Origin of the sequence: Aliidongia dinghuensis (assembly GCF_014643535.1) — a bacterium.
GTDB classification, from domain to species: domain Bacteria; phylum Pseudomonadota; class Alphaproteobacteria; order ATCC43930; family CGMCC-115725; genus Aliidongia; species Aliidongia dinghuensis.
Genome location: NZ_BMJQ01000030.1, coordinates 1 through 41,072, shown reverse-complemented (window position 1 = coordinate 41,072; position 41,072 = coordinate 1). Strand labels below are relative to the sequence as shown.

36 protein-coding genes, 1 tRNA gene and 4 pseudogenes are annotated in these 41,072 nt (G+C 63.0%); 10 read left to right on the top strand and 31 right to left on the bottom strand.

Going from position 1 to position 41,072, the window contains the following annotated elements; genetic code table 11:
- Both IEY58_RS32660 and IEY58_RS32655 read right to left on the bottom strand, forming a co-directional pair.
- Positions 1-298, bottom strand: a pseudogene (locus IEY58_RS32660) (ammonium transporter); the annotation flags it as partial.
- Positions 299-427: 129 nt separating this feature from the next.
- Positions 428-766, bottom strand: coding sequence for a P-II family nitrogen regulator (locus IEY58_RS32655; RefSeq protein ID WP_189052378.1), 339 nt, complete (start codon positions 764-766; stop codon positions 428-430).
- A gap of 254 nt (positions 767-1,020) precedes the next feature.
- On the opposite strand from IEY58_RS32655, the gene IEY58_RS32650 reads away from it, so the two are divergent.
- Positions 1,021-2,253 carry a UbiH/UbiF/VisC/COQ6 family ubiquinone biosynthesis hydroxylase gene (locus IEY58_RS32650; protein WP_189052377.1) on the top strand — a complete coding sequence of 411 codons (1,233 nt, stop codon included), beginning with the start codon at positions 1,021-1,023 and terminating at the stop codon, positions 2,251-2,253.
- Between the two features lie 58 nt (positions 2,254-2,311).
- On the opposite strand, the gene IEY58_RS32645 is transcribed toward IEY58_RS32650, so the two are convergent.
- Complete coding sequence (locus IEY58_RS32645) at positions 2,312-3,670, bottom strand: MFS transporter (RefSeq protein ID WP_189052376.1); 1,359 nt, start codon at positions 3,668-3,670, stop codon at positions 2,312-2,314.
- 46 nt (positions 3,671-3,716) lie between these two features.
- Complete coding sequence (locus tag IEY58_RS32640) at positions 3,717-4,583, bottom strand: isocitrate lyase/PEP mutase family protein (protein ID WP_189052375.1); 867 nt, start codon at positions 4,581-4,583, stop codon at positions 3,717-3,719.
- A 126-nt stretch (positions 4,584-4,709) separates the two neighbouring features.
- Here IEY58_RS32640 and IEY58_RS32635 point away from each other — a divergent pair, with 126 nt between their 5' ends.
- Positions 4,710-5,636 carry a LysR family transcriptional regulator gene (locus tag IEY58_RS32635; RefSeq protein ID WP_189052374.1) on the top strand — a complete coding sequence of 309 codons (927 nt, stop codon included), beginning with the start codon at positions 4,710-4,712 and terminating at the stop codon, positions 5,634-5,636.
- Between the two features lie 205 nt (positions 5,637-5,841).
- Positions 5,842-6,636, top strand: a complete 795-nt coding sequence (locus tag IEY58_RS32630) for a substrate-binding periplasmic protein (RefSeq protein ID WP_189052373.1) — start codon at positions 5,842-5,844, stop codon at positions 6,634-6,636.
- A 41-nt stretch (positions 6,637-6,677) separates the two neighbouring features.
- Here IEY58_RS32630 and IEY58_RS32625 read toward each other — a convergent pair whose 3' ends face one another.
- Genes IEY58_RS32625 through trxA form a run of 4 tightly spaced genes read right to left on the bottom strand, consistent with a single transcriptional unit; the run spans position 6,678 to position 8,919 of the window.
- Positions 6,678-7,034 (bottom strand): gamma-butyrobetaine hydroxylase-like domain-containing protein, encoded by a 357-nt coding sequence (locus IEY58_RS32625; protein WP_189052372.1) that lies wholly within the window; start codon positions 7,032-7,034, stop codon positions 6,678-6,680.
- A gap of 35 nt (positions 7,035-7,069) precedes the next feature.
- On the bottom strand, positions 7,070-7,270 hold the full coding sequence (locus tag IEY58_RS32620) for a Trm112 family protein (protein ID WP_189052371.1): 201 nt from the start codon (positions 7,268-7,270) through the stop codon (positions 7,070-7,072).
- 27 nt (positions 7,271-7,297) lie between these two features.
- Entirely contained in the window at positions 7,298-7,969 is a 672-nt protein-coding gene (locus IEY58_RS32615; RefSeq protein WP_189052370.1) for an LON peptidase substrate-binding domain-containing protein, read from the bottom strand.
- A gap of 44 nt (positions 7,970-8,013) precedes the next feature.
- Positions 8,014-8,919, bottom strand: coding sequence for a thioredoxin (gene trxA, locus IEY58_RS32610; RefSeq protein ID WP_189052369.1), 906 nt, complete (start codon positions 8,917-8,919; stop codon positions 8,014-8,016).
- Between the two features lie 188 nt (positions 8,920-9,107).
- Between trxA and IEY58_RS32605 the strand changes: the two genes are divergently transcribed.
- A tRNA-Gly gene (locus tag IEY58_RS32605) sits at positions 9,108-9,182 on the top strand.
- Between the two features lie 167 nt (positions 9,183-9,349).
- Here IEY58_RS32605 and IEY58_RS32600 read toward each other — a convergent pair.
- The 14 genes and pseudogenes from IEY58_RS32600 to IEY58_RS32535 all read right to left on the bottom strand — a co-directional run bounded on the left by IEY58_RS32600 (position 9,350) and on the right by IEY58_RS32535 (position 24,558).
- A complete protein-coding gene (locus IEY58_RS32600) occupies positions 9,350-9,928 on the bottom strand; it encodes an isocitrate lyase/phosphoenolpyruvate mutase family protein (protein WP_189052368.1) in 579 nt (192 codons plus the stop codon).
- Positions 9,929-10,015: 87 nt separating this feature from the next.
- Positions 10,016-10,168 (bottom strand): annotated as a pseudogene (locus IEY58_RS32595) (DUF736 family protein); the annotation flags it as partial.
- A gap of 315 nt (positions 10,169-10,483) precedes the next feature.
- The gene (locus tag IEY58_RS32590) at positions 10,484-11,413 is read right to left on the bottom strand and encodes an electron transfer flavoprotein subunit alpha/FixB family protein (protein ID WP_189052367.1); all 930 of its coding nucleotides are present in this window, start codon (positions 11,411-11,413) and stop codon (positions 10,484-10,486) included.
- Between the two features lie 23 nt (positions 11,414-11,436).
- Positions 11,437-12,186 (bottom strand): electron transfer flavoprotein subunit beta/FixA family protein, encoded by a 750-nt coding sequence (locus tag IEY58_RS32585; protein ID WP_189052366.1) that lies wholly within the window; start codon positions 12,184-12,186, stop codon positions 11,437-11,439.
- A gap of 63 nt (positions 12,187-12,249) precedes the next feature.
- Entirely contained in the window at positions 12,250-13,011 is a 762-nt protein-coding gene (locus IEY58_RS32580; protein ID WP_189052365.1) for an SDR family NAD(P)-dependent oxidoreductase, read from the bottom strand.
- Positions 13,012-13,083: 72 nt separating this feature from the next.
- On the bottom strand, positions 13,084-14,334 hold the full coding sequence (locus IEY58_RS32575) for an NAD(P)/FAD-dependent oxidoreductase (RefSeq protein ID WP_189052364.1): 1,251 nt from the start codon (positions 14,332-14,334) through the stop codon (positions 13,084-13,086).
- A gap of 64 nt (positions 14,335-14,398) precedes the next feature.
- Positions 14,399-15,580 (bottom strand): lipid-transfer protein, encoded by a 1,182-nt coding sequence (locus IEY58_RS32570; protein WP_189052363.1) that lies wholly within the window; start codon positions 15,578-15,580, stop codon positions 14,399-14,401.
- Between the two features lie 94 nt (positions 15,581-15,674).
- Entirely contained in the window at positions 15,675-16,664 is a 990-nt protein-coding gene (locus IEY58_RS32565) for an amidohydrolase family protein (RefSeq protein WP_189052362.1), read from the bottom strand.
- Between the two features lie 9 nt (positions 16,665-16,673).
- Complete coding sequence (locus tag IEY58_RS32560) at positions 16,674-17,177, bottom strand: aromatic-ring-hydroxylating dioxygenase subunit beta (RefSeq protein ID WP_229744136.1); 504 nt, start codon at positions 17,175-17,177, stop codon at positions 16,674-16,676.
- Positions 17,174-18,457 carry an aromatic ring-hydroxylating oxygenase subunit alpha gene (locus IEY58_RS32555; protein ID WP_189052361.1) on the bottom strand — a complete coding sequence of 428 codons (1,284 nt, stop codon included), beginning with the start codon at positions 18,455-18,457 and terminating at the stop codon, positions 17,174-17,176. The genes IEY58_RS32560 and IEY58_RS32555 overlap by 4 nt, the downstream gene beginning before the upstream one ends.
- 79 nt (positions 18,458-18,536) lie before the next feature.
- Positions 18,537-19,721: an acyl-CoA dehydrogenase family protein gene (locus tag IEY58_RS32550; RefSeq protein ID WP_189052360.1), complete on the bottom strand. Its 1,185-nt coding sequence runs from the start codon at positions 19,719-19,721 to the stop codon at positions 18,537-18,539.
- Between the two features lie 22 nt (positions 19,722-19,743).
- Complete coding sequence (locus tag IEY58_RS32545) at positions 19,744-20,841, bottom strand: acyl-CoA dehydrogenase family protein (RefSeq protein WP_189052359.1); 1,098 nt, start codon at positions 20,839-20,841, stop codon at positions 19,744-19,746.
- Between the two features lie 164 nt (positions 20,842-21,005).
- Positions 21,006-23,189 (bottom strand): CaiB/BaiF CoA-transferase family protein, encoded by a 2,184-nt coding sequence (locus IEY58_RS32540; RefSeq protein WP_189052358.1) that lies wholly within the window; start codon positions 23,187-23,189, stop codon positions 21,006-21,008.
- 262 nt (positions 23,190-23,451) lie between these two features.
- Positions 23,452-24,558, bottom strand: a complete 1,107-nt coding sequence (locus tag IEY58_RS32535) for a Gfo/Idh/MocA family protein (protein ID WP_189052357.1) — start codon at positions 24,556-24,558, stop codon at positions 23,452-23,454.
- Positions 24,559-24,766: 208 nt separating this feature from the next.
- Here IEY58_RS32535 and IEY58_RS32530 point away from each other — a divergent pair, with 208 nt between their 5' ends.
- A complete protein-coding gene (locus tag IEY58_RS32530; RefSeq protein WP_189052356.1) occupies positions 24,767-25,093 on the top strand; it encodes a 2Fe-2S iron-sulfur cluster-binding protein in 327 nt (108 codons plus the stop codon).
- 376 nt (positions 25,094-25,469) lie between these two features.
- Here the strand turns inward: IEY58_RS32530 and IEY58_RS32525 are convergent, their stop codons facing one another.
- Positions 25,470-26,378 (bottom strand): VOC family protein, encoded by a 909-nt coding sequence (locus IEY58_RS32525; protein WP_189052355.1) that lies wholly within the window; start codon positions 26,376-26,378, stop codon positions 25,470-25,472.
- A 254-nt stretch (positions 26,379-26,632) separates the two neighbouring features.
- A complete protein-coding gene (locus IEY58_RS32520; protein ID WP_189052354.1) occupies positions 26,633-27,367 on the bottom strand; it encodes a TetR/AcrR family transcriptional regulator in 735 nt (244 codons plus the stop codon).
- A 919-nt stretch (positions 27,368-28,286) separates the two neighbouring features.
- Here IEY58_RS32520 and IEY58_RS32515 point away from each other — a divergent pair.
- The 3 genes from IEY58_RS32515 to IEY58_RS32505 all read left to right on the top strand — a co-directional run bounded on the left by IEY58_RS32515 (position 28,287) and on the right by IEY58_RS32505 (position 32,654).
- Positions 28,287-29,405, top strand: coding sequence for an acyl-CoA dehydrogenase family protein (locus tag IEY58_RS32515; protein ID WP_189052353.1), 1,119 nt, complete (start codon positions 28,287-28,289; stop codon positions 29,403-29,405).
- A 24-nt stretch (positions 29,406-29,429) separates the two neighbouring features.
- Positions 29,430-30,620, top strand: coding sequence for an acyl-CoA dehydrogenase family protein (locus IEY58_RS32510; protein WP_189052352.1), 1,191 nt, complete (start codon positions 29,430-29,432; stop codon positions 30,618-30,620).
- A 339-nt stretch (positions 30,621-30,959) separates the two neighbouring features.
- Entirely contained in the window at positions 30,960-32,654 is a 1,695-nt protein-coding gene (locus IEY58_RS32505; RefSeq protein WP_189052351.1) for an acyl-CoA dehydrogenase, read from the top strand.
- 96 nt (positions 32,655-32,750) lie between these two features.
- On the opposite strand, the gene IEY58_RS32500 is transcribed toward IEY58_RS32505, so the two are convergent.
- Positions 32,751-33,521: an SDR family oxidoreductase gene (locus tag IEY58_RS32500; protein ID WP_189052350.1), complete on the bottom strand. Its 771-nt coding sequence runs from the start codon at positions 33,519-33,521 to the stop codon at positions 32,751-32,753.
- 552 nt (positions 33,522-34,073) lie between these two features.
- On the opposite strand from IEY58_RS32500, the gene IEY58_RS32495 reads away from it, so the two are divergent.
- The gene (locus IEY58_RS32495; RefSeq protein ID WP_189052349.1) at positions 34,074-35,345 is read left to right on the top strand and encodes a cytochrome P450; all 1,272 of its coding nucleotides are present in this window, start codon (positions 34,074-34,076) and stop codon (positions 35,343-35,345) included.
- Between the two features lie 217 nt (positions 35,346-35,562).
- Here IEY58_RS32495 and IEY58_RS32490 read toward each other — a convergent pair.
- The 6 genes and pseudogenes from IEY58_RS32490 to IEY58_RS32465 all read right to left on the bottom strand — a co-directional run.
- Positions 35,563-36,041, bottom strand: a pseudogene (locus IEY58_RS32490) (ATP-binding protein); the annotation flags it as partial.
- Positions 36,042-36,085: 44 nt separating this feature from the next.
- A pseudogene (locus tag IEY58_RS32485) lies at positions 36,086-36,586 on the bottom strand (transposase); the annotation flags it as partial.
- Between the two features lie 169 nt (positions 36,587-36,755).
- On the bottom strand, positions 36,756-37,355 hold the full coding sequence (locus IEY58_RS34525; protein ID WP_229744135.1) for a helix-turn-helix domain-containing protein: 600 nt from the start codon (positions 37,353-37,355) through the stop codon (positions 36,756-36,758).
- A gap of 213 nt (positions 37,356-37,568) precedes the next feature.
- A complete protein-coding gene (dmpG, locus tag IEY58_RS32475) occupies positions 37,569-38,588 on the bottom strand; it encodes a 4-hydroxy-2-oxovalerate aldolase (RefSeq protein ID WP_189052348.1) in 1,020 nt (339 codons plus the stop codon).
- The gene (locus IEY58_RS32470; RefSeq protein ID WP_189052347.1) at positions 38,585-39,523 is read right to left on the bottom strand and encodes an acetaldehyde dehydrogenase (acetylating); all 939 of its coding nucleotides are present in this window, start codon (positions 39,521-39,523) and stop codon (positions 38,585-38,587) included. Before IEY58_RS32470 ends, dmpG begins: the two co-directional genes overlap by 4 nt.
- Positions 39,520-40,302, bottom strand: a complete 783-nt coding sequence (locus tag IEY58_RS32465; protein WP_229744134.1) for a 2-keto-4-pentenoate hydratase — start codon at positions 40,300-40,302, stop codon at positions 39,520-39,522. The genes IEY58_RS32470 and IEY58_RS32465 overlap by 4 nt, the downstream gene beginning before the upstream one ends.
- 129 nt (positions 40,303-40,431) lie before the next feature.
- On the opposite strand from IEY58_RS32465, the gene tnpB reads away from it, so the two are divergent.
- Positions 40,432-40,965, top strand: a complete 534-nt coding sequence (gene tnpB, locus IEY58_RS32460) for an IS66 family insertion sequence element accessory protein TnpB (protein WP_189052346.1) — start codon at positions 40,432-40,434, stop codon at positions 40,963-40,965.
- Positions 40,966-41,072 lie beyond the last annotated feature (107 nt).

Here is a 41,072-nt window from a genome sequence, read left to right as displayed (position 1 = left end):
CGATCATCCACAAGACCGTCACCAGGCAGGTGATGGCGAAGCTCTGCATCACGGTCGCCAGCACGTTCATCTTGCGCACCATGCCGCCGTAGAACAGCGCCAGGCCTGGCACCGTCATCATCAGCACCAGCGCCGTCGACGTCAGCATCCACGCCGTGTCGCCCGAATCGAGCTTCGGCGCCGCGTCTTCCGCCAGCGCCTGGCCCGAAAGGGCGGTAAGCGCCGCCAGTACCGCCAGCCCGGAAAGTGCCAGTCCGGAAAGTCCGGCCCGGCTACCGATTCCGCCAAATCGACTCATGCTGCGTGCTCCTCTATCCCGCTTTTCCATTGTTCCGACGACCCCGTCCGAGGTGGGCCGTCGGCCGATCTCGGGACCGCTATCAACAAGATTCGTGCCAACCGCCAAAAGTGCCTTCCGGCACCCTCGTCACAGCGCGCTGGCGCCGCTTTCGCCGGTGCGGATGCGCACGGCATGGGCGATGTCGAGCACGAAGATCTTGCCGTCGCCGATGCGGCCGGTATTGGCGGTGCGTTGAATCGTCTCGACCGCGCGCTCGGCCAGGTCGTCGGGCACGGCCAGTTCGATCTTGAGCTTGGGCAGGAAGCTCACGGAATATTCGGCGCCGCGATAGATCTCGGTCTGGCCTTTCTGCCGGCCGAAGCCCTTCACTTCGCTGACCGTCAGACCCTGGATGCCCAGGCTCATCAACGCCTCGCGCACCTCGTCGAGCTTGAACGGCTTGATCACGGCGATGATGAATTTCATGGCGCTAAAGCTCCCTTCCGCGCGGTCGGCGAGGCCTGGCCGGACCGGCGATGCGTGTGGCGTTGCGGGAACTCGCTTCAAGATCCATGCCGCCGTCCGTGCCGGCGGACCCCCATCGCGCCATGCGCCATGGCTGCGCAAGCAGGCGGCCGATCTCTGCTCAAAAAATAGGCAGATTGTGGGATGTTCGCGCGGCACACCGATCGCGTCTCGCCCTGGACAAGCTCCGGGGCCTTGAGCCAAGGTGCGATCCCATGGATACGCAACTCACTGCCGATATCGTGGTCGTGGGCGGCGGCTTGAGCGGCCTGCCGTTCGCGATTGCCGCCGCGTCGGCCGGTCTTCGCATCATCGTGGTCGATCGGGAACGGCCGTCGGTCATGCTCGAGGAGCCGTTCGACGGCCGCACTTCGGCGATCGCCTATGGCTCGAGCCAAGTCCTGGCCGGCATCGGCGTCTGGGATCTCGTCGCCGGCGAGGCAGAGCCGATCCTCGACATCCGGGTCGCCGATCAGGGCTCGTCGCTGTTCCTGCATTACGACCACCGCGACCTGGGTGACGAGCCGCTGGGCTTCATCGTCGAGAATCGGGCGCTGCGCCGCGCGCTGTTCCAGCGCCTTGCCGACCTGCCCGATCTCGTGCACCTGACGCCGGCGGCGGTCGACCGGGTCGAGGCGACGCGGGCGGGCGTGGTGGCATATCTGACCGACGGCCGCGCGATCAAGGCGCGGCTTGCGGTCGCGGCGGACGGCAAGAACTCCCGGCTGCGCGAGCAGGCCGGCATCAAGCCGCTCGGCTGGCACTACCCCCAGCACGCGATCACCGGGACGGTCATCCACGAGGTGCCGCACAGCGGCGTCGCGGTCGAGCATTTCCTGCCGGCCGGCCCGTTCGCCATCCTGCCGATGACCGACGATGCCGAGGGCCGGCATCGCTCGTCCATCGTCTGGACCGAGCGTGCGACCGTGGCGCCTGCCATGATGGCGCTCGACGAGGCCGGCTTTACCGCCGAGCTTGCCGACCGCTTCGGGCCCTATCTCGGCGCCGTGGCGCCGGCCGGTCCGCGCTGGAGCTATCCGCTGGGCGTCCTCTATGCCGAGCGCATGGTGGGCGAGCGGCTGGCACTCCTGGGCGAGGCCGCCCATGTCATCCATCCGATCGCCGGCCAGGGGCTCAATCTCGGCATCCGCGACGCGGCGGCCTTGGCGGAGCTGGTGGTCGACGCCTGCCGGCTCGGCCTCGATCCGGGCGCTGCGACCGTATTGGAGCGCTATCAGCGCTGGCGGCGGGTCGACACGGTGACGCTCGCGGCGGTGACAGACGGGCTCAACCGGCTGTTCTCGAACCGGGTGGCGCCGGTGAAGCTCGTGCGCGACGTCGGCCTGGCCTTGGTCGACAAGGCGCCGCCGCTCAAAAAGCTGTTCATGCGCCACGCCATGGGCGTGCTGGGCGACCTGCCGCGCCTCGTCAAGGGCGAGCGGCTTTAGGCCGGGCTCAAAACCTGATCGGCGCCGGCTGCAGAGCTGACGCCGGTCGCGGCCCGGATCACGGCTGATGCGGCTCGCGGGGTTGCCCCGACGCATCTTCAAGCCGCGACGACCAGCGCGTCTCCGGCATAACCAGGTAGACGATGAGCGAGATCAGGGCGGCCCCGGCAACGTACCAGTAGAACCAATCCTCATGCCCGATGGCCTTGACCTGGAGCGCGAACCATTCGGTTGTCCCGCCGAGGACCGCAGTGACGATCGCGTAGGGCAACCCGACGCCGAGCGCCCGCACCTCGGCCGGAAAGAGTTCGGACTTGACCAGCATATGGATGGAGGTGAAGCCGCTGAGAATGATGAGGCCGGCAAAGTTCAAAGCGAATGCCTGCTGCACGCTGGCGGCGTGGCTCATGGCGGTGAGCAGCGGGACCGTCAGCGCCGCACCGGCGGCCCCGAAGAAAAGCAACACCGGCCGGCGGCCGATGAGATCCGACACGAAGCCGAACAAGGGTTGGAGCGGCAGATAGCACAGGAGAGCTCCTGCGGCAGTGAGCGACGCGGCCTCCCTCGACATGCCGACCGTATTGACCATGAATTTCTGCATATAGACCGTGTAGGTGTAGAACGAGATCGTTCCGCCCACCGTGATGCCGGTCGCCAGCAGGATCGCCCGTCGATGGGCGAGGAGGCTCCTGAAGGAGCCGCGGGTCGCCTCCTTGCTCCTGGACCCCTCGAATGCCTCGGTCTCCGCAATGCCGCGGCGCAGATAGAGCGCAAACAGAGAGAGCGCACCGCCGATTACGAACGGGATCCGCCAGCCCCAGGCCTCCATCTGGCCGGGACGGAGGATGACGTGCTGCAGGAACAGGAGCAGCGCCAGGGCCACCAGCTGGCCGCAGACGACGCTGACCTGCAGGAAGCCTATGAAGAAGCCGCGGCGATGTCTTGGCGCCATCTCGCTGAGATAGGTGGCGCTCGTGCCATATTCGCCGCCCATGCTCAATCCCTGGAGCAGACGAGCCGCGACGAGCAGAACCGGTGCCGCAACCCCGATCGTTGCGTAAGTCGGCGTCATGGCAATCAAGAGGGAGCCGCCGCACATGAGGGACACAGACAGTGCGAGCGCCGCCCGGCGACCGTTGCGATCGGCGTAGCGGCCCATGAGCCAGCTGCCAAGCGGGCGCGCGACATAGCCGACGGCGGCGACAGCAGAGGCATTGAGCAACTGGGCCGTCTGGTCGCCCTGGGGAAAGAACGAGCTCGCGAAATAGACGGAAAAGATCGAGTACACCAGGAAGTCGTACCACTCGATCAGATTCCCGACGCAACCGCCGACGATGGAGCCGAGCCTGCCCCGGACGAGCGCGCCCTGTTGCGGACGTGCGGCGTCGATCGGCGCATCGTGCGATGCACTGGTCATCGTTCTCTCCCCTTGTAGCACTATTCTTTGGCGGCGCTTCGTTGGTTCAGGTCACGGCATAACGGCGCTCGAGCTCGTCGTACCGGCCCTTCTCGACGAGACGCTGGCGCTCCGCGAAACTCGCCACGAGCGCGCCGTCCTCGTCCATGCGGCCGTCGCGGGCGAGCACGCCCAGGGCGGTCTGCATGCCCAGGATGGCGCCTTGCAGCGCCACATTGGCGTAGAGCGCGATCGCGAACCCCATTTCCGCCAGGTCTGCCTGGCCAAGAATCGGCGTGCGGCCGCCGACGACCAGGTTGACCAGTTGCGGCACAGGCAGAGAGGCGGGGATGCGGCGCATCTCCTCCGCGCTCTCGGGCGCCTCGATGAAAATCACGTCGGCGCCGGATTCGACGTAGAGCGCCGCCCGATCGAGCGCGGCCTGGAAACCTTCGACGGCCCGCGCGTCCGTGCGGGCGATGATCAGCAGCTCATCCGATCGGCGCGCATCCACCGCAGCGCGGACCTTGGCCGCCATTTCCTTCGGCGGCACCACTTCCTTGCCCGTGAAATGGCCACAGCGCTTCGGCATCACCTGATCTTCGATCTGGATTGCGCTGGCGCCGGCCCGTTCGAGCATCCGCACCGTGTGCGCAACATTGACGGCGTTGCCGAAGCCGGTATCGGCATCGACCACAAGCGGCAGGTCGGTCACATTGCGGATCGCCATCGTGTGCTGAACGATCTGGCTCAGATCGATGAAGGACAGGTCGGGCAGCCCGAGCGACATATTTGTCACGCCCGCGCCGGTCACATAGATCGCCTCGAAACCGAGATCGGCGATCACCCGCGCCGCCAATGGATTGGCGGCACCCGGCACAATGATGGCGCGCCGCTGCTGCAGCTTCTGCTTGAACGACATGGCTTGGGGCATTCCAACCTCTATTCGTCGACCGTCCGATTTGCCTTTCCGCTCATGTTGGCCTTTTGGCACTACCAGTCAAATATCTAGATATCGACCTATCCATATGCTACAGATATAGATATGGAGCTCAGGCATTTGCGTTACTTCCTCGCCCTCGCCGAGGAGCTCAGCTTTACCCGCGCCGCCGAACGGGTCGGCATCGCGCAGCCGCCGTTCTCACAGCAGATCCAGGCGCTGGAACATGAGATCGGCGTCCGGCTTGTAGACCGCACGCCGCGCCGCGTCGTGCTGACGGACGCTGGCACCGTCTTCGTTGAGCGGGTGCGTTTCATCCTTTCGCGGATCGACGAAGCGGTCACCGTGACCCAGCAGGTCGGACGGGGCCTGGCGGGCCACGTCTGCATCGGCTTTACGGAGTCCGGCTGCTTTCACCCGGCGGTGACCCGGACCTTGCTCGAATTTCGCCAGCGCTATCCCGGCCTCCACGTCACCTTGGAGGAGAAAAGCTCGACCAATCTCGTCGCCATGATCCGGGAGGGTACGGTCGATGCGGCGTTCATCCGGCCGCCGTTCGAGGGTGACGAGATCGTGGCCTACCGGCCATTGCTGCAGGAGGAAATGGTCGTTGCGGTCCCAAAAGGGCACCGCCTGGCGTCCCGCACGGTAGGCGAACTCCGCGATCTCTCCGAAGAGACCTTCGTGTTCTATCATCGCCGCATCCGGCCAGGGTTGACCGATGCCGTAATCGCCGCCTGCGAACGATCCGGGTTTCATCCTCGCCTGGGCCAAGTGGCACCCCAGCTGACCTCCACCCTGAACCTCGTCGCAGCCGGATTGGGCATTTCGATCGTGCCGGAGTCTCTGAGGCACCTTAGAACAAACGATATTGCCTATCTTCGGCTGACAGGCGACGCACCTCGGGCCGCGCTGGGGCTGGCCTCGCGGGTCGAAGGGAAATCGGCGGCGGTCGAGCACTTCATCGCCGTCGCGGTCGAGGTGATGCAGGCATACGAGCAGCGGCGGCGGTCGCCGGCAAAGCATCGGGCCGACCTCGACGCATGACGATGCCGACAGACACGCGCCGCCTGGGCTCCTGGATCGACAACTCCGACCTGCATCGGCCTGCGATGTTCTCGCCGAATGGCCACGCGCAGGGTCATAAAAGCTTTACCCGATAAAGTTACCGCGTTGGGCCACAACCGGCTATATGCTCGGCGGATCGGGTCGTGTCGTTGGATCGAGAATGTTTTGGGGGATCGAGAATGTTTTGGGACGCTTACTCCTCCTGCTGACCGCGATCGTGTCGGTCGGCTTCGCCACGCCGGCAGGGGCTGAGCCTAAGCCGATCGCCATCGTCTACGATACCAACGAGAACCCGCCCTTCACCTATGGCGTCGGCACCGACATCGACCCGCACAAGCCCGGCTTCATCGTTGAGCTGGTGCGCGCTGCGGCCGAGCATTGCGGCGTCGCGATCACGCTGACGCGCGTGCCCTGGGCGCGTGGGCTGGAACTGGTCAAAGCCGGCGACGCCGATGGCATCTTCATGTCGAGCTATACCGAGGAGCGGCTGTCCTACGGTGTCTATCCCATGAAGGATGGCCGGCCGGACGTGGCGCGCAAGCTGACCGACATGTCCTACTGGTTCTATGTGCGCAAGAATTCCGGCGTCACCTGGGATGGCAAGACGCTCGCCGGCCTCCATGCGCCGATCGGCGCCACGACCGGCTATGCGGTGGTGCCGCTCCTGGAAAAATTGGGGTTCAGCGTCGAGACCGACCCGAACCATTTGCGCAACCTGCATAAGCTCGAAGGCGGCGAAATCGACGCGTATGCCGAATTGCAGGCCCACGTCGATGGCTTGATCCGGGCCTATCCCGAAATGTTCCGGTCGATTGTGAAACTGGAGCCCGCGATCCGGACTACGCCCTATTACCTGATGTTCTCCAAGACGTTCTATGCGGCACGCCAGACGGACGCTGAAAAATTCTGGGACGCAATCGGTTGGGTCAACGATCAGGCCGCCTTTCAGGCTATGGTCCGCGAGAAATATACCGAATAGACGTCGCGATATCGGGCTCTCAGCCTGGCGCTCGAGCCTGGTTACCGTTCGAGGCCTTGAGCCTTGAGGGCCGCCAGATAGGCGGCCCAGCGCGTCTCATACTCGGCGCCGAGCTCGCTCAGGTACCGCCAGGTGAAGATGCCGGTGTCGTGGCCGTCGTCGAACAGGATGCGCACGGCGTAATTGCCGACCGGCTCGAGCCCCGTGATGCCGACGGCATGCTTGCCGGCGACCGTCACCTTCTGGTCGGGCCCATGGCCCTGCACCTCGGCCGACGGGCTCTCGACGCGCAGATACTCGGCCGGCAGGCTAAGACGCGTGCCGTCGTCGAACGCGATCTCGAGCCGGCGCTCGGCGCGCTTCAGCACGAGTTCGGTCGGCCAGATGTCCCTGGTCATGGCGCTATGGGGTCATGGCTTTATGGCGTCCGGCCTCACGGCGCGGGCGCCTTCTCGATCCGCCGCGCCTCGTCGACCAGCATGATCGGGATGCCGTCGCGGATCGGATAGGCCAGACCCGCCTGGTCGCTGATCAATTCTTGGGCATCGCGGTCGTAGCGCAGCGGCGACTTGCTGAGCGGGCACACCAGGATCTCGAGCAGCTTCGGATCGATTTGCGGATAAGTTTCGGCCATCGCACGTCTCTCAGATAAGGGGGCGGGTCAGTTGGCGCGCGGGCGGTCGCCCGCCTGCTCGGCCGACGGGTCGAGGATCGCCATCTCGATGAGGCCGGTCAACAGCCGGGCGCGCTCGGCCGGGTCCCTGGCCTCGAGCAGGGTCTGCTTTTCGGCCGGCCCGAACGGGCAGATCATGGCGAGCGAAGTGACGAGCCGCTCGTCCGGCGTGTCGGTGATGGCGCTCCAGTCGGCCCGGATGCCCTGCTGCTTGAAGAAGCCCTTGAGGCCGGCGACGAGCCGCGTGCGGTCGATCCTTCCGTCGGGCGCCTCGTGGAAATCGTCGCGATAGGGCTGCCAGTCCGGCGTCACCCGGCGGTAGCCGCGCGGCGTCAAGTGATCCTCGATCACATCGAAGCGGCAGACGCCGGTCAGCGTGATCAAGTAGCGATGATCTTCCTCGGCGAAGCTCGTGATGCGGCCGACGCAGCCGGTGCGGTAGATCGGCGGCTCGGCGCCGGTCGGCCGCTCGACCGACGGCTGGATCATGCCGATCAGCCGGTCGGAGGATATCGCGTCTTCGGTCATGGCGAGATAGCGCGGCTCGAACACGTTCAAGGGCAGGCGCCCGCGCGGCAGCAGCAGAACTCCCGACAGCGGGAAGATCGGCAGGCTGGCCGGCAGGTCCTCGGGTCTGGTGTCGAAACCGCGTTCCGTCATGGTCCCTTAGATGTAGGCTGTCCGGCTTGGCTGAACAGGCCGGCTCAGCTGAACAGGATAGACGACAGGCGTTTGCGCGCCTGCACGGTCAGCGGATGGGTCGGGCCCAGCGCCTCGAACAGTTTCAGGAGCTGCTTGCGTGCCGCCTGGTCGTTCCATTCGCGGTCGGCGCGCACGATCTGCAGCAGGTGATCGATCGCGGGCGCCTGGTCGCCGGCGGCGAACAGCGCATTCGCGAGCTCGAGCCGGGCGTCGTGGTCGGCCGGATCGCGTGCGAGCCGCGCCTCGAACTCGGCCGTTGCCCCAAGCGCCGCGGCGGCGCCCTCGGCGAGCTCGATCGCCGCCTTGACCGAAATCACGTCGGCGTGCTTGGCGCCGTCGGGCGGCAGCTGGGCCAGGATCTCCTTGGCATCCTCGATGGCATCCTGGCCAAGCGCCACGCGCGCCAGGCCCGCGATCGCCGGCACGTTATCCGGCTGATGCCTCAGCACCTGGGTGAACAGGTTCTGCGCGGTCGCGGCGTCGCCATCATTGAGCGCCTGCTTCGCCATGTCGATCGCCTCGTCGATCGGCGACGGGCCGGTCTTGCCGGCGAGGCGCTGGATGAAGGCCTTGACCTGGCTTTCCGGCTGCGCGCCCACGAAGCCGTCGACCGGCCGGCCGTTCTTGAAGGCATAGACGGCCGGGATCGACTGCACCCGCATCTGGGTCGGGATCTCGGGATGATCGTCGATGTTGAGCTTGACCAGCTTGACGGCGCCGTTCGCCGCCTTGACCGCCTTCTCGATGATCGGGGTCAGCTGCTTGCATGGGCCGCACCAGGGGGCCCAGAAATCGACGATGACCGGCACTTCCATCGACGCGTCGATGACGTCGGTCATGAAGGCTTCGGTCGTGGTTTCCTTGATGAGGTTGGCGGCGACGGGCGCGCTGCCGATGATCTGTTCCACGGTCTCTGGCCCTTGTTTCCCTGAACAAGGCCCATAAATGGCGGTTGCGGCGACGAAGGACAAGCATCGTCCGCATGGCAGCCGCGCGGACGCCGGGAGGACAGCCTCGCAAAATTGCGCTTGCAAGCCCGCGAGCCATTCGTATTATCCGGCCCACCTCGGACGGCGGTGTCGCCGTCCTCTCGGATGCGGGCGTAGCTCAGGGGTAGAGCACAACCTTGCCAAGGTTGGGGTCGAGGGTTCGAATCCCTTCGCCCGCTCCAAATTTCCTTAGGGAAATCAGAGCGTTATGAGAAGGCCGCCGCGAGGCGGCCTTTCGCTTTTCAGGCTTGGTCAACACCTGGTCAACACCGAGTGCGGCTGTGATGACGAGACGTTTCGCCTTGCTGATCTCTGATAAATCGGCTTCCTCAATTGGTTCTTGCTAGCGTCAATCGCGGCTGAAGATCTCCTTCAACTGCTTGTTAGAGGTGCCGGACGCGAGCCCTTCGAACGATCCCGCCTTCATCGCCTCGGCCATGCGCATAGCGGCGCTCCAGGCTGCGCGCGCCAGACCGCCGCCGCCGCTGATCCGGCGGACGCCAAGATCGGCGATTTCGGCCTGCGATAGGCCGGGATTCCGGATCAACAGGTTCACGGGTTTCGGGGCAACGGCCCGGACCATAGCAGCGATGTCCTCCTTCTCCGCCACACCGGGTGCATAAAGGCAGTCCGCGCCGGCATCCGCGAAGGCCACCAGCTTGTCGATCGCTTCGGCAACGCGCGTCGGATTGCTCAGCAGGATTTCCGTGCGTGCGACCAGGATAACGTCCTCGCCGGAACGCTCGATTGCCGTGCGGGCCGTCCGAATACGCTCGACGGTCGTAGCGGTGTCATAGAACCCAGACTGGCCGTCCGCTCGGATGTCTTCGATCGATAGGCCCGCAACGCCGGTGCCGATAGCGAGCCAGACGTTGGCGGCCAACTCCTCCAATTCGTGAGCAAATCCCGATTCATAGTCGGCACTCACCGGCTTTAGAGTCTTTCCGATTCATACTGAATCGGAAAGACTCTCTGAATCGGAAAGACTCTCCAACCATTTGATTTGCCGCGCGATTCACGCTCCAGGCGATACCGCCTGGAGCGATCGCAATCTAGAGGGGAGATGGCGCACCCGACACGATTCGAACGTGTCGTCGAAAAGGTCGGTGAAGATCGGGGCGGTAAAGCTTGGATCATCGAGTTTGAGGCCCAGATAGCTGCGGCCCTGGTTGGAGCGCTTCGATCAGGCGGCGCTGCTTCCAGACAAATTGACCCGCATCTGACCGGGAACGGCCCTACGCGATTCACCGTGACGACGGTCGGCCAGATGTCACAACCTCCTCGGCGCTGCGTCATGGCCGGACAAGATGCACCCCCTGGCTCGGTAGCTTCTCGGGCCTTAGACGAAGGCGCTCTTAGGACAATCCACAGTTGCTGCCCTATCTTACCTGCTGGCGAAGATGTCCGCCTGGGGGACGGCAACAGTTCAATCAACTGGGTGGATCTCAGGGGGGCGAGCCTTCGGTCCACCCAGCAGCGGGATTCACAGCTTGCCGGTCAGCTCCGGTACTATCGCGAACAGGTCGCCGACCAGTCCGATATCCGCGACCTGAAAAATCGGAGCGTCTTCGTCCTTGTTGATCGTGATGATCGTCTTGCTGTCCTTCATGCCTGCCAGATGCTGAATCGCGCCCGAAATGCCGATCGCGAAATAGGCTTCCGGCGCGACGATCTTACCGGTCTGCCCGACTTGATGATCGTTTTGAACATAGCCTGCATCGACCGCTGCACGGCTCGCTCCGATGGCCGCACCGAGCTTATCGGCCAACGGCTCGATCACTTCGGCAAACCTTTCCGCCGAGCCGAGCCCACGGCCCCCCGACACCACAATCTTGGCGCTGGTCAGTTCCGGGCGGCTGGACTCCGCAACCTCTTGCCCTTCGAACGTGGAGAGCCCCGCATCGCCGGTGACCGAAACGACCTCCACCATACCGCGGCCACCCGTGGCGGCGACTTTGTCAAAAGCGGTGCTCCGGACGGTAATCACCTTCTTGGCATCCGAGGACTTCACCATCGCGATCACATTCCCGGCATAGATCGGCCGGGTGAAAGTGTCCTCGCCCTCGACCGATAGGATGTCAGAGACCTGCATCACGTCGAGCAAGGCGGCGGCGCGGGGTGCCAGGGCCTTGCCCGTGGTCGTCGCCGCCGCGATGAAGGCGTCGTATTCGACCATAAGCTGCTGGACGAGCGGCGCGACATTCTCAGCCAGCTGGTGCGCATAGGCTTCCGCTTCCGCCAGTTTGACCTTCTCGGCATTCGCAATGCGGGCTGCCGCATCGGCGACGCCGCGGACGCTTTGGCCAACCACGAGCAGATCTACCGAACCTAGCTTCGACGCGGCAGCAACCGCAGAGAGCGTGGCGTCCTTGATGGCCTGGCCGTCGTGTTCGACCCAGACGAGCGTCTTCATGCACTTCCCTTTCTATCGATACCTTACTTGGCAATACCGATGGACCTGAGTTTGCTGACCAGTTCATCGACATTGGCGACTTTGACGCCGGCCGCACGCTTTGCCGGCTCGAAGACCTTCAGCGTTGTAAGGCGCGGAGCCACGTCTACGCCAAGGTCCGCCGCCGCCTTCTGCACGAGCGGCTTCGACTTGGCCTTCATGATGTTCGGCAGCGACGCATAGCGCGGTTCGTTGAGACGGAGATCGGTGGTAATGATCGCCGGTAGTCTGTAGCTGTTCGTCTCCAGACCGCCGTCGATCTCGCGCGTCACACGCACCACGTCTGCGGACAGTTCAACCTTCGACGCGAACGTTGCCTGCCCCCAACCGAGCAGACCGGCGAGCATCTGTCCGGTCTGATTATTGTCCTCGTCGATTGCCTGCTTCCCCAGGATCACGAGCGCCGGCGCCTCTTCCTCGATGATCTTGGCGAGAAGTTTGGCGACACCCAACGGCTCCACCTTTTCCTCGGCAGTAACGAGGATCGCGCGATCGGCTCCCATTGCGAGCGCCGTGCGCAGTGTTTCCTGCGCTTTCGTGTCACCGATCGAAACCGCAACGACCTCTGTGACGAGGCCTTTCTCCTTCAGCCTGACCGCTTCCTCAACCGCGATCTCGTCAAATGGATTCATGCTCATCTTTACGTTAGAAAGATCCACGCCCGAACCATCGGTCTTGACGCGCGGCTTCGCGTTGTAGTCGAGAACGCGCTTGACAGGAACCAAGATCTTCATCGGCAATTTTCCACCGCTGCAGGAAAGAAAAAGCAATCATTCTTCGAGAATTGGAATATCAACTTAGCGAGGCGGCATCCGAATAGCCCCGTCCAGACGAATACACTCTCCGTTCAGCATCGGATTGCGAATGATGCTTTCCACCAATTGCGCGTATTCCTCGGGCTTACCCAGCCGACTCGGATGCGGCACTTTCACGCTGAGCGAATCCTTTACCGGCTGTGGGAGCGCCTCAAGCATCGGCGTGAGGAACAGTCCAGGTGCGATTGCCATCACGCGCACCTTGTATTGCGCGAGGTCGCGGGCGACCGGCAGGGTCAAGCCAACCACGCCGCCTTTGGATGCCGCATAGGCGGCTTGCCCGATCTGGCCATCGTAGGCCGCCACCGACGCCGTATTGACGATCACACCGCGTTCGCCCTCCACCTCCTCCAGCAACGCAACACGCGCCGCAAATTGGGCGATCATGTTGAAGGTGCCGGTCAGGTTGATTGCGACCGCCTCTTCGAACAGGGCGAGTGGATGAGGGACGTTCTCTTTTCCGACCGTCTTCACCCCAGGCGCGATGCCCGCGCAGTTCACCAGGATACGGGCCACGCCATATGCGCTTTCGGCAGCATCGAGTCCGGACCGGACGCTGGCCTCGCTCTTGACGTCGACACGCATATATCGGCCGCCCAGTTCCGTCGCGGTCTTCTGCCCGAGTTGGTCGTTCACGTCGAAGATCGAAACGCGAGCACCCTGTTGGATCAATAGGGCAGCCGTCGCGCGGCCCAGCCCGGACGCACCCCCTGTTACGATCGCGGATACACCGGCAATGTTCACAGCTATTCTCCTCGGAAAGGAATCCAGAAAAGATACGGGGCGACCCGGCCGAAGCGCCGGATACGCGACCGCTCAGGCGGTGGCCGTGGCGGGAGTGGGCAGGTCCTTGAGCGGGACCGTGGTGTCCGCCAGTGCGGCCGGATCGATCCGCGCCCCGCTTTGGATGAGATTGCGCCCCTGAAGGTAATCCCGGACCGCATTGACGCAGTCGAGCGCGATCACACGACCGGACTGCAGGTAGACAATCGAGAAAGACCGCGCTGCCGTATCGCCCCGCAGTACGGCCTGATCATGGCCGATCGACAATCCCACCGTCTGCAGCTTGAGATCGTACTGGTTCGACCAAAACCACGGCACCGCATGATAATGGGCCGGCTGCCCGGCAATGAGCCGCGCGACAACGTTCGCCTGGTCGTTGGCGTTCTGCACCGATTCCAGACGGATCTCCGCGCCGCCCGCAAAGGCGTTGGCGTGAAGTGCGCAATCGCCGACCGCGAATACGTCGGGCAAGCTGGTGCGGCATTCGGCGTCGACCGCGACCCCGTTGCCGCCGGTGGCGCCGGCCGCCAGCAGCGGCGCCACCTCAGGAACGATGCCGATGCCGACAATCACGAGATCCGCCAGGATCTGCTCCCCGCCGACGAGGCTTACGCCGGCGACCTGTCCGCCGCTTCCGAGGAGGCAGTCAACGGTAGCGCCGAGCCGCACATCGACGCCATGCGCGCGATGCTCCGCTTCGTAGAAGCGCGACAGCGCCTCGCCCGCGACGCGCGACAGCACCCGATCCTGCGCCTCCAGAAGGACGACCCGCTTGCCGGCTTTGGCAAGGACTGCCGCAGCCTCCAGGCCGATATAGCCACCGCCGATCACCACTGCCTGTTCGGCCGACATCATCTCGCGCATCAGCCGATCGGCATCATCGCGCGTGCGGACAGTATGTACGCCGGACAGATCATGACCGGTGCAAGTGAGTCTGCGCGGCGTCCCCCCGGCGGCCCAGATCAGGGTTCCATAGCCGAAGCGCCGTTCGTCGTCCGTGCTCACCCGATAGGCAGCGGCGTCCACCGACACTACGCGGGTGCCGAGCGCCATCGACACATTGCGATCACGCCAGAATGCCTCGGGCCGAATCAGGATACGGTCGAACGACTTCTCGCCCGACAGATACTCCTTCGATAAGGGCGGGCGCTCGTAGGGGAGTTCGCGTTCGGCGCCGATGATCAGGATCGAGCCGGTATAAGCCGCCTGACGCAGCGCGATCGCGGCCTGGGCGCCGGCATGCCCTGCCCCCACTACGACGACATCGAAGTGTTCTAACGACACCTGTCAAAATCCTCTGCCCTGAAGGGCGGCGCGCACGTTCGCAACCCCGCGCCGCCCGGCTCGCTCAAGCTCTTTCGTAGAGCGTGACGACGCACGCGCCGCCGAGTCCCAGATTGTGTTGGAGCGCAAGACGCGCAGCGCCGACCTGGCGGTCGCCCGCGTCGCCGCGCAGTTGCTTGGTCAACTCGAAACACTGGGCCAAGCCGGTCGCCCCGAGTGGATGTCCCTTCGACAGCAGGCCCCCGGAGGGATTGGTCACCACGGTACCGCCATAGGTATTATTCCCGTCCAGCACGAAGCGTTCCGCCTCGCCCTCGCCACAAAGGCCCAGCCCCTCATAGGTGATGAGCTCGTTGTGCGCGAAGCAATCGTGTAGCTCCACGACGTCGAGATCCTCGGGTCCGACGCCGGCAGCTTGGTAGACCTCCTGGGCAGCGGCGCGCGTCATGTCGATGCCCACCAGCTTCATCATGTCGCCATCGGCGAAGGTCGAGGGGTAGTCGGTCGTCATGCTCTGCGCGCGGATCGCGACGTCGGTCCGCAGCCCATGCGTCTTGGCGAACCGCTCGGAGACGAGAATGGCCGCCGCCGCGCCGCAGGTCGGCGGACAAGCCATCAGCCGCGTCATGACCCCTGGCCACAGCACTTGATCGTTCATGACATCATCAACGGTCACTTCGCGACGGAACAGCGCGAGCGGATTCTTCGCGGCGTGGACACTTGCCTTGGCACGGATCGCCGCAAAGGTGCTCAGCTTCGTGCCGTATCGCTTCATGTGCTCCAGCCCGGCTCCGCCGAAATAGCGGAGCGCCAGCGGCAGCTCGGGCTTATTGACCAATTCGTCGGTCAGTTCGTCGAATGGCTCGAACGGGCTCGGCCGATCTTGGAAGATTGATCCGATCGCACCGGGGCGCATCTGTTCAAAGCCGAGTGCGAGCACGCAATCGGCCGCACCGCTCTCGATCGCCTGACGGGCGAGATAGAGGGCGCTCGATCCAGTCGAGCAGTTGTTGTTGATGTTGATGATCGGGATACCCGTCATACCTAGGCCGTAGACGGCGCGCTGCCCCGACGTCGAGTCACCATAGACGTAACCGACATAGGCCTGCGCGACGGCGCCATAGTCGATGCCGGCATCTTCCAACGCCATCCGGGAGGCCTTCACAGCCATCTCGGGGTAGGACTCGCTGGCACCCGGCTTGCTGAACGGAATCATCCCGACGCCCGCCACGATTACCTTCTGCATTTCAAACTCCTCATCCCGAAAAATTGGTCTCCGTGGTGGAGAGGGCACCGCGGTGCGGAACCGACCGCTGCGCGGGCGTTCATCGTCCCAGGCTTTACGGCGTCGCGCCCCCGAGGAAGCGGCACGCGCAGCCATGCGCCACGCTCTCGTGCGCCGACGTATTGAGTGCGGCATCCGCCAAATAGCGCGCCGGCTGTTCCTGCATGATCACATAGGGGTAATCGGTGCCGACGAAGACCCTGTCCGGAAACTGATCTTCGGCAAGGAAGCGCAAGAGGTTCGGATCGTAGACGTTCGAGTCGAAGAAGAAGTCCCGCACCTGATCGCTCGGTTTTCTGACGGCGACGCCGCCGAAGCCGCTGGTCTGAACCCAACCCTTGTCGAGCCGACCGAGCATGCCGGTCAGCGCGCCGCCGCCGTGTGAAAACGCCAGGCGCAAGCCCGGATGCCGATCGGCGATCCCCTGCAGCAGAAGCGATGCAGCCGACATCCCCACGTCCAGGGCAAAGCCGGCAAGCGGAGCGAAAAAGCTGCCTCCGCCCTCAGGCGCGCCGGCAATTGGATGGAAGGCGTGGACGAAAACGCTGAGCGACAGCGCCGCCGCAACTTCCCAGAGCGGCTCGAAGGACCGATCCCCCAGCAAGCGACCATTGACGTTGCTGCCGATCTCGATCCCGGATAGGCCGAATTCGTTCTTAACCCTTAGGAGATAGTCGCAAGCGTGACCGACGTCCTGGAGGGGAACGGCACCGAGACCACGAAACCGATCCGGCCGCGCGGCCACCATCCCCGCGATGTGATGATTGACACCATCCGCGATGATCGTCGCCTGCTCTACGGGCAGCCAATAGGAGAGAAGCTCCGGCATCGGCGAAAGTACCTGCATCGCAATGCCGTCACGGTCCATATCCTCCAGCCGCCGCTCGCATTCCCACGAACGGGCGTCGAGCTGGCGAAAGGGATTCGACCCGAAGAACAGCATCGCCGCGCCCTTGTCGATCTTCATGCACGGCCAGCGTTCCTGGCCCGCCGGTGCCGCCGCATAGTGCAGCGGCGAGACGTGACTATGGACGTCAATAATCATCGGCGGCGATCAGAGGATGATGCTGACGCGGCCGTGCGGCCGCAGGCTGGTCATGGCCAGGAACACCCGCTTCTCCCGGATCCGCAACGCGCCATCGATCTCGCTGATCCGGTAATGCTGATGGCCGAAATAGGTATCGGTGATATCGTTCTTCGAACGATAGGTCACGAAGGCCGCGCGCACGTCCACCCCATCGTCCCTCTTCCCGACGATGCGGACGTTGCTGACGATGCGCGTCCCGGTCGAGCGCGGCCATTCCGAATGTGCGCCCACCTTGAGCAGGCGCTCGACGCGGTGCTTCAGCCGCACATGGTCATCAGCGATGTAGAACAAGTCGCGGTCCGAGGAAACGTCAGGCGCCGAGGCTGCCGTCGGCACCTCGTACACCGCATCCTCCGCGAAGAGGTTCAGCCATTCGGTCAGCCGCCACTCGTCGAGCAGCGCCGCCTCGTGGTACAGGAACTCTTGGTAGTCCGGAAGGCTGCGGACGCCGGCAGGATTAAGCGCGCTCACTTCACATTCTCCATTCGCCGGCTCCATTCGCGCCAGAAGCACCGCATCTGTTCCTCGTCATCGCCGGCGGGGCGCTCCTTGGTCATGCCGCGCGAGATGTCGTTCCAGCCCGCGAAATCCTCGTTGGCATAGCCACGCTGCGCCGATTCCAGCGCTTCGACGTCATCGGGCGTCGCGAAGCCGCCCGGGCCGAGGAACTCGAGGAAATTGTCCAGACGTCGCTTGCGAAAGACCGTGTCCTCGTCCTTCGGCGCCAGCGCCCAACTGGTCACGTACATGAGGTCCGGCGAGACCGGGTAAAACGTCCTGACCGTGATGGCCATGATGTCGTTGATGACGAGATTGGGAAACACGACCATGTTGCGGTCGCGGGTCGCGATTTGCAGCGCGCGCTCCTCGCCGAGACGCTCGCGAAGTTCGTCGATGAGCGCCTCGCAATCCCGCTTGCCCTGCTCGCCCCAGGCCGGTATCGGCCGGGCGATCGGGCGTCCCCAGGGGGCCACGCCCTCGATCACCACCGAGCCGTTGCAGAAATCATGGACGCGCGTCGTATCCGCCATGTCCGCGGCCTGCTTGGCGACGACGCTCCCGATCGATCCCATCAGATACTGAAAATAGGTCGAGTGCGTCTCCGAGGCGTGATAGCCGTCAATGCTGTTCTCGACGAGCAGCTTCCAGTTCGCGCGGATGCTGTAGTGCTGGACACCGCCCGTGAACTCCATGCCCGCACCCGAGTGCTGGCTGACCAGATCCAGAAAGGCCTTCGCGCCGCCGAGATACGTATCGAGCGACGGCGCATCGGCGTCGAAGTTCACAAACCAGAAGCCGGCATAGGAAGCGAGCTGAGGCACCCTCGCAAGGTCGACATGACCATCGGCGCCGAAGTCTTTAGGATAGCAGCCTTCAGGCGAACGCGTCGCGTACTTGCCGTTATTGTTGAACGCCCAGCCGTGATAGAAGCACTTGAATGCGAGCGCGTTGCCGCATGCTTCACGCGCCACCTGTGCACCGCGATGCGGGCAGGAATTGAAGAGGGCGTGGAACTCGCCCTTCCGATCGCGATTGAAGATCAGCGGTTTGCCGGCCACGGTTCGCGTCAGGAAATCGTTGGGGTTCGGCAGTTCGGACTCATGTCCTAGAAAGAGCCAGCACTTCCCGAACAGAAGGTCACGCTCCCGCTCGAAGATCTCCTGCGACGTGAAAGCCGATCGTGCAACCTTGAAGGTTCCGTTCGCGGCATCTTCCACGACTAGCTTTTTGGGTATCGTCATTGTTGCCATTTCAGTCCCGCCTCGGCGAAGGGATGCGCAAGGGTGTCAGTGCGGGCGGAGCACACGGCAGCTACCTTCGCACCTTGCGTCAGTTGCCGAATTCTTCGCGTGCCACGAAAATCCGATGCATGTTTCCGGTGCCTTCGACGATGTCGTTGAACTTGGCGTCCCGGTACCACTTCTCCATCAGGTGCTCGGTCGACCAGGCGGCCGGCCCCATTAGCTGCATCGACCGGAAGGACACGTCCTCGAGGATGGGCAGCGCATAGGCCTTCGCCTTGTGCGCCAGCATGGGATCGGCTTCATCCTGATCGTGCTTCCAGGCCGAGCGCATCAGCATCCTCCGCACGCGGTCGAGCGCGGCGGTCATGATCTCGACCTGCTCGTCGAAAGCCTGTCGCCGGCGCGGAGAGAAGGGCTTGTCGTGCTGGTTCACCCAGTCCACAGCATATTCGAGCATGCCCTTCGCCGTGCCCAGCCCGATCGCAGCACAGAACGGCCGCGTACCGTTCAGGATCGCCATGAACTCGCCGAAGTTGTTGTTCGCCAGCACGCGATTCTTGGGCAGTCGAATATTGTCGAAGCGAAGTGTCGAGTTCGGATAGTAACGAACGCCCAGCTTGTCTTCACTGTACTTGTCGACGAAAAAGCCCTCGTCCGTCGGCTCCACTATGAAGGCGCGGACCCCAGCCAAGCCGGAGCCGGGGCGCGTCTGGGCGAAGACCACCAGATAGTCCGCATAGGCGCCGTGCGAGATGAAACGCTTGGCGCCGTTCAGCACCCATTCGTCGCCCTCCTGCACCGCCGTTGTGCGAATCTGTGACAGGTCCAGCCCGCAATGCTCCTCCGTCATGCAGATCGAAGTAATTTTATAGTCGCCGCGCAGAATGCCGTCGGCCCAGCGGTGAACCTGATAATCGTCACCCAGTAGACGAACCGCGCGCTCGCCGAGATTGTTGCCGGGAAGTGCTTGCCAACCCCAACCATCGCCGACGTTCATTTCCTCCATCGCGAGGACGCCCAGCAGCGATCCGCCGCCATTGAGGGATTTCACGTATTCCACGTCGTCCTCTCGGCCGCGCACGGCCGGGCCGATATAACGAAAGTCGAGCGGGCAATGCCGAACCGGGCATTTCGCCACCACTTCGTTGACGGCAGGCGGATGCGCCAGATCTTCGGCCGCGCGCGCGTGCGGGCGGACTTCCTTGATCGACCATTCCTTGATCTCGGCCAGCAGGTCGCGGGTCGTCCGCGTGAGTTGTAGATCGAACATGAGATCGTTCCTTCTACGGAGATCAGACAAACTTGAGACGGCTGGTGAGCGGGTCATAGTCGACCGATGCAACCACGGCTGCGGCCTTGTACCAGTGCGACGCCGGATGGTCGGAGATGATGCCGTGGACGCCCATTGTCTGAACCCCCTCGCGGCCGGCGTCCTGAACGACCTGGTTCGCCTCTGCGACGATGTGGTTGGTTTGACGCTCAAGCTCATCGGCCGGGAGATCACCCAGCAGAAGATCCTGGATGCTCAAGCGCAGGGCATCGGCGGCCATGACGAGATCGGCGAGCGGAAACGACACGCCTTGGTGGCCGATGATCGGCTTCCCGAAAGCAACGCGCGTGCGGGCCCACTCGCCAGCGTACCTTGTCGCGGCTCCGGCGATGCCCAGACATAAGGCGGCGTGGGACAGGCGGCACACCGAGATGGCTCTGGACACATCGCCGGGCAGGACATTTTCCGCCGGAACTTCCAGCCCTTCAATCTGCGCCTCCAGCGCGACCGAGCATCCGGAGAGCGCAAGCCGCCTCTCCTGCAAGCCGGAGAAAAGGACGCGGTCGCCGCGGTCTTCCATGAGCACGGCGCGAAGCTTGCCGGAGGCATCTCGGCCGACGACGACCGAGACTTCTGCAGTCGTCGGGTTAAAGACCGGCGACTTGAACCCATCGACGCGGAAGCTGTCGCCCTTTTCCAGAACGGTCGTTTCGAGTTCGGACGGGGGCGCGCCGCGGCCCTCTTGCAGGTAGAGGCTGGCGGGAAACAGCGGGTCACCGGCAAATCGCGACAGCCACTTCGCTTTCTGCTCAGGCGAACCGGCCTCGCTGATCACCCAGGCAACCTGCCGCGACACCAGCCAGGAATAGGCGATGGACGGTTCGCCCCAGCCAAGCGCTTCTGCCGCCAGGCAGAAGGCGCTGGCCGTCGGTGCATCGTCCAACGCCTCGGAAAATCCGTTGGCGCCCGGTAGCGCCAATCGTGCGAGTTCCTCGGTAACAGCCTCCGGAATACGGCGCTCGGTCTCTACCTGGAAGCGGAACGGCCTCAGAGTCTTCGTAGCCGCTTCCTTCAGATCAGTCAGGTAGCGCTTCTCACCTGCTAAAAGGTTGAGCTCCAATGCCAGGACCTCCCTTGATGTCGAGCGATCCCAGCTCAGAGCGGGCCGCTTTGTTTAATTAGTTCGATCGTTTTAATCCGATCGCCGCGACATTGCAACTGCCTTGTCCGCCTCCGAGGGAAACGGCGCGGGAAACGATCGTCCCGGGCCATTTGTATCCGGCATCAGAACGCGGCCTTCGCCGCCAGCAGCGCGTCGATTTCCTCCTCGCCGTAGCCCAGTTCGGCGAGGATTTCTTTGGTGTGCTCACCCGGGGTCGGCGCCCGTGTCCGCCGGCCTGAGCCCGAGCGCTCCAGCCGGAACAGACGCCCCAAGACGCGGGTGGTGCCGAGGTCCGGATCGGGGATCTTCATCACTGTCCCGCGCTCGACCAGGGCTTCATCGTGCAAGACCGACTGTTCGGCACCCGGTACCGTTTTCAAGGCCCATGCGCCGGCACCATGCAGCAGCTCAAGCAGCTGCTGCGTGGATCGTTCTGCGATGGCGGCGCTGATCCTGTCTTGTTCGTCCGCGGCCCAGAGCATCGGATCACGCGCCGCAATGTCCGTAAGGCCGAGCGAAAGCGCCAATTTGGCCGCGGCATCGCCAAGCGCAACGATCGTGACCCAGCCGTCCCGCGTCTGATACAGCGACTCCGCGGGGTGCAAGCCGCGCTGGCCGTGATCGAGCTGGCGCGCGCCCTGCCATTCCCCATCCGCCGTTTGGATGAGCTCGGACATGAGGAAGAGCGCTGATCCCAGCAGCGAACTCGTAACCGCACTGCCGTTGCCGGTGGCTGCGCGGTGATAGAGCCCGGCCAACATCGCGATACCGCCGAGAACGCCGCCGCAATAATCGACCATCGTCATTCGGTTCCAGACGGGCGGATTGCCCTCCCCGCCCTGACGTACCTCATGCCCCGCCCAGGCCTGCATGACCGGGTCGACCCCGGCTTCAAAAGCACGTGGTCCGTCGAGTCCGAACGCGGGGAATTCCACTGTGACCGTCTGAGGGCGCGTGCGGTGCAGCGAAGCGGCATCGATACCGCGCCGGGCCGTGACTCCGACACGATAGTTGCTCATAACGCCGTCCGCGACCGCGCAGAGCCGCTTGACGACCTCCGCAGCCTCCGGATGCTTCTGGTCCAACTTGATGGTCCGCTTGCCACGGTTGCAGGCGGAAAAACCGCGGTGCATCGCGCGCGCGATGTCGCCTTCCGCCGGCTCGATCTTTATGACGTCGGCCCCCAGATCCGACAGCAGCACGCCGCCGAACGGTCCGGCGACATACGTGCCGAAATCCAGGATGCGCAGCCCCTTGAGCGGCGGTGCGTCTTGGGCGCTTTCGCTCAACTTGCTGGTGCCGGGGGACGAACTGCTGCGGATGATCGATCCGAGCGAGCGCGAGTCATCAGACCAGCGCCGTAGCAGACGCTGCTGTTCGACCTGAGGGTCGGACCAGCATTCACCCGGTGCCAGCACGGCGCTCGCGGTGACGCCCCGCCGCGCCAACGCGGCCAGCAGTTCGTCCTTATCCCGTTTCGCGACCGCATCCGCGATCGCGTCGGTGTTACCGAAGAACTTCCGAGGATCTCTGTCGACCCACAGCGTCATCGCGTCTTCGCCGGGAGTGCCGAGACCCAGCTCGGCATAAAGCGCGGGAATAGCCGCGTAACCGCTCAGGAAGATATGGATATACTCGCCGCCCTTGCATGGCAGGATCATAGGCCCCGGGTTCTTCGGCACGGTAAAGGCCGAGCGCGGGCTATGCCACTCTGCGTCGTACCACAAAAACGACACCCACATGAGGGCGCCTTCGAGAAGTGAAGTCCGAACCGCCTGCCCGCGCCCGGTACGCTCGCGCGCGATCAGCGCCCCCAGCACGCCGGCGACCGACTGGATCGCCGCACCGCGCGAGGCGGGCCGAAAGGGGAACGCGATGGGCCGGTTGTCATAGTGCTCCCAGGCGAGCCCGGACCTCGCCTGGGCAAGCATTTCATGGGCGGGGTCCTCGCAGCCGCGCACACCGGCGGGCGCGGCTGTGATTTCCAGCGTGACAAGACGAGCGTGCAGCCCATGCACCACATCATCGAGGCGCAGTCGTTCGACGTCCGGGTGATCTTCGCCGCCCACCACCAGAACATCCGCGTCTTCGAGCAGCTCTCGGAACGCCCGATCGCTTCGGGCATAGGTTTCGCGCCAGCGCCGCAGCACCGGGAAGTGAGAGACCAGCGGATCGGGATCGGCATCGGCCGCGCGAACGACATCGGCACCGAGGTCGGCGAAGAATCGCACGGCCAACCCCGCCGCCAGTCCCCGCCCCGCGTCGACGATCCGCACTCCTGAGAGCAATCGATTGCTCGAATCCATATACTTCTCTCCCTTATGCGGCACTAGCAGGGGACCCGAAAGCCGCGGGCTATGGCATGCCCTTCGTTGCAAGGAGCGGCGGGACCTATGGCTCACGCCCCATGTCGACAACCCAGCCGCCGGCGATACATTCAAGCGCGCCCCGCCGCACCGGCCGGAAATCGCTAGGCCAGCTATCGGAACATCCGAAGCAGAAAGGAGCGGCAGTTCGGCCGTTCTAAATCCGAAAGCAAGCCTGGATCTTTATGTCGTATTCGACATATCAGGAGCGGCAGTACTGCTTCTGGCCTGTTGTCGCAGCGTTCTCGATGGCAGCGATCAGGCGGTGAGTGCGCAATGCATCCTCGAAGTCAGGCGCAGTGCGCGTTCCTTCGCGCAAATCGCGCGCGATGGCCGCATAAAGCCGCGCGACGTTGTCGCCTGGATGATGCGCCGCCGCCGCACCGAACGGCGCCAAGGCCGTCTCGGCCCCAGGAAACGAACCCGTGATCGTGTAGGTGGTCATCTGATTCTGACCACTGGCGCCTTCCAGACGCAGCATTCCGTCAGAACCATAGACTTCCCAGGTAATTCCCGCCCCACTCGGGAGGCCGCCGCGATAATGCACCGACAGCACGGCACCTGATGCCAAGGTGCCGCAAATCGCCACCTGATCCGGAGCCGTCGCAGCTGCCATGCCCCCCTCCGACTCCACCTTCACCCAAGGCCGGCCAGTTGAAAGCACCGCATTGACGGAATCGACTTGCCCGAGCGCGAATTCCAGTGCCGCCAACATATGACCGACGACCACGGTCAGCACATTCGCGCCCTGCGTGACTTCTAGGGAATAGACGTTTGCGCGCGCAATGCTCGCCCCCCATACGCCGGCCGCACCAACCACCGTCGTCGATAGGATGTTGCCGAGCGCTCCGCTGCCGACGATCTCACGGATCGCGCAGAGCGCCTCGCCGACACGTCCCTGTTTGCCGATGAAGCTGCGCGCCTTTGCCTCAGCCGCAAGCCGCACCAACGCTTCGGCTTCGGTCAGATTGACAGCCAGCGGCCATTCACAAAATACGTGTTTTCCGCGGGCAAGCACGCGCTCGACGATCGGCGCGTGGTGCGCTGCCTTCACCGTCACGACCACCAGGTCGACCTCATCGCTCGCAAGGAGATCGTCGATACTGTCGAACGCGCGCCCCTCGCCCAGGACTGCGGCAGCGCGTCGGCTCGACTCGACGCTGCGGTTGGCAAGGCCGACAAACCGAAAATCCTCTGGCAACCGCTTGATGGCCGGAAGGTGCGCGGCCCAGGCCCAGCTCCGCGCCGGCTCGACACCGATGAAACCCACACCGAATGGCCGAGGTCGTTCCGACAGCCGCTCGGTCATGTGCCGCTCCAGGAAGTTCGCACAACACCTGCCATGACGAGCACGGGAGCGGATACCTTTGAGATTTCGTCCATCGCCTCCACCAGGTCTTTCTGACCACTTCGTTCGAAGCTAGCACCGGCGAGGCTTGAAATCTAGGTCATTTGTTTTATGATCGCATCAGCCGCCCGGTTCAGAGCGGCACACGTACAGGATAAGGAACGGCTGAATGGCTGAGGTTAAGTTCGTTGCGCATGATGGCTCTTCGAAGGCCATCGAGGTCACTCCGGGCATATCGCTCATGGAAGCGGCCGTTCGCAACGATGTCGCGGGGATCGATGCGCTTTGCGGCGGCGCGCTGGCATGCGCGACGTGCCATATCTATATCGATCCGGCATGGAGCGAGCGGGTTGGCGCGGCGACGGGCGACGAACTGGAAATGCTCGATAATTGCCAGGATGTCCGCCCCTCCTCACGGCTGGCCTGCCAGATCGCCATGCGCGAAGACCTGGCAGGGCTTGTGGTCGAAGTTCCAAGATCTCAATCGGGCGTATGACGGGTTGGCCTGCGCGCCACTTCCCTCCGACTAGATCGGATCACGTTCAGTCGGAAACGCCTAAACGTTTGAATTTGATATATTTATTGCATCGACGAGCGGATCATGTGCCGCCATAAGGGCGGCGGCTTCGGAATGCGCGTGGCGATCAACGCGCCGGCGACTGAAGGCGACATGAAGCGCCCCAGACAAGCCATCACGCTTTCTGACGTGGGAACAATAGCCATATCAATCGGATATGGCTGTCTGCTCATAGGCAGACCTAGCTGGCATTCAGTTGCAGGGGCGCCGACAGCATCGCCCCTGCAATCAGGAATTTCTTCCTTCAGCGCTAAAGCCTTACCCTTCAGCCGGTACCGACCGAAACGAGCGCACTCTAAGCCGAAGTCAAAGTCTCGACATCGCCGACCTTGCTGAACGTTGCCTCCGGACTGCCGCCCCAGCTATCGAAAGACTCCGGAACCAGGGGGAACATCCGAGGTTCGCGCGCGCCTTCTTCCGGGAATTCCTCCATCCCGAAGCTGTATTCGACGGTGATGCCATCCGGGTCCAGGAAGTAGAAGAATACGGAGTTGGATGTCGGATGGCGGCCCGGCCCGTAAACGATCGGCACACTGTTCCGCTTCATGCGGTTGTTGGCACGGCCGATATCATCGACGTCCGTCACCATGAAATTGATATGGCCCAGTTTGGACGCGTCGCCATGCCCAACCCCGAAGCTGTGATGCAGCGGATTGGGGAAGCATCGCATGAAGGTCACGATCGGCCCAATCTGGTCGCTTATCCTAAAATTCATATGCTCCAGCAAGAACTTCTCGGTCTCGGACTTGCGCGGGCTGCTGAGCACGACATGACCAAGCCGCGACACATTGGTGTGCGTTGGGGTATATGCCTGCGGCGCCTTTTCCATCGCGCTATAAAACTCGAATGTCGCACCGGTCGTCGGCTCGCTCATGCGATAGGCATTCGAGATCCTCAGCAAGGACGCCTCCGCCGCATCGACGGGAAACATCGAGACGCCGATCTCGCCCATATGCGCCACCAGCGCGGCCAGCGCCTCGGGCGATTCCATCTCCCATCCGATCCGCTTCAACGCCGGCGTTGCGCCGCGTGAGAGCATGAGATCGTGATGGCGGTCGCTGCAGCAAAGGAAAACAGTGTCCTGGTCACCCTCGAACGCATGCACCCCTACGATGTCGCGATAGAATGCGAGCGATCGCGCTGGATCTGTCACCGTCAGCGCGACATAACCCAGGCGTTTGTAGCGAATTTGGTCGATGTTCAATTCACCTCTCCTGCGCTCATCGCCGCGCCGAGCGTGCAGCTGCGGCGAACCCTTACAGATTGTTCGCGGGAACCGGCCACGCGGCGCGGAGTCCACGCGCTTCAAGGGCCGCACATGCGTCCGGCCGCCGATTTAAAACGATCATACTACGCAGGCGAGGAAATTGAAAGCGGTTGCGCCGCTTCCGACGGCGAAGCGGTCTGTCGCAAAGATCGATCCTATCGGAATGCCCCGCCCACCGCGGGGCGCGGAGGTTACTCCACCGATGCGGCACGCCCGCGCCGGCTTGCCCGAGCCGCCGGTTTTTTCGTGCTCCGCGGCGGGGCACGCAGTTGTTCGGCGGGATCTGGATTGTTCAACCCGTCTTCGACCGGCGCCTCGATCAGAGCGGTAGCAGTATCGACTAGATTTCCCAGTGCGTTCGCCTGCGTCCACAGTTTGGAATTGCCACGGCTCTGACTGAAGGCGGCCTCGCGCGCGCTCAGGATCGCTGACATATACCAGGCCACGAAGACGAGGCGTTGCCCCATCACGCTGTCAGGAATATTGGGCTGAAGCTCCCGGACATAGGCGAGCAAACGATTGAATACCGACAGGTTCATCAACCGCATCTGCTCAGCCACGAATTTGCGCCGCGTGAATAGCAGGCTGGCCAAGAACCGCGCCCCGGTCGGATACTGTTCGCCGCGCAACAACAGCGGCGGAGCATAGGCGATAATTCGCACCACCTCGCGCACGCTCGCTGGACCGCCCTTCTTCAACAGCTCGCTCAGCCCATCGAGCCAATGTTCGCTGGCGGCCTCGAATATCTCGCGGAGCAGTTCCGCGATCAGCCCTTCCTTCGTGCCGAAGTAATAATTGAGCGAACCGCCATTTTTTGCACCTGACTCAAGGATGATGTCCCGTACGCTCACCGCCTCAACGCCCCGCTCGGCGAACAGGCGCATCGCCGCGACCTTCAGCGCATCACGTGTATCAATGGCTTCCATACCTGATTGCCCCAGCCGAAAAATAGCGCGTTTGAGACCGGTCGGGTCGCCCCGCGTTCCGATGCTACCCGTAGAAGCTTCCAGTCCGTCGCCGCAATGCCGCAACCGCGATCCGGCACGCAGCGGTCGCCGCCCTGCCAGTTGAAATGCGCATCATTGCCAAACCGGTGCTCCGTGGTGAAACGCGGAAACCAAGTATGAGAGCTGCAGAAAAATGTCCATATTCAATCGAATGGGCGGCGAAGGTGTCAGGTAAGCAAACGATCGCACTGCTTTTGGGGCACCGTCCGCAAGCAAATAAGCGCGTCTGACAGCAGAGATCGCCAGAGCTGGCAGCCCCGACGAGCCTATAATGTTAACGCAGATCGTTTGTGGAAGTTACCCCACCTCTTACGGCAATGCGTAACGACTCCCCAATCCCCTCAAACAGGCAGATTGCCGCAAGGTCCGTCGATAAATCGGTCTCGTGAACCAACGGGTCATTTCCCGGATCTTCCGCAGCCTGTTAGAGCGTCCACAGGCCCTCTACCGCAGCAATCGCCATGGGCTGCACCATCATCGACACATTACCTTAGGTCTTATGTATTGCCAGCTTTCTATTGCTAGTACTGAGATCCATCCGAAAGTCAGCCCAGCCTATGGCTTACGAAGCCTTTTCAGCATGCCGCCCGGATGAATCTTGAGCGTGCTGCAGGGAGGGAAATCGGACTTGCCATATAGGTCAATCGCTTTATGTTATTGCCGGTTAGAAAAGGGAACTGGATGGGGAGCCGCAGCGAACCGCCCAGGCCAGACCGGAGCTCCACCCGCGACGGTATGAAACGCGGTGGATGCCAGTTCGAGAACAGGCGCGTCAGGATCATGGTCGGGCAGACATGCGTGCCCACCTACGGCATCGAGCCTTCAAGGAGGGCGAAATTTGGATTTCGATCTTTCAAGCGAGCAGCAGCAGGTGCTCGATATGGTCGAGCGCATTTCCCGGGATCACATCGATCCGGCGGCGCGGAAGGCTGAGGCGGAACGCAACGTACCGGACTCGATCATTCGCCTTGTTTATGAAATCGGACTGTTATGGCCGATCCCAGAAGCTCATGGCGGCAATGGCTCGATCGATCCGCTGACGGCTGCACTGGGGATCGAAGCGCTGGCCTACGGCGATCCCGCAATCACCTTCAACCTCGCGAGCCGCTCACATTATGCGCTCCTATTAACGGCCCTCGGCGGGGACTCGCAACAAGCACGGCATCTGACGCCACTCGCCGCGGATCCGACGTTGCCGGTCGGCATCGCGCTTTACGAAGGTTACGGACGCAACCCCGGCGAATATCGCACCAGCATCCGGCGCCAGGCTGACGGTCGGTGGATCGTCCGGGGCAAGAAGCATGCGGTCGCTTACGGCGTCGCCCCGACGCCGCTCGTGGTGATCGGCCGCGACGAAGAGGGGCAACTGCGTGCGGCAATCGTCGAGCCGTCGGATGCGGGGATCCGTATTGAAGATGATTCGCCGCTGCTTGGACTGGCCGCCCATCGCTGCGCGACCCTCTCTTTCGATACTCCGATCCAGGAAGATCGCCTGCTTGGGAACGCAGCGCTCCCGGGCGATCAGCTCAGCCGGCTGCTCTCGCAGATCCGATTGACTTCGGCATCGATTGCGCTCGGTCTCGCCGCCCGCGCTGTCTCCTATGCCAGCAGCTATGCGGCAGAGCGCCCGGCGTTCGGCAAAACCATCGCGGCATTCCAGGGACCCGCTTTCATGCTGGCGGACTCCGATATCAGGATCCGTGCCGCGAAGCTCGATCTGATTGCGGCGATTTCCAACCTTGATAATGCCGATCCGGTGGTACTTGAGCGGCAAGTCTCCGCAACCGTCAACTACGCCTGCACTGTCGCGAACCAGGCGACACGCGACAGCCTTCAGGTCCTGGGCGGACACGGCTTCATTACCGATCATCCCGTGGAGCGATGGTATCGCGCGGCCGGCGGCATCTCCTGCCTGGATTTCGACCCGACAATCACTCCCTTCTCAGCCTCGCTCTGACGCATAGAGCGCGTAGGAACTGCCATGGACTTCTCGTTCAGCCCGGAATTGACCGCCTATCAGGCGCAGATCTTCGATTGGGCCCGCAATGTCGCACGGCCGCTCGCCCGGCAGGCCGACGCCGACCATCGGCTGCCGGCGAACACAGGTGCGGTGCTCGACAGCTGCCCAGTACCTCTCGATCGCGTCGATGGCGTGTCTTCCGTCCTGCCGACCTTCCCCGACGGCGACCTGCTGCGAAATACCGCCATCGTGGAGGCGCTGACCTACGGTGACCCATGGCTGTTCGAGGCGACGAACCGGGGCATCGGCCATCACGTCGTTGGCCAAGCGGGCACCCCGGAGCAGGCCAACAGATGGTACGCCCCCTATGCCCGTCCCGGCGCCCGCAGCACTGGTTTCGGCATGACCGAGCCGGGCATGGGATCCGACACAAGCGGGATCGCGACCACGGCCCGGCGCGACGAAGAGAATTGGGTACTGAACGGGTCCAAGATATATTGCAGCCTGGGCGCGCATGCGGACTTCATCGTCATCATCGCGACTATCGATCCGCAGCTGAAGCATGCCGGCATCCGGGCCTTCGTCGTGGAAAAGGACACGCCGGGACTGATCATCACGCGTCCGAACGAGTCGAAGCTCGGCCTGCGCTGCTGGATGACGACGGCACTGACGCTGGAGGACTGCCGGATTCCGCTCGATCACATGCTCGGCTGGAAGGGCGAGGACGCGAACAATGACGATCTGGCAAAGACACTGGGTCGTGCGCTTTCCTCCTTCAACTACTCGCGCCCGCTGGTCGGCCTGATGGGACTTTCCATCGCAAAGGCTGCGGTCGAGGAGACCAGGGAGTTGCTCGAGAGGCGTCGAGACAAATTTTCCGACCATCGCTGGGCTGCAATCGAAGGCGATCTGGACCAGATGACCGCCGCTTACGAACGGGGGCGGCTGCTGTGCTATCAGGGAATATGGCTCGATGCACAACGCCGCTCCAACCGCATCGAAGCGGCCGCCGCCAAGGCCTATAGCCCGGTCGCGGCCGAACTGATCATCCGCCGCTGCATGCAGATCCTTGGGCCGCAAGGCGCAAGCGAGGCGCATCTGATCGAGAAATGGTATCGTGACATCAAGATCTTCGACATCTTCGAGGGTACTGGTCAGATCATGCGCCGCCTGGTCAGCAAATCGCTGATGGGGCCGCAGGCTGCGGGATGACGCGCGACATGCGATTCCTTTGGACGGGTGTTCCACCTTGGTGATGTCGAATGCCATGCGGTGTCAGGACCTGTGGCGCATGCAGAAGTGGCCGCGTGACCAGTTGCGCCGCACTGTCGACACCCCCGCACACCTGCGTAGCTCCGATCAAGCATAATCGGCCTTCACACCGATAAATACGATCGAAGGGAGGTGCTCGTGGCGCGATCCCATGTCGAGCCGACAGGTGCCCGGCTTTCCGCGACCACACGAACGCCTGCAAAGTGCCGAGAATACCCCTCCCTGCAGGTGTTCAGCGAACTTCTGTTTCGACGCTAGAAGTAGAACAAGAGAGGCCTGATGTTTACAGCAGCCACCGCCGAACAGCGTTTCGTGCTCGATCATATCGTCCGCCTCGGCGAGATCAGCCCAGAGGCCACGTCCGGCCTGGTCGACGCCGTGCTTGAAGGGGTCGGGCAATTCGCCGCCGGCGAATGGGCGCCGCTCGAACGGGTGGGCGATACCGAAGGGCCGCGCTGGACCAAGGATGGCGTGAAAATGCCTGCGGGCTTCATCGCCGCGTATCGCGCCTATGTCGAGGGCGGCTGGGGCACGATCGGCTCTCCCGTCGAATTCGGCGGCCAGGGCTTGCCTGTAAGCCTCTCGGCGGCGGTGCTGGAAACACTGGGTACCGCCAACTTGGGTTTCGCCCTCGCCCCGATGCTCATCGTCGGGGCGCTGGAAGCACTGCAGCATCATGGCTCGCCCGAGCAGAAAGCGCTCTACCTTCCTAAGCTGGCCACCGGCCAGTGGACTGGCACGATGAACCTAACCGAGCCGCAGGCGGGATCCGACGTTGGTGCCGTCAAGACCAAGGCCGAATCCATCGGTGATGGCAAGTGGAAGATCAAGGGTACCAAGATTTACATTTCATTCGGCGACCATGACATGGCGGAAAACATCGTCCATCTCGTGCTCGCCAGGACGGCCGGCGCCCCTCCCGGCACCAAGGGCTTATCCCTGTTTCTGGTTCCGAAATACCGGTTGAACGACGACGGCACGCCGGGAGCGTTCAACGACGTCCACGCCGTCTCGATCGAGCACAAGATGGGACTGCACGCATCCCCCACCTGCGTGCTGAGCTTCGGCGACCACGACGATTGCATCGGCGAATTGATCGGCACCGAGCTGGGCGGAATTCGCGGCATGTTCACGATGATGAACAATGCGCGGCTCAATGTGGGCTTGCAGGGCGTAGAGGTCGCGGAGCGCGCCACCCAGCGGGCCGTCGCCTACGCCTGTGAGCGCGTGCAGGGATACCGCGACGGTAAAGCCGTCGCAATCGTTGAGCATCCCGACGTCCGACGCATGCTGCTTCGCATGAAGGCCCAGACGCAGGCGGCGCGCGCTTTGGTCTATTATGCCTTTGGTCAGCTCGATCGCAGCCGTGCCGGCGATGCGGAGGCGGGCAGTCGGGTCGAGCTTCTTACCCCACTCGCCAAGGCGCACCCGACCGACCTCGGCAACGAGGTCGCCAGCCTGGGACTGCAGGTGCATGGCGGCATGGGCTATATCGAGGAGACCGGCGCCGCCCAGCATTTCCGCGATGCGCGCATCACCCCGATCTACGAAGGCACCAATGGCATCCAGGCCGCCGATCTCGTCGGCCGCAAGCTGAGCATGGACAATGGGGCGACGCTCTTCCGCCTGCTCGCCGAGATGCGCACCGAGGCCGAGGATGCCGGTCTGAGGCAGTTGATCGATGCGTGCGAGGAGGTCGGCCGCAACCTGCTCGGTTGCGATGCCGACGACCGGCTTGCAGCGAGCTATCCATTCCTGACGATGTTGTCGGTCGGGGTGTGCGGCTGGCTGATGGAGAAGAGCGGCCGCCTTGCGGCACGAAGCGGGAGCGAGCCGAGCTTCCTTCGGATGAAGCAGGCGGCGGGGCGCTTCTATGTCGAGCAGATCGTCCCCGAGGCGCTCGGTCTGCGCGCGGCGGCGATGGCCAAGGCGACGCTACTCTATGCGGTGGACGCTGAGACCTTCGCTGTCTAATTCTGACCAACGAAGCCCGAAGGGTGCCGAGGCCTCCCCGGCGCCCGAACGGCTACCGCAGATGCGCCCGCAGGGTGGGGGCGCCCGATCTTTCCGTCACTTCCCGCTCGGCACGGCAATCGTATCGCCATTATCGATGACGAAGCGCTGGCCGTTGATCCACTTAGCCTCGTCCGAGGCGAGGAAAAGTACCAAGTTCGCGACCTCCACCGGATCGCCCAACATGTTGGCCGCTCTATTCTGCAACTGCCCCGTTGAATTGGCATTCTTGCGGAGATCTTCGATCGTTTTCCCGAGCATGGGCGTCGCGAAGCCGCCAGGATGCACCGAATTGCACCTGACGTTCAGGTTGTTGAGCTTGCAGTGGGCAGCGACCGACCGGGTATATGCCTCCACCGCGCCCTTCGCCGCTGAATAGCCCGCAGCATATGGAATCCCGCGCATAGAGGCGATCGACGCGATGTTGACGATCGCCCCACCGCCCGAGGCCACCATCGCCGGGATCGCATGCTTGCACCCGAACACTGTCCCATCCACGCAGACCGACATGACCAGGCGGTAGTCGGCCTCCTCGATCGTCTCGGGCGTGCCGACCCTGGCAACGCCCGCGTTGTTTACTAAGATGTCGAAGCGGCCCCATTGCGATACGGTCGCTTCGATCGCGGCCCGGAACGCGCTTTCCGACCGTACGTCCAGCAGCAGGAACTGCGCGCCGATATCCTGCGCTACAGCCATTCCTTTTGCCTCGTTTACATCGCACACGACAACCTGGGCGCCTTCATGCGCGAACCGTCGTGCTTGGCTTTCGCCCAAGCCCGAGGCACCACCGGTGATCATCGCGATCTTTCCTGCCAGCCTCTTCGTCATTTTATCCAGCTTCGTTGCAAGGTTCTGGAGAATCGCGCAGGCATGCTCGTGCTGTCGCCGATCCAGAGATCGTCCACGGCGCGCATCTCCTTACAGCTCAGCATATAGATCGATCGTTTTGTATCAAGCCCGAGGATGGCCTGCCGAACGGTGGCAGCGCAGTGGCCCGATGGGCTACCCCGGCAGCAACGACTCAGGAGACGACAATCCAGCAGCCGGGCGTTTCCTTACGGCGGGAGCCTTATGCCGCAGCGCCCGGCCGAGCTCGCGCATCCTGGGCACTTGGCCGCCGAGGCCCTTGACATATGCCGTATCAGGCAGGAAAACATTTGCACTAACCGCGCGACAATAACAGGAAGCGCGCGCTGGGGCGCTAGGTCGAGCTTCCCGAGAGTCTCGGGCATCATCCCGATCAGATCCCCTGCGGCAGCAAATGGCGCGTGCCGTGAATTCGCTGCTTAGAAGAACAGGAAGAGTCATCAAGACGAGCGCCCTGCTTCGGATAGAGCGCCGATTGCAGGTGATGCGCCGGGGGAAACAAGGAGGACGATCATGAATCAGGATGCTATAGCGCTTGCCGACGCGACCGACGTCTTAAGCTTTACTGCGCCATCGATCCAATCATGTCCTTTTGCAGCCTATGACCACCTTCGGGATCGCGAACCTGTCTATAAAGACCCAGTTACCGGCAACTATATCCTTACACGCTACCAGGATGTGCGCAGAGTGCTGCTGGACGTCAAGACGTTTTCAAGCCGCAGCGGCCTGGGGGCATCCCGGGCGAACGCCGCACGAGAAGAAGTGGACCAGATCTACGATGCCCACGGCTGGCGCCCGATGGACACGTTGCAGTCCCAGGATCCGCCGGAACACCGCACCTATCGGCAATTGGTCGACAAAGCGTTTGCGCCAGCCAAGATCCTCGCGCTGGAACCGCGGATCAACGAGATCATTCATGGTTTGATCGACGGCCTGATCGAAACCTTGGGTGCCCATGGCGAGATCGAATTCGTCGCCGATTTTGCAATCAAGCTGCCGATGATCGTCATTGCTGAGCAGCTCGGCGTACGATCCAAGGACATGGACCGCTTCAAAATTTGGTCCGACGCCGTGGTCTTGGTGCAGGATCCAACGCTCAGCCGAGAACGCCAGATCGAGGTCGCCCACACCTGCATCGAGATGCAGCGGTACTTTGCCGATGCCATTGCACAGGTTAGGAGGGAGCCGAACGAGCAACTGCTCAGCCGTCTGGTCCATGCCGAAGTGGACGGCCGGCGCCTGGAGATGGGCGAGCTGCAAAGCATCATGCGGCAGTTGATCGTGGCAGGCAACGAAACGACCACGACCACACTTGCCGCCGGCATGAAGCTGTTGGCCGAGGATCGGGATATTGTATCGCGGCTGCGCGGCGCTCCGGATCTTCTCGGCGCATTCGTCGAAGAAACGCTCCGGGCCATGTCGCCCGTGCAAACGCTGTTTCGTCGCGTGATGGAGGACACCGATATCGCGGGCGTCACCATTCCGGCAGGCGCGATGGTCGAAGTGCGCTATGGCGCGGCAAATCGCGATCCGGCCGTCTTCGCGGAGCCGGAAAAACTCGACCTCGCGCGTCAGAACGTCAAATCGCACCTGGCCTTCGGCTTCGGCCCGCATATATGCATCGGCAACCAGTTGGCACGCGGCGAACTGCGGCTTGCGTTCCAATGCCTGATCGAACGGCTTGATAAATTCCGGCTCTCTCGGGGAGAGAACAGCTACGTCTTTATACCCAACTACGTCGTTTACGGCATGACAAAGCTCTGGATCAGCGCCGACAAACACTGAAGTAACGCCGACCGTAACCGGTTGGCTCCAGTCACACTTATGAAGCCATGGCTTCTAGAGCGGATCGTCTTTTTGGCAGAATCGCCAAAACATGTGAATCCGCTCGTCGATACTGCGGATTCCGACGAAGCCGGCCATGCATTCCAATCTGAAGCGGGCCACCTGGGCGTCGTCCCGTTGGGTCAGTGTGGATGATTGATGGTGTCCGCGTGGTCGGTCAAGCGGCGGCGGGTTTGACGGGTTCGGAGACCTTGTTCTTCCGGAGGCTCTCGCCGGTGAGGTCGATGCGGTAGGCATTGTGGACAAGCCGGTCGAGGATGGCGTCGCCGATCGTCGGGTTGCCGATGATCTCATACCAGCGGTCGATCGGGACCTGGCTGGTGACGATGATCGAGCGGGCGTCGTAGCGGTCTTCGACGATCTCCAGCAGATCGCGGCGCTGGTCGGCGGTGAGCGTCTCCGGCCCCCAGTCGTCGAGGATGAGTAGATCGACGCGGGCGATCTGGCGCAGGGTCCTGGCGTAGCGCCCGGTGCCAGGGCCTGGAACAGGCGGGGCACACGATGGTAGGTGACGGAGAGATCCTCCCTACAGGCCTTCTGTCCGAGTGCGCAGGCGAGCCAGCTCTTGCCGACGCCGCACGGGCCGGTGATCAGCAGATTATGGCGGGCACGGATCCAGTCGCAGCCGGCGAGCTTGTTATTCGGCGTGGAACATTGGCTCTGACGCACATTTGATGACGTCAGGCATCTACGACGCCGACGACACGGGCCTCCAGGAGGTCGATCTTGCCCCGACCGTACATCTGGCGCTTGACGAGCTTGAGCTTGGTGATCTGCCCCTCGGCCGGACCATTCGACCAGGGCGAAGTGATCGCCGCGCTGACGGCCGCCTTGTCTTTGACGACACCGTTGGCGAAGGATGCGACGAGGCTAGCGCGAGCGCGTTCGATCCAGGGATCGAGAGCCGCCAGCATCCTCTTCCGGATCATGGCCTGGAATGTGGCGATGATCTCGCGCGCCTCAACGAGCGACGGGACACCGGCTTCGATCGCCGCGACCATGACTGTCTCGGCTTTCGATAGCCGGTCACGCTCGACCGTGAGAAACCGGGCGATCGTTCGTGCTCCAGGCGTCCGGCTGAGAGCACCCTCCGCCTTGTCTGCCTGCCTCCGGCGTGTAGCCCATTCGGTGACCACGCGAAGGCAGCCGCGGAATCCCTGCTTCTTCAACTGCCGCCAGAGTGCCAGTCATACCCCGGAAATTTGATTAGGCCTCGATCTGCGGAACCCATCAGGGCCAGCGGTCTATGCCGACCGCCGTAAAGGCCGGACACATGACCGCAAGCGACTGAATGCTTCATGCGACAAAACTCTTGCAGACCGGGGGCCATCCACACATGAGTCAGAGCCATTATTGCCTGCCGATTGACAACCGGTCTTCTCCCCGGCGGCGCCACATAACCAGGGCCGCAACATAACGGCTGTAGCCATAGCCCGCCGGGTGGGGCTCGCGATATTCCTCCCACAGCACCATCAGATTGACGCCGGGCCGCTTCAGTTCGCAGGCCAGCGCCGACCAGTCCGGCTCGGGGCGGCGACGCAACCCGCGCTGCACGCCGGCGCGGGCGAACAGCCGGTCCTCCAGCACGTCGTCGGTCAGATCGCCCGGCAGCGGCCAGGCCAAGCCCGCCGCCTCCGCTCGCTTTAGATTGTCCTGGATCGTGCTGCGCGCCACACCGAGCATCCGCCCGATCTCGCGCGCACTGACGCCGTCGCGGACGAGCCGCAATATCTGTCGTATCTGCCTCATCGTCAGCTCTCTCTTCGCCGGCATCAGGTGCTCCCCGTGAATGATCACGAGGTCCTGATGCCCGAGTTGCTGACCCAAGGGAAAACGCCGAAAGCCGGTAGCCAGGTGGCCGACGATTGATCGGAACCTGGCCGGCTTCAAATCGGAACGCTGGCCGGCGTCAAATCGGAATACCCGGCCGGCTTCGGTCGGAATCCGCATCGATACAGAATATAGATCAAATTCACACGTTTAGACGTTTCCGTCTAAACGTGATTTGATCTAGCGACGTGTCGCGAAGGTTGGTCGGACGCCCAGTTGGAGCAGAGCTATGCTGCCGCGGGCGTGGTAAGGCCGGGCAACGGCTTCAGGCGGAATTGTCGATGGAATAGCGGCGCGGGGGAGCGGCCGCTGGTGTGGACCTTCTGCGGGGATTCATCTGGACTTGGCCAGATCCAAGGCGACATCGACGATCATGTCTTCCTGACCGCCCACCATCTTGCGCCGGCCCAGTTCCAGAAGGATGGCGCGTGTGTCCAGCCCATAGGTCTCGGCAGCGCGCTCGGCGTGTCGGAGGAAACTGGAATAGACCCCGGCATAGCCGAGGCTGAGCGTTTCCCGATCCACACGCACCGGGCGGTCCTGCAGAGGACGGACGAGATCCTCGGCGGCATCCATCAATTTGAAGAGATCCGTTCCATGGTCCCATCCGTAGGCGTCGGCTGCGGCGATAAAGACCTCCAGTGGCGCATTGCCGGCGCCCGCCCCCATTCCGGCAAGTGAAGCATCGACCCGCACCGCGCCATTTTGTACGGCCGCGATCGAGTTGGCGACGCCGAGTGAAAGGTTGTGATGCGCGTGGATGCCGCGTTCGGTTTCCGGCTTCAGGACGCGATCATAAGCCTGCAGCCGCAGCGCAACGTCGTCCATGGTCATGGCCCCGCCGCTGTCCGTCACATAGACACATCTGGCGCCGTAGCTCTCCATCAGCTTCGCTTGGGCAGCGAGCGCGTCGGGTGGACTCATGTGACTCATCATGAGGAACCCCGATACGTCCATGCCCAGGCCGCACGCGGCCTCGATGTGCTGCTTGGCGACATCGGCCTCGGTGCAATGTGTCGCGATGCGCACCGAGCGGACACCAAGTTCGTAGGCGCGCTTGAGGTCGTGGACAGTGCCGATGCCCGGCAGAAGGAGAGTGGTCAGGACCGCGTGCTTGAGAACTTCGGAGACCGCGGCAATCCAGTCCCAGTCCGTGTGAGCGCCGAATCCGTAGTTGAAGGATGATCCGGAAAGGCCATCCCCATGCGCAACCTCGATAGCGTCCACCTTCGCCGCATCCAAGGCAGCCGCGATGCGGCGCACATGATCGAGCGTGTATCGGTGACGGATCGCGTGCATGCCATCGCGCAAGGTCACGTCCTGGATATACAGCTTTCGCGTCGGATTGGTCATGCCGCGGCCCTCTTTCGGATGGCAATGCGTTCGGCGGTTCTGAGGGCCGCCGAGGTCATGATGTCGAGATTGCCGGCGTAGGCGGGCAGGTAATGTGCCGCCCCCTCCACTTCTAGGAAGACGGTAACCTTAAGGCCTGCGAAGGCTTCCCCCATCTCGGGTATCTGCAAAAGGTTGTTGTGGCCGTAGCGCTCGAACTGCACACGCTGCTTCAGCCGATAGCCCGGCACATAGTCCTGGACGGCTGCTACCATCTCTTTAACGGATGCTTCGATCGCCGTCTGGTCACTGTCCTGGCAAAGACAATAAACAGTGTCGCGCATGATCAGCGGCGGCTCCGCGGGATTGAGTATGATCACTGCCTTGCCGCGACGTGCGCCCCCGACCACTTCAATCGCTTTGGAGGTCGTCTCCGTGAACTCGTCGATATTTGCCCGCGTCCCCGGACCCGCCGATTTGGATGCAATCGACGCCACGATTTCGCCGTAGATCACCGGCGCGATCCGGTTTACGGCCCAGACGATCGGGATTGTCGCCTGACCACCGCACGTGACCATGTTGACGTTCGGCGCGTCGAGATGGGCGTCACCGTTGACCGGTGGAATCACGTACGGACCCAGCGCCGCCGGCGTCAAGTCGACGACCCGCCTGCCCGCTTTCCGCAATACCTCGTCGTGACGAGCGTGCGCGCTCGCCGAGGTAGCGTCGAACACGATCTCGACCTCTTTGAAATCGGGTAGTGCCATCAGGCCGTCTATGCCTTGCGCACTCGTAGCGACCCCTAGCCGTTTTGCCCGGGCGAGTCCGTCCGATGCTGGATCGACGCCAACCATTGCGGCTACCTCGAGATGCTCGGACAGGCGCATCACCTTGAACATCAGGTCCGTTGCAATATTGCCTGAGCCTATGATGGCGACTCGCACTTTTCCGCTCATTGCCGATCGTTCCTGAATGAGAAGGCCACTTCGCCAAGGCCGTCTATTACTGCCTTTACTCCGTCGCCGGGTGTAAGGGGCACCATGGGTCCCAGTGCCCCGCTCAAAATGATGTCGCCCGCCTGCAGCGGCTCGCCGGCCTCAGCGAAGGTCCGGGCAAGCCAGGCGGCGGCAATCAACGGGTCGCCCATGCAAGCAGCGCCGACGCCCTCGGAAGCGGTTTGTCCGTTTACCTCCAATCGCATGGTGCAACTCCGTAGATCGAGGCCCGCCAGACGCCGCCGCTCGCGCCCCAGCACGAAGAAAGCGGATGAACCATTGTCGGCGACGGTATCGGCGAAAGTGATCTTCCAGTCGGCAATACGGCTGTCGACGATCTCGATCGCGGCAACGATGTAATCCGTAGCAGCGCGAACCGCCTCCGGCGTGGCGCGACGGTCGTCGATGCTGTCGCGCAGCACGAGCGCCACCTCAGCCTCCGCCTTGGGCTGCAAGACGCGAGAGGCGAGAAGGACTCCGCCGTCCTCGATCAGCATGTCGGCAAACAGGGTGCCATAGTCGGGCTGATCGACGCCTAACTGTGCCTGCACCGAGCGGGACGTTAATCCGATTTTCCGGCCGACGACCCGGCGACCTTCCGATATCCAGATTTGGGTGTTCAGGGCCTGCACGGCATAGGCCGCCGCGGCGTCGTTCGGCGCGAGGCCATCGCGCAGAGGCGGTACGCCGCCTTTGAGGTAAGCCTGCCTAAGACGCTCAGCAAGGATTTCAGCATGCACGGTCAGATCTCCATTAGTACGATTGACCTAATTTCCGAACATTAATTGATTCAGGCAGCCCGGGCAATGTGTGGTCGACGATTTTTTTACATCGTGAGAAAATGACGGTCCGCGGCGCATAGCCTCGAAATGGGCCTGCTTTTATTGGAGAGCCTCCTCCACGGTGGTGAACGGGATGTAGAGACGGCAGCCGCCAGAACAGAACTGCCAGTTTCGACAGCCTGTCGTATGGTGGCCGTTTTAAGCGCGCGAGGGTTCGTCGCGTTGGAGCGAAAGGCTGCCTACGCGCCCGGACCGACGCTCTTGCGGTTGGTGGGAACGCTCGATATCGAGATGCTGCTGAGTAGACTCGCGCGGCCGCTCCTGGAAAAACTTGGTGCGATCCACCGGCCTGTCCATGCATATGGGATGCTCGAGGCCGACATGGTCACCTATCTCGTGCAGGTCAAACAGGTGCTCGGCCGGGACCCGCACGCGGGTGACCTCTTCGTCTTCCGCGGCGCCAAGGCGGACCTGATCAAGATCGTCTGGCACGATGGCATCGGCATGTCTCTTTATGCCAAACGGCTGGAGAAGGGCTGTTTCGTCCAGCCGTCGCCGGCGGATGGCGTGGTGGCGATCTCGGCCGCCCAGCTCGCCTATGTGCTCGATTACGCATCTTGATGCCCCTCCTGGACACGATCATTTACCCTCAGATTGATTGTTCTAACGGCGCCGTTTTGCAACTGTCGGAGAGCGCGGAGTGCAGGTTCGGTGTCTGGGAACAAGAA

What these genes read in the sequence shown, in the direction of transcription:
- IEY58_RS32655 (WP_189052378.1), bottom strand. Translation starts at nt 766, where the DNA reads ATGAAATTCATCATCGCCGTGATCAAGCCGTTCAAGCTCGACGAGGTG.
- IEY58_RS32650 (WP_189052377.1), top strand. Translation starts at nt 1,021, where the DNA reads ATGGATACGCAACTCACTGCCGATATCGTGGTCGTGGGCGGCGGCTTG.
- IEY58_RS32645 (WP_189052376.1), bottom strand. Translation starts at nt 3,670, where the DNA reads ATGACCAGTGCATCGCACGATGCGCCGATCGACGCCGCACGTCCGCAA.
- IEY58_RS32640 (WP_189052375.1), bottom strand. Translation starts at nt 4,583, where the DNA reads ATGCCCCAAGCCATGTCGTTCAAGCAGAAGCTGCAGCAGCGGCGCGCC.
- IEY58_RS32625 (WP_189052372.1), bottom strand. Translation starts at nt 7,034, where the DNA reads ATGACCAGGGACATCTGGCCGACCGAACTCGTGCTGAAGCGCGCCGAG.
- IEY58_RS32620 (WP_189052371.1), bottom strand. Translation starts at nt 7,270, where the DNA reads ATGGCCGAAACTTATCCGCAAATCGATCCGAAGCTGCTCGAGATCCTG.
- IEY58_RS32615 (WP_189052370.1), bottom strand. Translation starts at nt 7,969, where the DNA reads ATGACGGAACGCGGTTTCGACACCAGACCCGAGGACCTGCCGGCCAGC.
- IEY58_RS32590 (WP_189052367.1), bottom strand. Translation starts at nt 11,413, where the DNA reads ATGAAGACGCTCGTCTGGGTCGAACACGACGGCCAGGCCATCAAGGAC.
- IEY58_RS32585 (WP_189052366.1), bottom strand. Translation starts at nt 12,186, where the DNA reads ATGAAGATCTTGGTTCCTGTCAAGCGCGTTCTCGACTACAACGCGAAG.
- IEY58_RS32570 (WP_189052363.1), bottom strand. Translation starts at nt 15,580, where the DNA reads ATGCAGAAGGTAATCGTGGCGGGCGTCGGGATGATTCCGTTCAGCAAG.
- IEY58_RS32565 (WP_189052362.1), bottom strand. Translation starts at nt 16,664, where the DNA reads ATGATTATTGACGTCCATAGTCACGTCTCGCCGCTGCACTATGCGGCG.
- IEY58_RS32555 (WP_189052361.1), bottom strand. Translation starts at nt 18,457, where the DNA reads ATGGCAACAATGACGATACCCAAAAAGCTAGTCGTGGAAGATGCCGCG.
- IEY58_RS32550 (WP_189052360.1), bottom strand. Translation starts at nt 19,721, where the DNA reads ATGTTCGATCTACAACTCACGCGGACGACCCGCGACCTGCTGGCCGAG.
- IEY58_RS32540 (WP_189052358.1), bottom strand. Translation starts at nt 23,189, where the DNA reads ATGGATTCGAGCAATCGATTGCTCTCAGGAGTGCGGATCGTCGACGCG.
- IEY58_RS32535 (WP_189052357.1), bottom strand. Translation starts at nt 24,558, where the DNA reads ATGACCGAGCGGCTGTCGGAACGACCTCGGCCATTCGGTGTGGGTTTC.
- IEY58_RS32530 (WP_189052356.1), top strand. Translation starts at nt 24,767, where the DNA reads ATGGCTGAGGTTAAGTTCGTTGCGCATGATGGCTCTTCGAAGGCCATC.
- IEY58_RS32520 (WP_189052354.1), bottom strand. Translation starts at nt 27,367, where the DNA reads ATGGAAGCCATTGATACACGTGATGCGCTGAAGGTCGCGGCGATGCGC.
- IEY58_RS32510 (WP_189052352.1), top strand. Translation starts at nt 29,430, where the DNA reads ATGGACTTCTCGTTCAGCCCGGAATTGACCGCCTATCAGGCGCAGATC.
- IEY58_RS32505 (WP_189052351.1), top strand. Translation starts at nt 30,960, where the DNA reads ATGTTTACAGCAGCCACCGCCGAACAGCGTTTCGTGCTCGATCATATC.
- IEY58_RS32500 (WP_189052350.1), bottom strand. Translation starts at nt 33,521, where the DNA reads ATGACGAAGAGGCTGGCAGGAAAGATCGCGATGATCACCGGTGGTGCC.
- IEY58_RS32495 (WP_189052349.1), top strand. Translation starts at nt 34,074, where the DNA reads ATGAATCAGGATGCTATAGCGCTTGCCGACGCGACCGACGTCTTAAGC.
- IEY58_RS34525 (WP_229744135.1), bottom strand. Translation starts at nt 37,355, where the DNA reads ATGCGGATTCCGACCGAAGCCGGCCGGGTATTCCGATTTGACGCCGGC.
- dmpG (WP_189052348.1), bottom strand. Translation starts at nt 38,588, where the DNA reads ATGACCAATCCGACGCGAAAGCTGTATATCCAGGACGTGACCTTGCGC.
- IEY58_RS32470 (WP_189052347.1), bottom strand. Translation starts at nt 39,523, where the DNA reads ATGAGCGGAAAAGTGCGAGTCGCCATCATAGGCTCAGGCAATATTGCA.
- tnpB (WP_189052346.1), top strand. Translation starts at nt 40,432, where the DNA reads ATGGGCCTGCTTTTATTGGAGAGCCTCCTCCACGGTGGTGAACGGGAT.